The following is a 57671-nucleotide window of genomic DNA, read 5'->3' on the forward strand; positions in this document are numbered from 1 at the left end:
GCACTCTGCCTTCAAAAACGTCTTCAATGGAGTTTCGGCTGCCTTTTAATAAAATAGTGTGGTTATCAGCAGTAGGCAGTACGGTAAAAACACCATTCTTTAATTCTAAATAAAAGCTGCTTTCTCCGCTTTCAACCTTAATAATAAAAGCTTCTCTTCTAAGCAGCGGTTTTATGACATGACTTTGATTCAAATTTTTCACTAACTGATTGAAAATATGCCCCATTGCTTCACACCCTCTATATTTTCATATAGTAGGTAATTCTGTTTTCTCCCATTATTCCCTCTAAAAACACCTAAATACTTTTAGACATGTTTCACCATTTCCCGGGAAATACAAAAAATCTTGTCGAATGGAATACTTGTTAGGAAGACATTTTCTCTAATAAATGTGGCACTGATTCGAAACGGTAGATTTTTTCTGTTAATTGTCCCTCCTGAAAAATTAACAGGCAGGGTACACTTTCTATTTTATACTCCTCTGCTAACTGAGGTGCATAGTTCAAATCCATTTTCCCTATCGATACATTATTGTGCATTGCTTCAACAACAGTAAGCATTTTGCTCGCCACCATGCATGTTCCGCACATCGGTGTGTATAAGTAAAGAAAGAACGGCTCCCTTTCCCGCTCCTTTAAAGCAGACCGCAGTCCGTCTTCTGTGCATTCAATCATGACTATCTCATCCTCATATCTAAAAATTTAGGGTAGATATCTATATTCGCCTGCAGCAATGCAGCCGCAATATGATGTTCAGGCGCACTTGCAACTTCCCGATACATTTTATCAATATATATATGCTCTGCTTCTGGCAATTCCTTTCTGAAGAGCTTTCTGATTTTTTCTCCAGATGCATCTGCATCAACAAGAATATAAACATCCTTGTCAAATAAGTCTTCAATAAGATCATCTAATTTCGAAATCCCGATTGTGCCATTCGTACAAATAATATCTACTGGTTCTCTTACAATATCCTTTACTTTCCGCTTATCTGATGTACCTTCGACAATAATAATTTTTTCCATTATAATCACCTGAAGTATTATTTTTGCAGCTAGTATCCCCGCATCTTGCAAGTTATATTATGTAATACTTTAACATATTGCTAATTGGAGTAAAAGTTATCGGCATTTGAAACGAAAAGAAGCACCAAAACGGTGCTTCTTTAACATCAATCTTCGTTTGTCATTTTATCATATTGTTCTGCTGTCATTAATTGCTCTGCATCGGCAATATTAGACGGCTCAATAATAACCATCCAAGCTTTTTCATATGGAGATTCATTTACGTATTCAGGATTATCACTTAAATCTTCGTTTACTTCTACTACTTTGCCGCTGATTGGCGCATATAGTTCAGAAACTGTCTTAACAGATTCTACGCTGCCGAAAGGCTCGTTCTTTGTTACTTCGTCTCCAACTTCTGGAAGCTCAACAAACACGATATCTCCCAATTCTGATTGAGCAAAATGTGTAATTCCAATACGCACATTTTCTCCTTCAACTTTTACCCATTCATGTTCTTCTGAATAACGCAAATCTTTCGGTGCACTCATGCAATATCCCTCCAAATAGATTAATATCCTTCAAGCGGCACAATTATGTCCAGCTTTCTTTAAAATCCTCTTCCTTAAACCCTAACGTAACCTTTTTTCCATCAGTTGTGAGAGGACGTTTGATCAGCATGCCATCAGAAGCCAGTATATCTAAAAGCTCTGAATTTGACATATCCTTCATTTTATCCTTCAAGCCAAGATCGCGATAACGCTGTCCGCTAGTATTAAAGAATTTCTTTAATTCCAAACCGCTGTTTTTATATAGGTCTTCAAGCGTAGAGCGTGAAGGAGGATTTTCAACTATATGTACGTCTTTGTAACTTACCCCGTTATCATCCAGCCATTTTTTGGCCTTGCGGCAAGTACTGCATTTAGGATACCAATAATATGTAAGTTCCATATGATCACCTTACTTACTTATGTATTTTTTTGAACATATAATTGAATATTATCATAAATTAGGACAAATTCATAACAATGTCTAATAAATATATCTTTATTATAAAGTAAAAAAGAGGAAAAACCTGCCGCAATTCAGGTTTCTCCTCTTTCTCGAACTTATACGACGTACTCATTGGCTTTAATAACACTTTCGGCAGCTTCACGCTTTAACGCAATCAGCGGCTTCGGCAGGAATCTAGTATATTTTTTTAAGATCGATAACGCAAAGCGCAAATCATCACCAGACTCCATATATGAAAGAGTATTAGTTGCTTCATTATGAATGATTTGGAAAGCCTCCTGGCAATATATTTCTGTATATAGAACCTTTTGTTTTTCTTCTGTATTTGATTTGGCTATAGCCTTCTCGGTCCGTAAAATACAGGATTCCATTGCATATAAGTGGGAAATCATTGTCGCAATATGAGCAAGCACCTCTTGCTGCTGGTCTGCTTCCATCATAAATTTTTTCGCCAGTAAGCCTAACAGCATGCTCACTGCTTTTTTACCATTTGTCACAAGCAGTTTTTCCTGGGAAAGAAGGCTGTCATCAGGCTCACTTGGGATAAAGGTGAACATTTCCTTTTCAACTGCTTTTGCTGCAGCTATTAACGGAACTTCCCCTTTCAGTGCTCTTCTTAAATAGTTACCTGTCACTGCCAACAGGTTAATTTCATTTGTTCCTTCAAAAATGCGGTTTATTCTGGAATCACGATACATTCTTGAAATCGCATACTCCTCCATAAACCCGTTACCGCCATGAAGCTGCAGACATTCATCAACGATTTTATCCAAAGCTTCAGACGCAAAGATTTTATTGAGGCTGCATTCCATACTGTATTCATTGACAAGCTTGGCGGGGATTTTCCAATCTTCTGTCCCCTCCAATGGATCAAGAGCTTCAGACAATAAACCAGCAGTCCGGTAAACAGAGCTTTCAGAAGCATAAAGGAGTGCTGCCATTGTAGCAACTTTTGCTTTTGTTAAGGGAAAACGTGAAATGGGGGTTTGAAATTGCTGACGATTATTAATATAAGGTATAGTTACTTTCAATGCTTCCTTACTTGCGCCAATTGCTCCCATACCTAGTTTAAATCTGCCAAGATTCAAAACATTAAGGGCAATTAAATGACCCTTGCCTTTTTCCCCGAGCAGATTCTCCTTTGGTACAAGGACATTATCGAGGATGACAGAACAAGTAGAGGAGCTTCTAATGCCTAGTTTATTTTCTTCCTGTCCAATAGATACACCAGGAAATTCACGTTCCACAATAAAAGCTGAATAGTCTTTGCCATCTACCTTGGCATACACAGTAAAGATGTCTGCAATCCCGGCATTAGTAATCCATTGCTTCTGACCTTTTAATATATAGTGCGTGCCTTCTTCATTCAATACGGCAGTTGTTTTTATTCCGAGGGCATCAGAACCGGCAGTTGGTTCTGTTAAGCAATAGGACGCAACTTTTTCGCCTGTAGCTAAGGAAGGCAAATATTTCTGCTTTTGCTGAACATTTCCGAATAAAATCAGGGGCAAAGATCCGATTCCGACATGAGCTCCATGTGTAATGGAAAAACCGCCGGCTATGGACATTTTCTCGGAAATAATGGCAGAGCTAATCTTATCAAGACCTGAACCGCCAAACATCTCAGGAACATCAGCTCCTAACAAACCTAGTTCGCCAGCTTCCTTCATTAATTCAAGCACCTTTTTAAAATCATGTTTCTCCATACTGTCAAGATGTGGCATAACAGCATTTCGGACAAAATCACTCGTCATTTCTCCAACAAGTTCATGTTCTTCCGAAAAATCCTCTGGTGTGTATACATCTTTCCAGCTCGTATCTTCAAGAAGAAAACTTGCGCCTTTTTTCATCATTTCTCCACTCCTTCTTTCTTAGTCACAATGGCAGCGGTTTGCCTGCAGTCAATAAGTACAGCATTCTGCGAAGTGTCTCCCTCTCCTTCAGTAAGTCAATGAATGCCTGCCTTTCCAAGCCAAGCAAATAATCTTCCTCCACTTCTGTCTGAATAGGCACATCGCCTCCAGTCAGGACATAAGCAAGTTTAGCTGCAATAATTTCCCCATGCTTTGTGATAGCGCCTTTGCTAGCAAAATCCTGCACCTTCTTTTGCAAAAGGTGGAAGCCTTCCTTGCCGGCCACTGGTATTTTCTTAACAACAGGTGGTTCATAACCTTTCTCAAACAGTTTGATTACTGTTTGCTTAGCTTCCTCCATAACATTAAGACTGTTAAAAGTAATACTATCTTGGCTGCTTAAAAAGCCAATTGTTTTCCCTTCCTCTGCTGAAGTGGATACATTGCTAGTCAATATTGCTTCAAAAGCCTTCGCTGCAGCTGTGATTAAATGACTGTGATCGATACCATCTTGTTCATCCAGCAAGTTCAAGTACAGCTCCTTTGTGCCTCCTCCGCCTGGAATCAGCCCTGCGCTTATTTCAACAAGACCGATATATGTTTCAATCGATGCATGAATTTTGGCAGCAGCAAGACAGATTTCCGCACCGCCGCCTAATGTTTTGCGATGGCTCGCTGCAACAACTGGCTTCTTACAGTATTTGATACGCTTTAGAGCTTCCTGAAACTCTTTCACCACAATTTCTAATTCTAAATAATCCTGATTTTGCCCTTCAAGCAGCATCATAGCCAAATTTGCTCCTGCACTGAAGTTCTTTCCGCTGCTTCCAATTACAAGACCTTTTATGCTGTCTGTGCTCTCTGCAATCGTTACAGCCTTATTTAGCATCTTTATCATATCCATACCGATAATATTATTTTGACTGTGCATTTCCAATAGCAGGACACCATCGTCCATATTAACTATGCTTGCTGCTTTATTACCTGCTATCACTTTTCCGCTTTGCCTTTTATGCTCTAGCCGATATTGATCGTTTGTCAGCGGTATTGGTTCATATTTGCCATTATGGTAGTAGGAGCGCTTCCCATCGACACTCTTATAAAAGCTTGTAAACCCATTTTTAATCATGTCTTCTATCCATTCTGGCAGCTTTTGGTTCTCACCCTTAAGTTTTTCGAGGGATTCCGTTAAGCCAATCTCATCCCATGTTTCAAAAGGACCTTGTTTGAAATTGAAGCCTGTTTTAATTGCTAAATCAATTTGAAAAATGTTTTCCGCAATCTCCAGTGCATGCTCACCAGAATAAAGCAGATACGGCATAACAGTTTTCCATAAAAAAACGCCTGTTGGGCTGCTGTCATAAATAAGCTCTTTCAGCTTTTCGCGGCTTTTGCTTCGTCTTGGGATTTGTTCCTCTACATATTGCATTGTATGATAATCAAGCACGAGCATTTTTTCTTTTGTTTTTTTATAAAAGCCTTGCTTTGTTTTCCTACCAAGCATCTTGTGATTAAGCATCTCCAGCAAGAAGACAGGAACCTTATACTGCTCTTTTTCCATCGTGTCTTCTGTCCTGTTGCGCACATTTTTAACAGTATGGAAAAAAGTATCTAATCCGACCATATCGAGTGTTTGGAAAGTGGCGCTTTTTGTCCTGCCAATAAATGGCCCTGTCAGCCTATCTACTTCACTTATGGTCAAATCCATTTGAACCATAGCATCTAATGTTGTAAGAAAGGCATGTGCCCCAATGCGGTTTGCAATAAAATTAGGTGTGTCCTTTGCTTCAACAACTACTCTTCCTAAGACAGTTTCAGCAAATGTTTTCATATAGGAAATTACTTCAGAGGAGGTTTTATTTGTTGGAATAAATTCAAGCAGCAATATATACCGGGGCGGGTTGAAAAAATGGGTTCCTAAAAAATGTGTTTGGAAATCCTCTGATAAGCCTTCTTTCATCTCAGTAATCGAAATTCCTGATGTATTACTGCTAATGATTGCTCCCTGTCTTCTCACTGCATCTACTTTGCAGAAAAGGGATTTCTTAGCATTTATGTCTTCTGTGATTGCCTCAATAATCCAATCAGCCTCTTTCAGGGCTTCGAAATCATCTTCCATATTGCCAATTTCTAAAAGCTGCTCGTTAGATGCCGAAGTAAGCATGCTCGGTTTGCTTAAACGGATCCGTTCAAGCGCTTGTGCAGCTAAACGGTTGCGAACCTTCTTGTCAGCAAGAGACAAATCAGCCGTTTTTTCTTCATCCAACAGGCTATCCGGGACCTTATCAAGGAGCAATGTAGAGATCCCGACATTAGCCAAATGCGCAGCAATAGCCGACCCCATGATTCCGGAGCCAATGACAGCCGCTTTCTTTATACTGTACATTCATTTTTCCTCCTTTTATTTATATTCATATGCAAATTTAGTAAATCCCTTCCTATCTACAATAAAAAACAATGATAAACTTCACAATAACCATATGCGGAAATTAGCTTACAGGAAAAAAGTTTAACCTTTAATTCTGTTCAAATAGGCCATCCTAAGGATATTAGCAAGGAGGTGACAATTATGGCTAAGATGAAAAAAAACCCTTCTAAAGGCGGAGTTAGTGCAGCTAGTGTAAAGGGAGATGCTGGCCCAACAGTAGAAAATGACGGCGGCGGCAAAAGGAACAGTCAAAACAATCAGTATAAAAAATAACAACTAGCTTTCATTCTTTATATAAACTTTTACAAGATATTGGAGGTTTTATCATGCAACAGCAATCAATGAGCAGCATGAGCCAAAATCAAGGGGTTATGATGGAGCCGCCTGAGATGGTGACAGTTAAAGATTCCTTGTACTTGGCAGATATGCTTTCCTGGAATCTCCTTGCGATGAAAAAGGCCCATTTCTTTGCTCAAAATATCCAGGATCAAAACATTAAGTTACAGGCAGAAAAATGCGGGCAAATGCATCAACAGCATTATGAGAAAATCTTAGCTCATTTAAATGAATCTAACCAAAGCAGTCTACAAGGACTGCAACAGCAGTGAACGGAGGTAGAGCATGAATCAGCAAAAAGTCCAAAATCCAGAAACACAAGTAGCCAAAACTCCACAAATGAATGACAGGGATTTCATCAATGATTTGCTGGCAACCGAAAAATACATGACTGCATCCTATTCTACAGCGCTTAATGAGGCAAGCAATGAGAAACTGTACGATGATTTGCTCAGCATTTTCACTGAAACGCAAAACATGCAGAGAGAGCTGTATGATCTCATGTTTCGTGAAGGCTGGTATAAGCTGGAATCAGCCGATCAGCAAAAATTGCAGCAAGCTTATCAGCAGTTTAAAGGATATGAGTCACAATTTCCTTATGGCAGCAGTTTGCAATAATAAAAAAATGCTAGTAGGCACAGGACTAGGAATAGTTGTCCTCCTACTAGCATCATATGATTTAATTTTTATTTTGCTTTTGATTATCATTTAAATTTTTTATTTCACTAATGATATCGACCACCTGCTGTTTCGCCTCAGGAAATTGACCATTCCAATGCTTCACTAAACTCGGCATTGATTTCGCCATCTGGTTGTAAAGCATCCAAATTTCCACTTCTTTCTTTAAGTGGTCATTTCCCTCTCCCAAAAGCAGCTCGGTGTATTTTGACAGTAATGAATCAAATTTCTCGAGAAATTCCTTATCCACTATTATTGCTCCCTCCCCATTTTTTGATTTGACATTATGTTCATTATATTTTATTATAAATTTAAATCAATTGATAATGATTATCAATCTTGATTAAACCGCACTAGCAGCTCACTATTATTTTTCCCCCTCATAAAAAAATAATAGAACCTGAGTCTGTACTAGAAAAAAAGATGTCCTAAGATTAGCAAGCTCCCATGGATCAGGAGCGCTGCTTATCAAAGGACATCTTTTTTTAATGACGTTATTCATCACTTGAAAACATATATTTTTTATAATGGTATCGAATGGAGAAAATTAGCCCGATTGCTAGCATATTTCCAAGCAAAGAACTTCCTCCGTAGCTGATGAACGGCAAAGGAATACCTGTGATTGGCAAAACACCAACAGTCATCCCGATATTTTGGAACACGTGGAATGTCACCATGCTGATAACCCCAACACATATGCATGTATAAAAGGAATTTTTTGTTTCAAGTGCAACCTTCGTAATATGGTAAATGAGCAGGAAAAACAAGCTGATGATAATGCTTGCGCCAATAAAGCCAAATTCTTCTCCGACTACACTAAAGATAAAATCAGTGTGGTTTTCGGGAAGCACTACTTCATTTGTACCTATTCCCTTTCCTGTTGTTTGACCTGATCCGATCGCAAGCAAGGATTGGGTTAAATGATAACCTGTTGAACTTTGGTAGTTATAAGGATCAATCCAAGAGTATATCCGTCCGAACTGATACTCCTTCACTCCTAAGTATTTCTCCAGCCACTCAGGATGCCATATAACCATATATAAAATCGATGTAGCAAGCGTTACTCCGCCAATAAAAATGGGAGCTATTATCTTCCATGTGATGCCTGAAATGAAAATCATCCCAACCATAATAGCAATAAGTACAAGAGACGTACCTAAATCCGGCTGCTGCATGACGAGCAGCAATGGAGCAAACGTAATACCACCTATTTTCAACAGCAATAAGAAATCCGTCTGCAAAGTTTTAACCAGATGCTTTTCCTGATGGTCTACAATAACTTTCGATAAAATCAGGATTAAAAATACTTTAACAAACTCTGATGGCTGCAAGGAAAAGCCCGGAAGCGTGAACCAGCTTTTTGCTCCGTTTATTTCACGGGCAATACTGCTTGGCGCAACAATCAGCAGCAATAATAAGACAATTCCAATGCCATACAAATACCAGGATAGTTTCTTAAGCTGATCAGAATCCAGCTGCATAATCCCAGCTATAATTCCAGTTCCAATAACATAAAAGACAACCTGTTTAATTACAAAACTTGAATCGGCACTGTATATGGCAATAAGACTTGCCAAGCTTAACAACATTAATATAAGTACAAGTGTAAAATCTATTTTTGAAGTATTTCTGTTTGGGGTCATATTTCATTACTCCTCGAATATGTGAAACTTTAAGGTTTTAAAATGTCAAAAAAACAAGATAAGCTCATTAATAGTTTGTACAATTCTTCATTATATTTGTAATTGCAGCAAATAACAACTTTCGACAAGCATTTAATCAAAATTTAATGTTTGTTACCCCCAAAAATCTTTCCAATAAAAAAAGAAGCTTAGAAAAAGCTTCTTACAGAGACTGTTGGCAAACACCTTTAAAGTAGTAGATATCTCGCTTATGAGCAACAGAAATCACTCGCTGCTTGTGTGAGACTCAGTCTCACTAATTGAAGTAGAAGTTACCCCAATTAAACTAACTGCTCCTTTTCACCAACAAATAAAGAGAGTTACTGAGTTACTTACGATATATTTGCGTCACTTCCACTAATTCATCTGCAATTTTTGCAAGTGATTGAGTGGACACTGTAATTTCTTCAATTGCAGCCAGCTGTTCTTGTGATGATGCGGATACATTCATGGAGTTTTGGCTGTTTTCTTTGGCAATGCTAGTAACTTGATCGACAGAACCTGCGACTTCAACAATGCTGGCATTGATGTTTTTCGCTGCATCAAGGATATTTTCCATCTGTGCACTCATATTCTCCATGCTGCTTGAAATCATATTGAATTTTTCCTTCGTGTTGTTGGTAATATTGATTCCGTCTTTAACTTCATCTGTCACTCTTCTCATTGTTTTCACAGATGTGAGAGTATCTTTTTGAATTTCATTAACTAATACAGCAATTTGTTTAGCTGACTGATTTGATTGTTCTGCAAGCTTTCTGACCTCTTCTGCAACAACGGCAAAGCCTTTTCCAGCTTCTCCTGCTCTTGCTGCCTCAATAGCAGCATTAAGAGCAAGCAAATTTGTCTGATCAGCAATTTCTGTGATGACCTTCAAGAATTGGCCAATTTCTTGGGAACGTTCCTGCAGAAGTTCAATGGTTGTGTTCGACTCTTTCACTGAATTTTGTATTAAACTCATTTGCTGAACGGTGCTATCCACAACGGCTTGTCCTTCTTTAGCCCCCTGCACTGTTTCATTAGTAGATGTAACCATCGCTTCTGTGTTTTTTGCGATATCTCTTATTTCATTGTTAACAACAGCGACAGCGTCTGCTACACTCTCCATTCCCCTTGTCTGTTCCTCTGATCCAACTGCAACACTTTGAATCGCTGCAGAAATTTGTTCCGATACATGGCTTGTTTCAACTGCATTAGCAGTCAATATTTCTGCAGAGGAATTAACCATGTCTGCTGTTTCATTTACCTTATCAACCATTGCCTTAATAGAGTCCTTCATTAAGACAAATTCATCTGTGAGCTGTCCGATTTCATCGTTAGATTTTTTTTGCAGAGTATTATCAAGATGTCCTTGGCGTATTTCCTTAGTCGCAGCAAGCAAACTTTTAATAGGCTTAATAATAATTCTTCGCGTAAAGAAAGAAGCAATTAACGTAGTGAATACTAAGTTAATAACTGTATTAATAATCATGCCTAATTCTGGCGCAAAGATTCCTGCCTCTCTAAGCATTTCATTTAGTTGTATGGAAATAGGCGTGCTTATTATTGTAGCCAACACTATTATAAAAGCTATTTTTGTTCGTAAACTATGAAACAAATTTTTCTTTTTCATATACAACCGCCCTAACTATTGTTTTTATAGGATATTATACCTAATTATTTTAGGTAAATATAGCACGAAATTAGTATACCAGTCATCCTTTTTGCTTTTCCTTTGAAATAATTCAAAACTTTTATACTATAACATATAAAAAAAGGACCATTATGTGCATTCCACATAATGGTCAAAAGTGAGAGGAGGTTATGGGGTTACGGTATAAAGAAAAGCGCTGTATTTCTTTCGGAAAAGATGATACAAGCTATTCTTTATACTTATTAGATATGCTTTTTCTGACGAAAAGTGAGGGCTTATCCCCTTTTCAGCTGAAAAAGGGCAAGCATCTTACCTTTTCCTTTATAAGGTTTGTCCTGTCTCCGCTTCTAAACATACAAGTCAAGCCATATATTATACAGATTGTATTTACTTAGGGAGCTGTATGTAAGGAGGTTACTCTTTGGAAAAACTAAAAAGACTCACTAGTGTTCAATATTGCATGCTTTGGACATTTATCAGCACGCTGATCTTCTATGCTGCAACAGATATCTCCGTGTACACGGTCGCTGCACTAATTGCAGGAATTGTACTTTCCTTCATCAACCTGCTGGAAGATGAGGTCATCCATCAAAAAATACGTGGAGATTAATTTTTTTTTAATTTCATGTATAAAAACAAAAAAAAGGGACCACAATGTTATTACAAAGTGTAATTCCCCCTTTTGTTAAAGAGGTATTAGGCCATCATCCCCCCTAAGGATTTTTTAGCCGAATACCTCTTTTTTTTATTGCAGCAACTGCAGAAATTTTTTCGTCCTTGCTTCCTTAGGAGCAGAGAAAAACTCCTCTGGAGTTCCTTTTTCCACAATATAACCGCCGTCCATAAACAGGACTTCGTCTGCTGCTTCTCTGGCAAATTTCATTTCATGTGTGACGACAATCATCGTCATCCCTTCTTTGGCAAGATCCTTCATTACCTTTAAAACCTCACCGACAAGCTCTGGGTCAAGTGCTGATGTTGGCTCGTCAAAGAGCATTACTTCCGGCTCCATTGCCAGCGCTCTTGCGATGCCTACACGCTGCTGCTGTCCTCCAGACAGCTGAAATGGATAAAAATCAAGCTTATCAGCCAAGCCAACTTTTGCAAGAAGCAGTTCCGCTTTCTTCCTTGCTTTTTCTTTGTCTTCTTTTTTGACGATAACAGGTCCTTCCATCACATTTTGCAATGCAGTCTTATGCGGGAATAAGTTATAGCCTTGAAAGACCATGCCTGTTAATTTTCGAAACTCTGTCACTTCTCTTTTGGAAACCTTTTGAGAAAAATCGATGCTTTTATTACTGATGCCAATCGTTCCTCCTGAAGGTGTTTCAAGCAAATTTAAACAGCGAAGCATTGTCGTTTTCCCTGATCCTGATGGTCCGATTACAACAATTACTTTCCCTTTATCAACATCCAAGTTGATATCCTTCAATACTTCCAGCTCTCCAAAGCTTTTGGACAAACCTTTAATGTTAATCATATGGCATCCTCCTTCCTGCGCAAAAGTGCGTGCCTATTTAAGTAAATGCCTGCTGAATCGATCTTCCAGCCTTTGCTGAACGATGGATAATGGGAAACATATCAACCAATAAAGCAGAGCTACTTCTGAATACAATAATAAAAACTCGTAGTTGGTGCTTGCAATCTCCTGTGCTTTCCGGAACATTTCTGTCACTAGAATTAGGGCAGCAAGCGATGTATCCTTCACCAAGCTGATGAAAGTATTAGATAACGGCGGCAGTGATACTCGTGCTGCTTGTGGAAGGATAACTCTTTTTAAATTTTGTGTATATGTCATCCCAATCGAGTACCCTGCTTCCCATTGTCCCTTAGGAATACTGGAAATGGAGGCACGGACAATTTCTGACGCATAAGCCCCGACATTCAAAGAAAAGCCGATAATTGCTGCCGGCACTGGATCGATGGTAAGATCCTCACTTAAATTTGGAAGACCGTAAAAAATGATAAACAGCTGTACTAATAATGGCGTCCCCCTAATGATGGAAACATATATACGAGCAATAATTTGAAAAATCTTTATGCTTGATAACCGTGCTAACGCGGTTACTACTGCGAGTATAAGACCGATGATAAATGACGCAATGGCTAAAGGCAACGAATACAAAAAGGCCCCCTTCAGCAAAGGCAGAAGGGAACTTGTTGCTATATCCGTATATCGTTGGAGCTGCTCCGGATCTGTGAAGATATTATTTAAGAACATCTTCCCCGAACCATTTCTCAGATATTTTTGTGTATGTGCCATCATCGATCATATCTTGAAGTGCTTTATTGACTTCATCCACTAAAGAATCGCTGCCTTTTCTGAACATTAAGCCACTTTGTGCAACATCATCTGCTGTATCAGCAATCACGATATCTACATCAGGCTTTTGTTTTTTGTAATCTAAGAAGGATAGCTTATCATTAACTGTTGCATCAACACGGTTAGAGTTTAGCAATTCAACCGCTTGGTTAAAGCCATCAATACCGACAAGTTCAGCACCGTATGACTCTGCTGTTTTCGCATAGTTGCTTGTTAAGGACTGAGCTGATTTCTTCCCTTTAAGATCCTCAAAACTCTTAATGTCTGAATCAGACTTTGTAACTAAAACAGCAGTTGAAGAAATATATGGATCAGAGAATAGGTATTTTTCTTTTCTCTCATCATTAATCCCAACTTGGTTTGCAATCATATCAAAGCGTTTTGCATCAAGACCTGCAAAGATTGCATCCCATTGTGTTTCTTTAAATTCTACGTCGACACCAAGACGCTTGCCCACTTCTTTAGCAATCTCCACGTCAAATCCAGTTAAGTCGCCTGTTTTTTCATCATGAAAAGTAAACGGAGCATATGTACCTTCTGTACCAACGACAAGCTTTCCATCACTTTTCACTTTTTCAAGAAGATCCTCACTGCTGCTGTCAGCATTTGAATCTTCTTTTTCTGCATTGCTGCCACATGCAGCCAATGCTATAGTTAAACTTAATAATAAGCATAGCAGTAAACTAAATTTCTTCATGCAAAAATCCTCCTAATTCCGATATGTCTTGTCAGACAAAAGCTATCATATTATATCGTGAAGTTATTTGTCAAAACATATTTACTTTCAACTATATTTTCACCAAAAGTCTGCTTGTTAACCGCATTTTTATAAAAGAGAGCAAAAAAATAACCATCATTTGATGGCTAGGAAATATGAATAAGTGCAAAAGAAAAATGAAAATAACTTAAAAGGAAGAGATAGGCTGCAAATGAAAATAATGTTGCAGTTTCCCTTCATATATATGCTCCATTTTATAATCATCAAGCAAGTCATACGGCGTTACTAATGATGGGTGCTTATTCCAATACAAAGCTCCGCTTTCATGAAGAACGGAAGCAACAAACTGTGAGCAAAAATACGCGTTTTTACGCGGAAAAGGAATGTTTAACATAATAAAGAATAAACCGAGCAAATTGTAGCGGTAACAATGCTTTTCTTTTTCAATCTGCTGAATAATCTCCTTCATCTTATCAAGCTGCTCTTTTGTGACGCGAATGCTGTAAATCGCGCAACACGCATTTCTAAAGAAGTCATCCCTTATATCTTCTCTGACAAATCCGCCTATAAACGGATTATTCGGCTTCTTTCGTCCAAAGCTGTAAACCTCAATCAACTGGGAGTCAAAAGAAATAGAGGCATGGTTATGCGGTTTTTTTGTAAAAAGCTTAATGCACCGTGTAAACAAGGTGCCAGTATCACTTAGTATTAAATAAACAATATGCTCATCCATTCTTTACCTCCACCAAAAAACCGTTTTATTGTATAACGACTAACATATGCAAAAAGTTTCCATTTATTGAAAAAATGGTTCATTTATATCAATAGGAATATATCCAATAAATGAAGCATTTTCCTATCTTTATCATATATACTAACAGCTTTTTGGTGAACAATCTTTAGTATTATCTTTGCTCGGACTAAAGTCTTAGAGTGGGATTAACACAAAAAAAGAGCGGACAGTTCTCCGCTCTTTTTCTTGCTGACATTAAGCAGTCGCTTCTGAAAATTGACTGTAATACAAATCTGCATAAAAACCTTTTTGCTGAAGTAATTCTTCATGATTGCCCTGTTCAATCACTTGCCCGTGTTTCATGACAAGGATGATGTCTGCATCCTTAATTGTTGAAAGCCTGTGTGCAATGACGAAGCTGGTTCGATTTTTCATTAGCTCTGCCATTGCCTCTTGAATTTGTGCTTCCGTTCGAGTGTCAACACTGCTCGTTGCCTCATCTAGAATCAGCAGGCTTGGGTTTGCCAGCAGTGCCCTTGCAATTGTAAGCAGCTGCTTTTGTCCCCCGGAAATATTCGAACCATCTTCATTAATGACTGTGTCATAGCCTTCAGGCAATGTGCGGATGAAATGCTCGGCATTTGCAAGCATTGCAGCTCTTGTTATTTCCTCATCTGTCGCACCTTGCTTACCATACGCTATATTGTCGCGAATCGTCCCTTTAAACAGCCATGTGTCTTGCAAAACCATGCCAAACATACTTCGTAAAGCTCCTCGATCCATTGTTGAAATATCAACACCATCAATCTTAATAACCCCGCTGTCAATATCATAAAATCTCATCAGCAAGTTAATCAATGTAGTTTTTCCAGCACCTGTCGGACCAACAATTGCCACTTTCTGACCCGGTTTAATTTGAATCGTTAAATCTTTAATAAGCTCCTCTTCTTCTTTATAGCTGAAGTAAACTGCATCGAAGTCTACTGCGCCCTGCGGCTGCTCTATAACCTTCACTCTGCTGGTATCTTTCGGCTCCTCTTCTTCATCGAGCAGCTCAAACACCCTCTCAGCAGAAGCAATCGTCGATTGAATGATATTTGAAATATTAGAAAGCTGCTGAATCGGCTGTGAAAATTGTCTTGCATATTGAATAAATGCTTGCACGTCCCCGACAGTAATTCTGCCTGCCGAAACAAAAATCGCCCCGATAACAACAACAAATACATAGCCTAAATTATTGATGAATTGCATCAATGGCATAATAAGCCCAGAAATAAACTGAGATCTCCAGCTGGATTCATACAGCCTGTCATTAATGCTGTCGAATTCCTCCATCGCTTTTTCCTCATGGCCGAATGCCTTAACAATCTGATGCCCGGTAAACATCTCCTCGATATGCCCATTTAACGCACCGAGTGTTGCTTGCTGGCTCCGAAATTGCACTTGTGAGCGCTTAGCGATTTTTACTGTCGCTAGTATGCTTAAGGGAATAGTTAAAAAGCATACAATGGCAAGAACAGGACTGATCGTAAGCATCATAATAATAACACCGACAAATGTAATGACAGATGTAATCAATTGAGTGACACTTTGCTGCAGCGTATTATTAATATTATCAATATCATTAATGGCTCGGCTCAATGTTTCACCATGTGGTGTTCTGTCAAAATATTTAAGCGGAAGTCTTTCCAGCTTTTCGTGCACCTCTTGGCGAAGCTGGAAGATTGTCTTTTGCGAAATATTAACCATAATGATCTGCTGTATATACATAAACAACGCACTTATAATATATAAAAGAATAAGCCAGACAAGGACCTGTCCGATTGCAGCAAAATCTATTTCTGCCCCTGGTACACCGTTCATTTTATTCATCAGCCCATTAAAAAGCGTATCAATTGCTTCAGCTAATATTTTCGGGCTGAAAATGGAAAAAACAGTGCTTAGGATCGCAGCGGCAATCACAAATAAAAGCTGGATTTTATAGGTACCAAGATAACGAGCAAGCCGTTTTAGCGTCCCTTTTGCATCCTTAGCTTTTTGAACAGGCATTCTTGGGCCACCATGTCCTCTTGAGGGAATAGGTGAAGGATGCTTGCTTTGATTATTATGTCCACTCATACTGTCTCCTCCACTACACCTTGTGACTTCACGATTTCTTGATACACACTGCAGCTTGCCAGTAATTGCTCATGTGTGCCAATCCCTGCAATCTTTCCTTCGTCTAAGACGATAATAGTATCTGCATCTTTAATGGTGCTGACCCTTTGTGCAACGATTACAACATTTGCATCCGTAATTTCCTTATTCAACGCTTTTCTTAAATTAGCATCTGTTCGATAATCAAGGGCGGAAAAGCTGTCATCAAACAAGTAAATGCGCGGCTTTCTTACAAGTGCTCTCGCAATGGACAGACGCTGCTTTTGTCCGCCTGAAAGATTTGCGCCTCCTTGTGAAAGTTCTGAATAGATGCCCTTCTCCAGCTCATCGACAAACTCCTTCGATTGGGAAATCTCCAAAGCTTTCCGTATTTCTGCCTCTGTAGCATCTTCCTTTCCAAATCGGATATTATCGGCAATTGTCCCTGTAAAAAGGACAGCTTTTTGCGGCACATAACCGATTAGCTGGCGCAGATCGCCTTGAGCATACTCCTTTATATTCATTCCATCTACAAGTATTTCACCTTTATTCACATCGTAAAATCTTGCTATTAAATGAAGGATTGTGGATTTCCCTGAGCCTGTCCCGCCAATAATGGCAGTTGTCGTTCCAGGTCTCATTTGAAACGAAAGATGCTCAAGCACTGGCTTTTCTGCCAAGGGATAAGAGAAACTCACATTCCGAAATTCTACATCTCCTCTGCGTAGCATTTGACTGTTTGTTTCGTTATCCTTCATTACTGGCGAAATTTCAAGTACCTCATTGATACGCTCTGCAGAAGCAGAAGCACGAGGCATCATTACAAATATCATGCTGACCATCATAAGAGAAAACATAATTTGCATTCCATATTGGACAAACGCCATGATGTCACCGACCTGCATATTTCCTTGGTCTACCTGAATAGAACCGAACCAAATAATAGCAACTGTAGATAAATTAAGAACAATCATCATAATCGGCATGGTAATCGCCATAATTTTATTGACCTTTAAAGCAGTAGTGGTCAAATCTTCGTTAGCATGACGAAAACGTTTCTGTTCAAACTCCTCTTTATTAAAGGAGCGAATTACACGAACACCAGTTAAATTTTCTCGAAGCACACCGTTAAGGTTATCAAGCTTTTTTTGCATCACCTTAAATAATGGGATGCCCTTTTTTATAACAAGATAGATAGTAAGTGCGAGTACCGGGATGGCCACTAGGAATATCAAGGACAGCTTCGCATTTTTTGTTATTGCCATTACAATCCCGCCGATACACATCATTGGCGCTAACACAACCATTCTTAATATCATCATCGTTACTTGCTGCACTTGACTTACGTCGTTTGTTGTTCTGTTGATTAGCGAGGAAATTCCTACTTGATTTGCTTCCTCTATTCCGAAGCTCTCTACCTTATAAAACATCTTTCTTCTTAAGTCCTTTGCAAAAGATGATCCAACTTTAGAGGAGTAATAGCTTGAAAAACAAGCACATACCGTGCCAAAGGCAGCGACTGCAATCATCAATCCGCCTAGTTGCAGCATTAGAGGGCGGTTGTCCTTTACAATTCCATTATCGACTATATCAGCCATAATTGTCGGCAAAAACAGTTCTGCCAGTACTCTGAACAGTGTTAATAACAGTACGATCGCAACCCCTATCTTATACGGTTTTAATCCTAGCAGCAGCTTCTTCATCCATTTCCCTCCAATCTTCCTTCATTGTTGCTATAATCTCTCGACAGCTTCACTGTATACCTCATTTAGCAACTCAATAAACTTATTATTAACTGCTATATCTCTTGCTCTTTTCATACATTTACTTTGTACTATCATTTCCTTTATCTTTTAAAGAAAACCTTTCAACCTGTCTGTTCCTATTTATAAACAAAGCGACAATTCTTCCTTTCATTAGGCAGGCTAACTAATTATAGGAAAGGGTATTTTTGATGTCAATTAATATAGAAGAACAGCAATCTTGCACAAAAAAACCCGCTTTGCCGGCGGGTTTTTGTCTTACACTTTAAATTTATTAACAATCACAAGCAGCTCTTCTGCCATTTTTGTCAAAGCTTTAGCAGAGGAATTAATTTCTTCCATGCTGGCAAGCTGCTCTTCTGAAGCGGCTGCCACCTCTTGGGCACCTGCTGCATTGCCAAGTGCAATTGTGGCAATATCATTGGCTGAGGAGGAAACCTCTTGTAGGCCTGCAGACATTTGCTGTGCAGCCCCAGATACGTCTTCCATTTCCGGACCCATTTCTTTTGTGCTTTGTATAATTTGGGCAAACTTGTCAGATGTAGCTTCTGAGATGGATAATCCTGCTTCAGCATTTTTTGATACTTCTCCCATGATGACAACCGATTGATCTGTATCTTTTTGAATGTCAGCAATAAGGGCAGAGATAAGCTTAGCAGACTCCTGCGATTGTTCTGCAAGCTTGCGAACTTCATTGGCAACAACGGAGAAACCTTTGCCGTGCTCTCCGGCTCTTGCTGATTCAATGGCCGCATTTAAAGCCAGTAAATTAGTTTGATCAGCAATGGAGCCAATAACTTGAATGATTTTGCCGATTTCCTTGGAGCGGTTATTTAATTCCTCAATCACTTTATTTGATTGCTTAATAGACTGGTGAATAAACTGCATTTGTTTCAAGTTTTTCTCAACAAATGCTCCCCCTTCTTCAGCCAAATGATGTGCATCCTTGGAAAGAGCTGCGACAGCAGTTGATTTATCTGCAATCTTCATTACATCTTGAAGAACTTCCTCTAACGAAGTAGAGTTTTGCCCAATACTTGTCGTAATGTTCTCTGCATCATGAGCAATTTGCTGCACAGATGTAGTCACCTGATTAGAAGCAGCTGTCGTTTGACCAGCACTTGCCACCAATTGTTCAGAAGAGGCAGTCACCTGCTCCATCGAATGATTCAGACTTGTAACAACATCTCGCAAGTGACTCTGCATGCTTGTAAAGCCTTTGGCAAGCAAACCAATTTCGTCCTTTGCTTTAATCGAAATATCTTCTGTTAAATCACCGGCGGAAATTCGTTCTGCACTTTTAGCCAACAGCTTCAATGGCATAATAATAGAGCGGATAATATAGAAAATAAGTGCGCCGCCAATTATAATTGCCGCAATCAGCACAATCGTTGTTGTTGAAAAAATAGTCGAAGACGCCTTTCCTATCTCCGATTGATCCATAACGCCAGCAATCTTCCAGCCTGTTTTTTCATCAGACTCATAAATTGCTAACCTCTCCTGCTGTTCGTCAGTAAAGGCCACTTCGCCTTCCTTCTCTTTATACATTTCCTGAATCCACTGTGAATTATCCTTTGCACCAGTATTTGAATTAGGATGATAAATATAGTTTCCTTGTGCATCCAGAAGCAGCATATATCCTTGTTCACCGATTTTCGAGCCTCTGATCATATCCTTTAAAGAACTGATCTTTAAATCGATTGCAATGGCACCTTTCTTGTCATACGTGACCTTAGAGAACGTAACAATCGAATTCCCTGTTCGCTCATCCTCCCTCGGCTGGAGCATCACAACATTCCCGTCTGAATTAACAGCTTCCTTATACCAGGTTTGATCGAGAAAATCTATTCCATCTGGCACTTCCTGATTTGCATTTATGTATACTTCGCCATCTTCCCTAACATAGTAAACATTAAGAACATCTTGGTTCTGTCCTAAGTATTGGGTGAATATTCTTCTTATTTCATTTCTGTCTCCGTCGAGCATTGAATCATCAATTGCATTCGCCATAAAGGTTGCATCCTGCTCTTTCTTAGTTGTTATAGATGCAATTTCATTATGAATAAACTTGACACTTTCATGTGAGGAAACAATTAGATTTTGTTCAATTTTATCTTTTGCTATTACATAGGAAACAATGGAAATAATTAAGCTGGGAACTAGGAGAATAGTGAGAAAGGAGAATATAAGCTTTTTTCGTATAGATACGAACTTAGTCTTTGTCTTTCTATTTTTCCCCAGTCTTGCAAACACAGTATTAATTCCTTTTTTCCAGTTTCGTATGCTAGCTGTTACTTTAGTGCCACCTTCTTTCTTTTTGAAAAATTTAGACTTTTTGCTTTTCATGAATACTACTCCTTTTGGGCTATTTATGAAAATATTCATATAAATCAAATTACCTATTCATTATAGCAAAAAACTAAATTTTTCTGAATAAATTATTTATAAAAAATATTCTTTTTAGTCGTTTATTGTCACTTTATGTTGTATTTCTCCTTTTCGTAAGTAGCTTTTAATATTTCCTAGCACCATATCTCCTATTCTCGCTGAACATTCCTCTGTAGCCCCGCCTATATGACTAGAACAGATAACATTATCAAGCTCAACTAATTCAAGCACAGGCGGTTCCTTGCTAAAAACATCTAATGCAGCTCCTTTTATCTTGTTAGCTTTTAAACAGGCGATAAGCGCCTTTTCATCGATTAAATCTCCTCTAGCAATATTGATTAAATAAGCAGAGCTTTTCATTAAGGAAAGTCTCGTTTCATTTATTAAATGATAAGTTGATTTTTTTAGACTAGTGCTGATTACTACATAATCAGATGTGGCTAGCAGTTCTTCCAGACTGACAAATTGCACACCAAGCCTTTTTGCTTCTTTTTCATCTTGGTAATTTGCAAATGCGACTATATCCATATCGAAACCTGTTGCCCGCTTGGCAACTTTTTTGCCAATTTCTCCAAATCCAATGATTCCAAGCCGCTTTCCTTCAATTTCATTGCCCATATGCAGCAGCCAATTGCCGTTTTTAACTATTTCATTTGATTTTGTTAAATTCCTTGAAACAGACAGCATCAAACCTATTGCAAGGTCTGCAACAGAAGATGCATTTTGACCGGGAGTATTTGTAACCATAATGTCTCGTTCTGATGCAGCAGCCAAGTCAATATTATCAACACCAGTCCCAAACTTGGAAATATATTTGAGATTTGGAGCATTTGCTATCGTGTCTCGATCAATCCGCTCTACCCCAGTCACAATAATTTCTGCATCATGCAGGTAATCTGTTATACTTTCCTTTTTTGTTGTAATACTTGTTACCGAAACACCAAGCTTGCCTAATTCCTCCTCGAGCTTTCGCTTCTCTTTCGTAAAACCCTCACTTAAAGACAGTAAAATATTTGTCATGATTCTTCCCCCCATTAAATAACTGCTCACATAATAGTTGTATTATACAAAATCTTCTAACTAATTTCACATTCAATGGAATAATTTCTAACATAAAAAACCAGCTCTTTATTAGAAGAGCTGGTTTTTATGAGGATTAGTAAAAAATTTTTCGGCAATATTGCTGTAGCCTCCAATGTTAGGCAATGCTCCTGGTTCCTTGGCAATTAATGCACCCATTATGTTCCCATTGCAGGCATAATCAGCAGCCTTTTGAATGTTGGCAGGAAAACCATCTGTATAAATACAGTATAACACTGCCCCCATAAAGGCATCTCCTGCCCCTGTCGTATCAACTGCCTGTACTGCTTTGCTCTTAACATGCTGCACTTGCCCTTGAAAAACAGCATATGACCCGGCTTTTCCTGCTGTCACAAATAAAAGGGGAATATTCATTTCTTTTACTCTACTCAATGCCGCATCAAGACTTTTTTCCTCTAGTAAGAAAAGAAGCTCTTCCTCTGAAAACTTAACAATGTCAACAATCGGCAGTAAAGACAGAATAGTGCTTCGGCAATGCTCTTCGCTCTCCCATCTTTTCAAGCGGATATTGGCATCAAAGCTAATGTAAGCACCATGATTTTTTGCTGTCATAATTGCTTTTACTGTTGCCTCCTTTGCCGCTTCATGAAATAAGGTTCCCGAGCCAAAATAGAACAGCAATTTATTCAAGAAGGCTTCCTCTTTAATATCATCAACTGACAGGACATCATCAGGTGTCTTATTTTCATAGGAGTGGAAATGCCTGTCCCCATTTTGATCTAAATGAATGTAGACACTTGGAAGCAGCTTTCCGTTCGACAGCACACTATAATCAAGCTTAATATTTTCCTTAGCCAATTGTTCCTGTACAAACTGGCTATCTTGTTCAATTCCGAGCTTTGTCACATAAAAGCTTGGAATACCGAATCTGCTTAAATGGACTGCCAGGTTCACAGAAGCTCCTCCAAGCCGCTTTTCATAATTGTCGTTGTTCTCATTAATAGACAAATAATCTATAAAAGCATCACCGATAGCAATTGCCCCTTGATGTACTATTCTCATCTTCTTATTCCTCTCTATCTGTTCATATTCTCCTATTTTATTGTAAAAACCAAATAATGTGAAACCCTTTTGGTTTTTTTCCCGTTAATATATTGGTGGACTTAGTTTAGTTCCTATGGCTTATGGAAAAGAGGGTAGATGCCTATAGAAATGGGAGTTTTTCTTTTCAAATAAATTTGTTATGATAGATAGGACATGCGCATAAAATCAATAGATTATTAATTACATATAAAGCATTAGGAGTGGATAGTTTGGACGTTTTATGGGAAATAGTTGTCGCCATCATCTTAGGGATTGTGGAAGGACTAACAGAATTTGCACCTGTTTCCTCAACAGGTCATATGATCATCGTGGATGATTTGCTGCTTAAATCTGGAGAATTGTTTAACCCTCAGGTTGCCAATACTTTCAAGGTGGTTATTCAATTAGGGTCTATTTTAGCTGTTGTCATTCTTTTCTGGGGTCGTTTTATGAATTTACTTGGCCTGAAAAAAGATATTAACGGCAAAAAAATCGAAGGACCTAAATTAAGTCTTGTACAAATTATTATCGGTTTACTGCCTGCTGCAGTTCTTGGCTTCCTTTTTGAAGACTATATCGATTCGAAGCTCTTTGGCATTCGCACAGTCGTTTACGCATTGATTGCTGGAGCTGTTTTAATGATTATTGCTGATTATGTACAAAAAAAGAAAAAAATCACAGCAGAAACTGTCGATCAAATCACTAATAAACAGGCATTCTTCATCGGCTTGTTCCAGTGTATCGCTTTATGGCCTGGTTTTTCCCGCTCTGGATCTACTATATCAGGGGGAGTGCTGATGGGCTTAAGCCACCGCGCTGCAGCAGACTTCACCTTCATCATGGCAGTTCCAATCATGGCAGGAGCAAGCTTTTTATCACTATTGAAGAACTGGGAATACATAACTGGAGATGTTCTGCCGTTTTTCATCGCAGGCTTTATCAGCGCATTTATATTCGCATTGATTTCCATTAGATTCTTCTTAAAATTAATAAACAGAGTTAAATTAGTGCCATTTGCCATTTACCGCATCCTTATAGCGGTTATCATCATTCTTGTATTCTTCTAAAAGAGAAAGCTTTTAAGCTTTCTCTTTTTTCATATAAAAACCAATCAGTATAAAAGAACTAATTTCCTTCATTTTATGGAATACTGGCAGGAAAATACTTTTTATTTCTCCCTTATTTTGTTAACATGCAAAAAGTAAGTTCAAATCCAAGGAGCCTGCCAAAAATGCCAAACATTTCGAAGGAAACGGAAGACATCAAGGAATTGCTGCGAATGATAGACCATTTAAGGGATGAGTTGGTCCAAATTGCTTCAAGCGAAGGCTTTTCAAGTCCAAATACAATCAGGACAAGCCAGCTGCTTGATTCCTATCTAGTTAAGTACCAACGAATGTGCAAAAAAAAGAAAGATTAACTACAAAAAAACAAGTGCAATAAATGCACCTGTCCTTATATTAAATCCTATTTTTATCCTTAACCTCTAAAATATCCAATAAGAAAATAAAAATTGGGATACCTACAATCAGTCCCCATACCCCAAAGAAATGCTCTGAAAAAATCAGGACAATAAAGGTAAAAAATACAGGTAAGTCAGTTTTTGAGGACATAAGCTTCGGATTAAGTATATATGCTTCAATTGCATGCACTACCATTACAATAATAATGACTGTTACTACCTTCGCAATACCGCCTATCGAAAACGCAATGATACATAATGGAATCAACGAAATAATGACGCCCGCAACAGGAATAAGCCCTAATATGAAGATCATCATGGCAATGCCAAACAGCTGCGGGAAACCTAGAAAGTATAAGGAAATCGTCGTCAAGCCACAGTTTACTAAAGCAATAATGAATTGTGCCTCAATTACCTTGCCAAAGGTTCCAGCAAATTTACTCCCAAAATAACTCAATTCACGATAAATCGGAGCAATCTTGCTTTCATTGAACTTATGAGAAAACTGCTTGAGCCGGTCTTTCTCCAATAAGTAAAACAAGCTTAAAATAATAGCCAAAAACAGCTGCAGACCAAGTTTACCGATATTCGTAAAATAACCGAGAACGAAGGAAAAGCCCTGCTCTAAATAATTAAGGACCTGATAACGGCTAATTGTCTCTATCATGTAGTTGATAACCGGATTATCATTCGGTCTCATGTAAAAACGGATTATATTGCGCACCAATTGTTTAATTTCTTCAATAAAGACTGGCAAATAGGCGGAAATTCCGTACACTAGCGCACCTATGACAATGATATATAATGCGATGGCAATAATGCTCCGCTTTATAGGAAGTCTTTTGGAAAATAACTCGACAAATCGATCCATCAAAAAAGCAAAGATGAACGTAAATAATATTAAGTTAATCATACTGCTCACTGCATAGAGGATGACAGCAAACAAAACAAGAATAAAGAATCTCTTTATATCCTTGTTAGCAAAGATATTTTTGTACTCACCCATAAAAAGACTCCTGACACCAATAAAATAAGCGATTCAAGTTAATCACTTCAAACATGAAATTTCTTCCAGCGTTATCCAAAAATTTTTTAACTTTAAAAACTTTCCTATATCTTATTATCAATTTAGTTGCACAAAATAACAAGTGTAATTTATTAAGGATGGGAGGAAATTCGAATCATTCATCAGGACAACCCCCTTTCAACACTTGTCCTTTTCTCCTACTGTTTGGTAAATAGTGGTTGTTTTTTCACAAAGCTGTCAAACTCAGCATTTTCAAGCAATAATGTTTATATTTTTTTGAAAATTTCTTCTTTACAGTTTATTAAAATCCTAGTAAACTGGACAAAAGTTTCAACTTTAGATATTTTTCGATCTATTTCGACATCAGGAGGTTCTTATGAACATTTTTCGTAAAAAAGCTGTTTCCACTAGCTCAGCTACTTCGTTAAATCGTGTACTTGGCGCATTTGACTTAACCATGCTAGGTGTCGGCGCAATTGTTGGAACAGGGATATTTGTTCTGACAGGTGTAGCAGCAGCAAAGTATGCCGGACCTGCACTTATACTTTCATTTATTATCGCTGGGCTTGCATGTACATTCGCAGCTTTGTGCTACTCTGAGTTTGCATCGATGATACCAGAATCAGGCAGTGCATACACATATAGTTATGTAGCTTTTGGAGAGGTTATTGCATGGATACTCGGCTGGGACTTAGTGCTAGAATACGGACTCGCATCGGCTGCGGTTGCAAGCGGATGGTCCGGATATTTCCAAGGCTTGCTTGCAGGATTTGGCATCCATTTGCCGACCTTCATGACAAGTGCTTATAATCCTGCAGCAGGCACGTATATTGATATCCCTGCCATAGTAATCGTATTTATTATTACACTCGTATTAACGAGAGGGATTAAAGAATCATCGAAGCTGAACATCGTGATGGTTGTCATCAAGATTGCTGTTGTTCTATTATTTATCGCAGTTGGGGTTTGGTACGTAAAACCAGATAACTGGGCACCGTTTATGCCATTCGGTTTCCAAGGTGTCGCCACAGGTGCAGCAGTTGTTGTGTTTGCATACTTCGGTTTTGACGCAGTTTCCACAGCAGCTGAAGAAGTAAAGAATCCGCAGCGGAACTTGCCGATCGGAATCATATCTGCATTAGCTATCTGTACAGTTCTATATATTATTGTATCCCTTATTTTGACTGGAATTGTGCCTTTCGCACAGCTTGACGTTAAAGATCCAGTAGCATTCGCATTGGCTTTTATAAATCAAAACTGGGCTGCCGGTCTCATTTCACTAGGTGCCATCATTGGTATTACAACCGTTTTAATGGTAATGATGTTTGGGCAAACTCGTTTGTTCTATGCAATCAGCAAAGACGGTCTATTACCGAAACCTTTGCAAAAAGTCAGCCCAAAGAGCCAAGTGCCAATTGTCAGCACATGGGTCACTTCTGCTTTAGTTGCTATTTTCGCAGGGCTTGTCCCACTTAACCAGCTAGCAGAGCTTACAAATATCGGTACATTATTCGCATTTTCAGCAGTTTCACTAGGAGTCATCGTATTGAGAGTCAAACAGCCTGATTTAAAGAGAGGCTTTAGAACACCGTTTGTTCCGCTTATCCCAGGCTTGGCCATTGTTTTCTGTGTATACCTTATGCTTCAGCTAAGCTCATTTACATGGAAAGGATTTGCTGTATGGCTGACAATCGGACTAGTTATCTATATCGGATACGGCTACAGAAACAGCAAGCTTAACGCAAATAAAGCATCATCCTAATAAAAAAAAACGGGAATCAGATGATTCCCGTTTTTTTTTACTCATTATTTGGCCGTTTAAATGGCCACCAGTTTGCTTCACCGAAATTCTTGACCATAACAGGGATAAATAGCGGCAGGATAATCAATGCATACAGGAACAAGCCAACTAATACAATGCTTGCTATTTGCAGCAGTGACAGCATGCCAGATGGCATCATCGCTGCAAACGTCCCACCTAAAATGACTGCTGCTGAGATAATGACAGTCCCCATTTTCTTCATTGCTTCAAGCATTGCTTCTCCAATCGATAAATCTCTGTATTCATTGAAGCGATCCATTAAGAAGATACTATAGTCCACTCCAAGTGCGACAAGAATAACAAATCCGAAGAACGGAACAGCCCAGCTTATTCCCGTGTATCCTAACAGATTGACGTAAATCGCTTCATTGATTCCCATCGCTGTATAGAATGTCAAAATAAGTGAACCGATAATATATGCCGGCATGATGATGGAACGGAATAAGAAAATGAGGACGATTCCAATTCCTACAAGCATCCACAGCACCGTTTTCGAGTAATCCTGATTAGACATTGTGCGCAAATCCGCATTGGTGCTGGTAATTCCCCCAACTGCCACTTCTGCATTTTCTAATTTCGTTCCCGTAGTTGCTCTTTCCACCGTATCCTTTATATCGTCAATTTGGTTGATTGCTTCATTAGAATAAGGGTTCGCTGAAAAGACTACATCCATTGTCATAATTTTATTATTTTTAGATAAGTAAGCATCTAAAGCCCCTTGGAAGTCATCACTTTCTAGCACCTCCTCAGGCAAATAAAATTGATTTTGGTCATTTTTGGATAAACCAGATAAATAATCTGTTGCTGAGTTCAAGCCGTCTGACACTTGATCAAGCCCGTCAGCACTTTGATTCAAGCCCTCAGTCAAATCGCCAAGCTGTCCGTTAATGTCACCAAATCCATCAAGCAGCTGCTTCTGTCCATCACTAATGCTTGTAAGTCCGCCTGTCAGCTTCGGCATATTATCGACAATTTGTCCTTGGCCGTCAGCTAATTGGTTTAAGCCGGCTTGTTGTTGTTCGATGCCTGCGATGAGCTGTTCTAGTCCTGTGGTTAAACCTGCCTGACCACTGATGGCTTTTTCCAACTCTCCGTTAGCAGAATTTATTCCACCTTGTAGCTTAACCAAGTTCCCGTTTAGCTCTGTAATACCACTGTATAATAAAGGGACTCCTTTTTGAGCTTTCTCAATACCCTTCCTTATTTCTTTATATAAATTATCGTCTCCAAGTCCTTGCTTAACACCATCCTCACCAATTTTTTGATAATTAGCCTCTAGATAATCAAAGTATCCTCCCTTAATATTACTTAGACCATCGGATAGCTCTTTTATTCCATCCTCTATTTCTTTATATTTTGTAAGTAGTATTCCTAGGTTCGTTCCAACATCCTCATATCCCGTCAAAAGCTGCTTTTGTCCAGCCAGCAGCTGCTCCGCTCCAGACTTCGCTGCCTCCAGACCTGCCTTAATATCATCAGACCCAGCAGTACCTTGACGAATGCCATCCTCAATTTTAGCTAGGTTGGTCTGTATGGTACCTAAGTTGGTTTTAATTTCATCAGTACCTTTAATCAAATCATTAATGCCGCTTGTAGCAGTGCTTAGCTGCGGTCCTGATTTTGACAGCTGATCGCCTGCTTCATGCAAGCCATCGCTGATTTGATCAATGCCGTCCTTTCCTTCGCCAAGGCCTTCTTCTAATGTTTCAGCCTGCTTGGAAATATACAAATCTTCGATTGGTTCTCCTGTAGGTCTTGTGACAGAGCGGACATCTTTAACAAGGTCTACTTTCTCTAATTCCTTGCTGATGTTTTCTGCCAAGCCTAGATATTCAATAGAATCCATTTCTTCATCATTTTTAATGGTAATGGTTGTTGTCATCGATTCACCTGGACCAAAGCTGTCAGCAATTGCGTTGAAAGCTTTGATGGACGGTGCATCGTCGCCGATTTCATCCAATGAGTTAAAGGAAAGTGTTCCATCATATGTAACAAGGAATGGAACAGTGATTGCAGCAACAATGGCAAGTGCAATAATAGGGCGCTTGATGGAGAAGCGGCCGGCAATCTCCCAGATTTTACTGTCACCATGCTCTGCACTGCCTTTTGAAGGCCAAAAGATCTTCTTCCCGAGCAGCACCATAATGGCAGGTACGACTGTAAATAACGCTACTAATAATAATGCTACACCAACAGCAACTGCTGACGCTGATTGATACAGCTTAAACTGAGAGAAACCGATAGCAGCAAACCCGATCATAACTGCTATTCCGCTGAACAGCACTGTTCTTCCTGCATTTCGATATGTCTCAACAATAGCTTCTGCAATACTTTCGCTATGCATCATCTCTTCCTTAAATCTGCTTAATAAAAGAATGCAGTAATCTGTACCGATACCAAATAGAACGGCAACAAGGAAGATTTGTGTGTAATTAGAGATAGGGAAATCGAATTTATCAACAAGGATAGATACGATTGACTGGGAAGCCAAATAGCTCAATCCGACTGTTATAAGCGGTATGAACGGCGCTATAACCGAACGGAATACTATTAAAAGTACAGCAAGTATAAATACGACCGTTATACCTTCTGTCTTTTTTAAGCCTTCCTCTGAGCTTGTTGTTAAGTCTTGGTCAATCATCCAATTACTTGTATAATAATGATCTACTTTAAACTCTTCTAATTCGTCATATAATGCCTTACTGACTTCTTCTGCTTCTCGGTCATTCCAGCTGACCTTTAGTGATACAAGAATGGTTTTGCCATCGTCAGAGACGAGCTGGTCTTTAAGACTTTCATCTGTGAAAGAGGAGAGAATTTCTGTGATGCCAAGCTTTTCCTTGTCTGCTTCTAGCTTTTTAACAGCCTTCTCAGTTTCTGCCTTTTCCTCTGCAGTCAATTTCTTGCTGCTATGAAAAACAAGTGCAACTGACGACTGATCACCTTGGTTCTCTTGGCTTTGAATCTCATCCATGATTTCTGTTGCTTTTGCAGAGGAAAAAGTATCTGGCACACTTACCTGCCCTTTCTCTCTGACAAGATCCCCCATATTCGGAGCAATCATAAACAGCCCGACAATAGCTGCTATCCACAGAACAAGAACAATCCATTTTCCTTTGAGAATGCTATTCACTCTTTGACCTCCGTCTTCGTATCTTTATTTTCTTCTATTAATTTGTCCAGCTTTTCAAACGTTGCTAAAAAGCCTGAAATTTCCTGATCATCAAATTTATTGATAAGACTCTCCACTAAGCGATGTATTCTTTCTTCCATTTTCGTAAAAATCGCATTTCCTTTTTCTGTTAATGTCAAATAAATGACTCTTCGATCTTTTTTATCCCTTGTGCGTTCAATCCATTCTTTTTCAAAAAGTCTATTAATAATAGATGTAATCGCACTTTTATTAACACCGAACACTGCAGCCAGCTCAGAAGATGTACAAACCTTCACTTGGTTAATGTGGCGCATTGTGTAGTGCTGTTCACAAGTGAGAACATCTCCGATTTCCATTCTAATGAGATTATCCAATTTCCGGTTTACAGAGAAATTGATGTCCACATACCTATCGACGACATCTTTAATTTTTTTGCTGCTGATTGCTTTCACCCCCAAATAATAGTTCAACTACTTAACTATTAAACATTTTAACTTTCTCCTTGTTTTTATGTCAATCAGTTTCTTTTTATTCTTTTATTTTTTCTCATTGCATAGAGACTATGCTATAATGACCTCAAAATGAAGGGGCTAATGCATATGAAATTCACTAATGAAAACACACTTATGGAAAGACTGGGAATTGAAATAACAGAAGTAAAAGAAGATGGAACATGCATTGCCACAATGCCTGTTGATGAAAGAACAAGACAGCCTTTTGGCTACTTGCACGGCGGCGCTTCTGTTGCCTTAGCAGAAACGGTTGCAAGCTTAGGTGCTGCAAGTCTTGTCGATTTAGAAAGCACAGCTGTCTTTGGCCAGGAAATTAATGCTAATCATATCCGCTCCAAAAAAGACGGAATCGTTACAGCAATCGCATCTGTCATCCATCAAGGAAAAAGCAGCATGGTATATGAAATAAAAATTCAGGATGAAGAAGGCAAACTCATATCGATTTCCCGCTGCACGATTGCAGTCGTGAATAAGCGTAAATAAAAGGGTGCATCCATAAGATGCACCCTTTCTTTATATGAATTAGTTTGTACTTATATCCCTGATTTCAGGCGGACTGTCCAGAACAGTTTCTATATAATTTTTACCCCAATTGTACATGCTGTCGAGGATAGGCATTAAGCTTTCCCCTTCTTTCGTAAGGGAATATTCAACCTTCGGCGGAACGACTGGATAAACGACTCTTTTTACAATAAGATCTTCCTCTAGTTCACGAAGCTGGTTTACAAGCATTCTTTGTGTAATACCTGGCATTAATGCCTTTAACTCACCAAATCTTTTCGTCCCCTCTTTGCCGAGATGCCATAAAATCAGCATTTTCCACTTTCCGCCGATAATACCTAAAGTCAGCTCTTTCTCACAATTGAAGACCTTATCTTCCATGCGGCTCATAGACACTCCTCCATTCCTTTTCCCATACTTAGTATACTTTTAGACACTATATATAAATAAAGTGCGTACTTACGTATTAAAATTATAAGCCGTATAATCGACATTGTACAAGAAATAGGAATCAAGGCGGCTTTGTTAGGCAAATAATAAAAAGCCCCAATCAAAAAAGGAGTGTTTAAAATGAAATTACAATTAGCATTAGATTTAGTAAATATCCCGCAAGCAATTGAAGTAGTATCTCAAGTAGCAGATCATGTTGACGTTGTTGAAATCGGAACACCGGTTGTTATAAACGAAGGTCTTCGCGCTGTTAAAGAACTGAAAGATGCATTCCCAAACGTGACAGTTCTTGCTGATTTAAAAATCATGGACGCTGCTGGTTATGAAGTAAGTCAAGCTGCTGCTGCAGGAGCTGACATCGTAACAATTCTTGCCGTTGCAGAAGATGAATCCATCAAGGGTGCTGTAGCTGAAGCGAAAAAGCAAAACAAACAAATCCTCGTTGATATGATTGCTGTAAAAGATATTAAAGCACGTGCTAAAGAACTAGATGAGCTCGGTGTAGACTATATTTGTGTACACACTGGCTATGATTTGCAAGCAGTCGGCAAAAACTCTTTTGAAGACTTGAAAGCAATTAAAAGTGTCGTAAAAAATGCAAAAACAGCTGTTGCAGGCGGAATTAAGTTAGATACTCTTCCTGAGGTTATTGCAGCACAGCCTGATTTAATTATTGTCGGCGGCGGCATCACAGGCCAAGATAACTTACAAGAGACTGCTGCTAAGTTTAAAGAATTGATCCTTCAAGGGTAACAGACTATGAACACAAGCGGATACTTGGAGGCTGTTTTAGCTGAGCTGAAAGAAGCCTCCACACATGTTTCCACTGAGCAGACTGACTCTCTAGTTGAGGCAATTTTGTCAGCCAAAAAGGTATTTGTTGCAGGAGCAGGCCGCTCTGGTTTTATGCTTAAATCCTTTGCAATGCGAATGATGCATATGGGCATTGATGCATATGTAGTCGGTGAAACTGTAACTGCCAACTTCGAAAAGGAAGACTTGTTGATCATCGGCACTGGATCAGGTGAAACGAAGGGCCTTATTTCGATTGCTGAAAAAGCGAAAAGTATTGGCGGCAATGTCATCGCTGTGACGATTTTTCCAGAATCCACAATCGGCAAAATTGCTGATGCAGCGATTAAACTGCCTGGATCACCAAAGGATAAAACAAACAGTGACTTTAAAACAATTCAGCCAATGGGCTCCTTATTTGAACAGCTTATGCTGCTTACACTGGACAGTGTCATCCTGAAATATATGGAAGTAAGAAATCTTGATTCCAATACAATGTATGGTAAACATGCCAATTTGGAATAAACTTATATAGGCTGCCTTATAAGCCAAAGCCAATTGATTGTATAATGGTTCCATTATATAGTATATTGGCTTTGGCTTTATTTAGTCTGTCTCTTGTAGACTTAACTAACTTGATAAAGGAGTAAATAAATTATGCAATCACTTAAAGGAAAAACGGCATTAATTACAGGTGCTGGCAGAGGCATCGGACGTGCGACTGCTATTGCACTTGCACAGGAAGGCGTAAACCTAGGATTAATTGGGTTAACAGAAGGCAATTTAAAAAAAGTTGCAGAAGAAGTAAAGCAGTATGGTGTATCTGTTGCAATTGCAACAGCAGATGTATCTGACAACCAATCTGTTATTGATGCTGTAAACAGTATCAATCTTGAGTTAAAGCAAATAGATATCTTAATTAACAACGCTGGCACTGCTAAATTCGGCGGCTTCCTCGACCTATCTGCTGAAGAATGGGAGAATATCATTAAGGTAAATCTAATGGGTACTTACTATGTAACAAGAGCGGTGCTTCCAGGAATGATTGACAGAAAAGCTGGAGATATCATTAATATTTCCTCAACAGCTGGACAAAAGGGCGCACCTGTTACAAGTGCATACAGTGCTTCTAAGTTTGCTGTATTGGGATTGACTGAATCGTTAATGATGGAAGTGCGCAAGCATAATATCCGTGTAACGGCGTTAACACCAAGCACAGTGGCTACAGATCTTGCCATCGATACAAACCTGACAGACGGAAATCCAGAAAAAGTAATGCAGCCAGAAGATTTGGCTGAATACATGGTTGCACAATTAAAGCTTAACTCTCGTGTATTTATTAAGACTTCTGGTATGTGGTCTACTAATCCATAAGAAAAAAGCAAACTCGGCGGACGAGTTTGCTTTTTTTCACACCTTTTTCGCATAAATAATATAGCGCTGCGGCGCATTGCCAACAAAGCTGAAAGGATAGCAAGTGGTCAAGACGAGCTCTTCTTTCGTATTATCCAACGTAATAATAGTCTGATCATCTGCTTCAACAATCTTTGTGGACGTGATTTCATAGGAGAAGCTTCCATATGGAAGCACCACTCTCAGCTCATCACCGAGTTCTAATTCACCAGCCCTTCTGAACACCGTATCACGATGTCCTGATAAGACAATTTGACCATTTTCGTTCGGATAATAGCTGCCCTTAAAGTGTCCGACACCTTTTTCCAAATCATCCGGATCTGTTCCTTCTACAATCGGCAAGTTCCCTTCGATTTTTGGTATCTCCAGAATGCCGACCGATTCCCCTGTAGGAGGCACGAAACGATTATCCTGCTCCTCATCCACCCAATCGTCCTTTTTCTCTTTAACCACAGCTTCTGCCTTTGATAATGATTGCTCTGTTTTCACCTTTGTTTCAGCTATATTCCATGCTCCCAATCCGAGAAAAACCGCTCCTCCTACTATAAGCAGGAGGGCAAACCATTTCAATTTTTTCATTATCAGCTTACGCCTTTCTTCTTTTTACGAATAGTACAACACTTCCTACTACTAGCATCATACACCCAATCAGAAGATAATTATAGTCCATTGTTGCTGTATTCGGCAGCACAGGTGTTGGATTTGTCTCTTTATCAGGCGTTTCTGGATTTTCACCTGGTTCTGGATTCTCACCTGGTGTTTCTGGATTCTCACCTGGTGTTTCTGGATTCTCACCTGGTGTTTCTGGACTCTCACCTGGTGTTTCTGGATTTTCACCTGGTGTTTCTGGACTCTCACCTGGTGTTTCTGGATTTTCACCTGGTGTTTCTGGATTCTCACCTGGTGTTTCTGGATTCTCACCTGGTGTTTCTGGACTTTCACCTGGTGTTTCTGGACTTTCACCTGGTGTTTCTGGATTCTCACCTGGTGTTTCTGTGTCTTCATCAGTGATTTCAGAAATTCGTTTTTCTGCACTGTATGAAATCGGCTCTGTAAATGACTTAACAAAATCTACTGTCGCCTGCAGATCATCCGGTCCTTGTACAGGATTTTCACCGAATTCAGTTAAACGGTATTTGTCCGTAGTATGTGGGTACATATAGTTATTAACAACAACTGTATATGTTTTAGACAAGTCTAATTTTGAGCCGTCTGGCAGCATTAAATCAACTACTTCTCCAAATTCACCAAGTGATGCATCCCACGTATACTTAAAGCCTGCAATGCTTACATCTGGACCGTATGAGCTGAATTGAGTATTAAGCACTTCTTTTAATTCAGCACCTGTCAGCTCTAATTTAACTAACGTGTTACCGAATGGTTGAATATTAAACAATTCCTCCCATGTGATTTCACCTTGAAGCAAGTCATCACGAATTCCTCCGCCGTTCATTAAAGCAAAATCACTGTCCATTGCTGCTACCATGCCATCAGCAATTAAGTTACCAAGTGCATTGTCACCGACTTCCCCTTTAGAAGCGTAACCACCTAAAATATCCGTTGCCGCTACTCCAACAACTTCCTTCAGCTTAGGGCCAACTATGTCTTGATATTTATCAAGAATTGCTTGCACTTTTGCATCTGGTGTAACTCCCTCTTGTTTCACATCTACTATTTCAGCAGATTTCTTCACAATGTCCTTCGTAACTGGATCGATTTCTAAATCAATATCAGAAAACGCCTTGCCATATTCCCATGCTTGAACAATCAGCTTATTATCAACTAAACCGTTTATTTTCACATGATTATGTGCTGCAAAGATAACATCAACCGCATCATCCACTTTGTTCGCGATATCAGCGATAGTTCCTGTAATTTCTCCACTGTTTGCATCTTGATTTCCAGGAACATGAGTAACCACTACAATTGCCTCTATTCCTTGCTTTTGAAGCTCAGGAACATATTTATTGATCGCTTCTATTTCATCTGTGAAACGAACATTTTCATTTCCTTTTGCAATAATCTGGCTTGGTGTATCAATATTTGCCACACCGATAAAGCCTACTTTTACGCCATCCACATCTTTAATTGTATATGGATCAAGCACAAGCTTACCTGTATCCTTATATTCCACATTTGCTGCAACAATTGGGAAGTTCATGCCGTCATAACCGGCAGTGCCATTCGGGTGCTCGCCGCCATTAATCATGCGGAGCATCTCGTCCACACCTTCGTCAAACTCATGGTTCCCAACAGTTCCGACATCAAAGCCTAATGCTTCCATTATCTCAACTGTCGGCTCATCTTGAAGCAATGCAGAAACTGGTGAGCTGCCGCCAATCATATCGCCTGCATGAACAAGTAATGTGTTTTCATTTTCTGCTTCATGCTGTTTTAAATAGGTTGCCAAGTAAGAAGCATAACCATAATTAACGCCATCTACTGTTCCAGTAACATCTATTTTACCGTGTAGGTCATTTACACCTAATAGCTGTGCTGAAATATTGCCTGTTGGACCATCAGTAGCATTCACTTCTGAGATTCTTCCCGTATTGTAAGAAATCGGACCATTGAAGCTTTTCACATAATCAACAGTCGCTTGCAGGTCTTCTCCCCCTTGAACAGGGTTTTCACCAAGCTTAGCAAGCAAATACTTATCGCTGCTATGTGGGTACATATAGTTATTCACTGTTATTGTGTATTTGCCATCTGGATCAATTTTTTCTCCATTTGGCAAGAAGATATCAACAACTTTACCAAATGATCCTTGCTTGCTGTCCCATGTATAGGAGAAGCCGCCAATACTGACATCAGGACCATAGCTGCTGAATTGGCTGTTCAAAATTTCCCGTAAGTCATCACCACTTATTTCCAGCTTAACTAAAGTATTGCCAAATGGCTGAATATTGAACAATTCATTCCAAGTAATGTCACCAGCATTTAAGTCATCACGAATGCCGCCGCCGTTCATCAGCGCAAAGTCACTATCCATTGCAGTAAGCATGCCGTCTGCAATCAAGTTTCCGAGCGCATTATCGCCAACTGCACCTTTTGTAGCATAGCCACCTTCCATAATCGTTGCTGCTTCTCCAATTACCTCATTCAGCTTCGGACCAACTTCCTCCGAATACTTGTTTAAGATTGCAGAAACCTCTGGATCAGGTGTGACACCCGCCTGCACTACATCAACAATATCAGCAGATTTTTTAACGATATCACCAGTTGCTGGGTCAATTTCAAGCTCTACATCTGCGAATGCTTTGCCATATTCTCCAGCTTGAACAATCAGCTTATTATCAACAACTGCATCAATCTTCACATGATTATGGGCTGCAAATAGAACATCGACTGCATCGTCTACGTTTTTCGCAATATTAGCAATATCACCTGTCGCACTGTCACCTGATTGATTGCCAGGAACGTGAGCAAGGACGATGATTGCTTCAACACCTTGATTTTGCAGCTCTGGTACGAATTTGTTGATTGCTGCTGTTTCATCTGTGAAGCGAATATTTTCATTTCCTTTACTGATAATCATATTTGGCGTATCAGTCGTTGCAACACCGATAAATCCAACTTTCACGCCTTCAACTTCCTTAATTGTGTATGGATCAAGCACTAGCTTACCTGTATCCTTGTATTCTACATTTGCCGCTACCATTGGGAAATTAATGCCATCATAGTTTTCCGTTCCGTTTGGATGCTCTCCGCCATTAATGAGGCGCAGCATTTCGTCCACACCTTCATCGAACTCATGGTTTCCGACTGTCCCAACATCGAACCCTAATGATTCCATAATTTCTACAGTTGGCTCATCTTGCAGCAATGCAGATACAGGAGGACTACCGCCTACCATATCACCAGCATGTACAAGCAGTGTATTAGGATTTTCAGCTTCTCGTTCACGTAAATATGCTGCTAAATAATCCATTCTGCCAATTGTGTTTGAACCATCTGCATATTCTTCGCTGATCTTCCCATGCAAATCATTAACGCTTAAAAGCTGCAGTTTAATATTTTCCTTGCTTCCTTGATTTTTAGCTTTATAGCCATTTGTTTCTGCTTCTTCTGCACTTGCAAAGAAGATGCGTTTTTCAACAGGCACCTCTGCAAATTTAGAAGGCTCCACATATTCCTTTGTCTCAGAATTTCCGACATATCTCGTTAATCCTTTACCTTGCTCTCTTGCCCGGAATTCAAATGGCAATTCTTCTAGAGGATTCTCTGCATTCCAGATACCTTTGCCATTGTCCTTTGCTTCTTTTACCGCAGATTGAAACTGATTATATTCAGCTTCCTCTCCGATTGGCCAAATGAAGTAAGTCGATGCATACCCTTGTTTAACCATTTCCAAGTTTGTATTCAAGTTATCGCTCTTGCGGATGATTTGAGCAAGCAGTCTTCCATAGTCATCTGTTGCCTCTTCTCCGACCTTAACGATTACTTTATCACCTGGTTTTAATAGGGAATTTAAATATGCCTTTGCTTCTTGTCCATGCTCTAGCTGACTTTCATCAGCAGCATTTTTTGGAGTATGATACGTTTCCGGTGTATCAATATTCACGTAACGCACCTTTGTCGCCCCAAGAACTGGTGATTCAAGATGAATAGTATCTCCGTCTACTACACTGCTAACAGTAGATTCATATTCTCCTGCTGAAGTTGGTGCATCAGGCTGCTCAGCAAGCAATGTTACGTCAGATGCCTTTCTTGGCAACACTTGGTAAGTATTATATTGACTCAATACACCTGTAAACTCATACCATTTTCCTGCTTCAATAGCAGATATAGCCTGTGTTCCTTCCATTACTCGCAATGTTGTTCCATTAAAGTTCTCATCAATTACGGAAACATTATAGCCCCCTCCAGCTGGAGTGGCAGGAATGGATTGTACATACCCTTTAAACTTAACTAACTGGCCTTCTTTTTGCTCAGCAAGACTAGCATCTGCCATGTTTTCTAGTGAAAATTCAATTGGTGCTGGTACTGCGTTTCCTTCTGATATGATTTCAATTCCATCAGCATTTGGTGCTATTTCCAGCAATTTGTTATATTCTGTGACTTTTCCTGTTACTTTTACTTTTTGTCCCTCTTTTAGGGCCGGGAAACTGCCAGCATTATTTGCATATAGATTGATACCTGCTGTATCATCTTGAATATATGTTGATAGCTTGCCGCCGCCGATTCCTTCATTATCAGCAGTTACAACACCTTCAACTGTTACAACTTGTCCATTTTTTGCTCGTGCATCAGAAATAGAGATTTTGTCTGTTGGAGTGGAAGGAGTTTCCTCTTCCTCTTGTCCTGGGTTTTCACTTCCATTGTCTGTATCTCCAAAAGTATGCTTGCCAAGATCAGCAAAATGATCAATATCATAGATATCCCATTCTAATGCTGGATCAAAGCTCTCACTTCCAATGCTTCCTTTCGTTACAGAGCTTTTGCGAATAAGAGTATGGTTTTCAGCAGCACCATCTCCCCATTTTTCTTGCACACCAACAGTGCCAAACACATCGATGACTGCATCATTTTTTTTGAGCTCAATTACATCGTCACCATTAAAGTTGACGACACCATGCTGAATATCAGCCTTTTCCTTTATTGCGGCGCTGGCAGAGCTATGTGTGATAACATACACATCTCCATCTGCAAGCTTCCCTTCAAGCTTTAATGTTGTATTAGGTTCTGTCTTACCATTGGCATAAAGTACCAGACTATAGCTGGCAAGATCTACTTCACTGCCAGTCCCATTAAAAATTTCAATTGCTTTATTGTTTGAGCTGCCTTCTATGTATTCAGAAATAAATAAGTCATCAGCCGTTTGGCTTGCAGCAGAAACACTTGGAGTAAAATTGCCTAAGAAGTTCGGTATAACTAAAGTGAAAATTAGCAATATTGACAAAATTTTAAAACTTTGTTTCCCCTTCATCTATATCCTCCTTGGTCCATAAATTGCCTTACCAATTAAAGATATCTTAATATTGTAAAATTCACACTAGAATTCTGTAAAAATATTAGATAATTTGTATTATTTTGATTAAAATGATTAATTTTTCCTATAATTTGTCATTGTTACCTCTACAAAACTACCAATTTATCGACAATTTATATTTTACATTATTTGTAAACCTCTTCATTCACAGCTTACTCCTTTCAAGACAAAATCACTAAATTTTTTTAGCAATATAATAAATTCCCCTTTTTTATTCCATAAAAAAACTAGCCTAATCATTTTCCGGCTAGCTTAACACTTCTATACAGCTGTTATTCTTCAGATGGAATATTTAAAATCTTAACTGTCTTAAATGCAGGTATAATCTTAAAATTCAGGTTCCAATTGGAAGAAACTACTTCAAACTCCTGGTCTGTGACAGAAAATTGCATTACTACATCATTTTCTTCATCCAGCAGGACATAAGAATTCTGATTTGCGAACATTTTGTAGGATCTGTCCGCTAGAAGCGTCCAGCCATTTAATAATTCATGCGTTTTATTGGCCAATCTTTCTCCTCCTTTTTCTTTCCTATAATCGATTGTCATTATAACATGCAGTCTGCCCAATTTTTCCGTTTTCTTTCAAGAACACATTTTTAATGTCAAAGTTATGCAGAGATTATGAGTCTGCATGGGATGATCCATTTCAATATTGAGATTTCCTCTCCAAAATATATATATATAATGATTAGAGTTTACTTAGTCCATCATTGAGGAGCTTGGAGCATGTACACTACAATTTACCTAGTCAACTTCAGTTTTTATAAGATTATGGAGGACAATGTCAAACTGATCGATACTCATGTAAATCAGCAGGCAACAGAGAATAAAGAAAGCTTGGAGAGCCTTTTACGACTGCTTGGGTTTGAATTCATTGGCAATGATGATCTTTGGGGAGTTAGAACAGATAACATCATTATCATCGCTGAAATAAGCCAGAAAAAAAGCAGGGCCAATAAGCACTACCCATTTCAGCCGCTTTAATAGCAATCATAAAAATAGAAATGTCTTGTGCCATTTAATGAGGAGCACTGAAGTTGTACGTTGAATAAAATAACACATCAAGTTCCTGCACAACTAATGTGCAATCAGCCCCTTTCCCCATTGTTCAGTTTCAAATTCTAAGAATGGAACAATATAAATCAAGCTGGCAGTAAGCAAACGAACGAGCCTAGCCTTTGAATTAAGAAGTGTTACTGTTAACATTCTCTGTATTTTCATACATAGAATACGCAATTTCAAAAAAACCTCTAATCGGCTGCTGCTCACTCATGGGGAGTTGCTCTTTTTCAACACGGGGACTTATAAATTCAGATCAGGTTATACTATCTGTAAAAATTTTTTAAGGAGGCATCACCTATGATTGATAAAGTCTGCACCATTGGACCTGCAAGCAGCAAAGAAGAAATCCTCCAAGGGCTTGTCGAAAAAGGAATGACTATTATTAGGTTAAACATGTCACATGGCAGCCAAACAGATCATCTCGCTGTTATAGAAGCGGTTCGAAGCATAAGCAAGACAACAGGAATTGCCATCAAGATACTAGGAGATTTGCAAGGGCCGAAAATCCGCTTAGGAAAAATAACGGGAGATAAGGTATTGTTGAAGGATGGGGACAGCTTCATGCTGACCGTTGATGAAATAGATGGAGATAACACACAGGCAAGTGTTGATTACAAGGGGTTTATCCAAGATATAAAGGTTGGAAGCAGAGTCCTTATTAATGATGGTGAGGTAGAGCTTCATGTTGTTGAAACAGGGGAAAGCACCGCCAAAACGATTGTTAAAGCAGGGGGAAGCATCGCATCTCGAAAAGGTGTCAACGTTCCAGGAACATCCCTGTCGTTACCTGCTATTACAGAAAAAGACAAAGGGGATATTGAGTTTCTGTTAAAGCATGATATAGATATTATCGCATGCTCCTTTATTCGAAAAGCAAATCATTTACAGGAAATAAGAGAATATATAAAAACATTCACCAACACTCCGCCAAAGCTGATGGCAAAAATTGAGACATTAGAGGCAGTATCCAGCTTTATTGATATTTGTGAAGCAGCAGATGCTATCATGCTGGCAAGGGGTGACTTAGGTGTGGAGCTTCCTTATTATTGGATACCTCTCTTGCAAAAAGCGATACTTGCTGAATGTAATAAAAGCGGAAAATTCGTTGTGACTGCTACACAAATGCTTCAGTCTATGACAGAAAATGCTGTTCCTACAAGAGCAGAAGTAACAGATGTATTCCAAGCTGTTTTAGACGGCACAAATGGTGTAATGCTTTCAGCAGAGAGCGCTGTCGGAAAGCATCCGCTAGAAAGCATTCATGTGCTTACCACAGCAGCTGCTTTCTCTGAACGTTTTAAACAGACTATGCCTGACAGCTACACTGATCTCATCGATTTACTAAAGCAAGAACTATGATATACAGCTGGAGGATCAACCTCCAGCTGTATTGTCATTTCCTTAAAGGAAGCCACTCAAGCACATCCTGAATTTTTTTATCCCAATATCCCCATTCATGTTCTCCTGGAGAGAATTCATACGTATAGTCAAATGCAGTATGTTCACAAGCCTGCTTAAACCGCTTATTATCTTCAAATAGAAAGTCCTCTGTACCGCAGCATTGGTAAAGGGAAGGTTTCACGTTCTGATCCTTTACCTTCTCTACAAGAGAAAATAGATCATGCTCTGTCCCTCTAATGCTGTTTTCTCCAAAGATAAGCTGATAAAGGCCACCTTCTGATCTATCTTGAAGTGTTTCTACATCCATTGCACCTGAAAGGCTGGCTGCTGCGATAAAACTATCGGGCTTATTCAGAGCCCATTTGAATGCTCCATAGCCGCCCATCGACAGGCCTGCCACAAAATTATCTTCCCTTGCTTCTGATAAAGGAAAAAAAGACCTTGCGACCATAGGCAGCTCCTCTGTCAAAAAAGTCCAATATTTGTTGCCGTAAGCCATATTTGTATAAAAACTTCTGTCAACCTGCGGCATAACTACTGCTAAGCCAAGGGGTGCCGCATAGCGCTCAATAGATGTCCTTCTTGTCCATATCGTGTGGTCATCACTCAGCCCGTGAAGTAAATAGAGTGTCTGGTGCTTATTCCCGCTGACAGTATTTTTCATGCCAATTTGTGCGTTTGTTTCCTGCGGCAGAATTACTGTCATCGAAGTGCTCAATTGCAAGCTTTCAGAGAAAAAATCACATTTAATCAATGCCATATTGCCTGTCACCTCTCCTATTATTTAAACGCTTTCACATAAGGGAATTATAGCCGTTTTTTTCCTGTTTGGGAATTCATCTGCTCTTTCCATCGCTTTCCTAAAAGAGAAATACAAGCAGGCTTAATGAAACATATTTTTTTCTGTTTTTGCAAAAGCTAAAACAGAATCCTTATCGTTATGAAGGAGAGAAAAATGTGGACATAAATTGGTATATACTGTGTGCGGCAATTCTGTCAGGGGCAGCAGGATGTACACTCGTGCTTTGGAAAAAGTTCCAGTACTATAAAACAACCCTTCTCATTCATGCGGTGCTTTCCATCCTGCTTTGTTTATTCTTTTATTTTAATGGCTTTTACCGCTATGCACTTCCCGTCAGCTATATTCTGCCAGCTGTCGTAATAAATTTCGGGCTGTTTATTACATTTCTAATTCGATTTGAACCGAAGGGAGATACATTCCGCTTCTATTTTGTCTTAATTACCTGGACCTTCAGCCTTGAAATTGTGCTGGAATACTTCGGCTTTATCCGTTTTAGAAATGGCTGGGATTTTTGGGATTCTTACAGCCTTTATTGGATTTATGCAAGAATATTTAGTCATATCGGCAAACGATTGGTCCCGATGGATGGAAGAACACCTGTCAATATTTCCAACCGAGGATTTCGTACTCTTTATTACATGACCATCTTCTTTTTCTTTATCGGACTGTTAATCTTGCTCCGAACTGCTGCCTAACATGCTAAAAGCACAGCAAAAAAAGCTTGAACAAAACGCTTCAAGCTTTTCATCACTACATAAAGGTACTTGTTTGGACAGGAAAGAGCTGACCGTCAATGGAGAAGGAGATTCTCCCTGTTTCTTCTGAAACAACGATAACCAATGCATCTGTCTGCTCAGTTATGCCGATAGCTGCTCTATGTCTTGTACCGAGTTTATCTTTCCCATTATAAAATTGAGACGTAGGAAAAATATTAGCAGCCGACACAATCATATCTTTATCAATCAATACACCGCCATCATGTAGCGGGTTCCCTGGATAGAAAATGGCTTCAAGTAGGTTGGAAGACAGTTGTGCATTTAAGGTAATCCCGGAATGGACGAAATCCTCTAAATTATCCTTTCTTTTCATAGCAATCAGCGCACCATGCCGCTTCTCCGAAAATTGCTGGGCAGATGCCGTAAGCATCTCCATATAATCTGTGAACGGCTCCAAATAGGATTGCAAATAGTAAGAGGCTGCGAAGCTGTGAATGCTTTTAAACTGCTTGTTCATTTTCTCAAAGTCATTTAAAACACAGCAATCTCGTTCACCAATGGAGTCATACAGGCTATGGAGATTTGCTAATAGAGAATGCAAATCTGCTTTAAGCTGACTCTTAATAAAAAGCGGCATATTCATATCCTCTGCAGACAAGCTAACACTCCTTTTTCCTCATGCTCCTTTTTCTATACTATTTCCACTCTATTGCCTTTCTATTCAGCAGCTGCTTGTTGGTGAAGGAATGAAATTCTCCTAATAAATTTGGTTTTTTAGCATATTTACCTTTCTTATGAAGGATTTTCCACTCTATTAGCGAAATGATAGACAAGACATAACGAAACATCAACATAAGGGGTTGATTTAGATTGCAATGGAAAAAAATGATTATCTGGCTTATCGGGATAGTGATTGGAATTGGGGGATTGACTGCCTCCGTCGTTTTCGCTGTCTTGATATTCTTAGAAAAAGATAAACCTTTAGAATCAAAGAGTGAAAAGCCTGCCGTGAATGCAGCTTCTTCTCAGTCGGCAGGGTCAGAAGATATGAGCACAGAACCAGTCCATGAACCAATGGATGAAAGCATCGTTACATTGGCTGACGGCTCAAGCGGCCATGACTTTATCTCTGATTGGCATGATTTCTATAATGAAACACTAGGCTGGGGTAAACTTGAGACAGCGGATTATACAGAACAAAAAGAAGCGGCAGAAAGCATACTGTCCCAAGCTGAGAATATGGTCATTAATAACAGTCAAATCTCTGCTGATTTAGACCTTATTAAAGAAGCGGCAAACCTTGTAGCAGCAAACGACAATCGAGATGCTATGCGCAGCCTCCATCGATACTTTCACGACTTAGACATATATTTTAATGGCTACGATTATACCCAAACTTTTGGTGTTACTTCCTTTAAAGGAGAATAACGAACAATGCCTAATTTTTTCGCCTGTTGAAGAAATTAGGCTTTTTTATTTCATTGTTATAGCGTTTATGAAAGATGTGCGTCGCAGCAGGAGACAGAGGCGGAATCAGCCAAGCCCAATTTCCAGTTATATCCCGGCCTGCCTCCTCCTCCTTGCCTTCAAATATTTTAAACTGCTGTGCCGCTGTATGATGATCAACAATGGTCACACCTAATTGCCGAAATGATTCCAAAACGGCAATATTCAATTCGACAAGCGCCTTGTCTTTCCATAAAGAGGCAGACTTTTTCGTTTGAAGTCCCATTGCTTCCCCAATAGCTGGAAGCATATTATAACGGTTTTCATCAGCAAGGTTTCTTGCGCCGATTTCTGTTCCCATATACCAGCCGTTAAATGGGGCTGCAGTATAAGAAATGCCGCCAATCTCCAGCCTCATGCTCGAAATGATCGGCACAGCATACCACTGCAGCTCTAAGTCGGCGAACCAGCTATATTCCGGATGGCAGATGGGCACTTGTAATACAAGCTCTGCCGGGATTTCAACCAGCTTCGGTTTATTTTGATTGATTTGCACGACGAGCGGCAATATATCAAAATTCGTTCCCTGCCCTTTCCAGCCAAGTGTCTCACAGTATTCTGTAAAGGAGATGGAATCAGGATCTCCTACTATTCCATATTTTGTATTATAGCCAGCATAACGAAGCAATTGATGATTCAAAATATGGAAAGACTCGCCTGCTTTCTCTTGCGGAAATACAGTGATAGTCGGCCTTATTTTTCCCCCATTAGTTGCATACTCCATATGTTCAAACAATGAATTAATCATTTCCTCTTCCGATCGTACAGATCTCCTATCGATTACATGGAGATTCTTCCAAAATAATCTGCCGATACAGCGATTGCTGTTTCTCCAGGCAAGCATTGCACCATATGCCAGTTCTTCATATGTATGCTCATAGTATCCTTGGGATAAAATTTGCGATTTTATTTCTGCCAATCTACCTTCAATCCGATCATTTTGCTCCCATTCAGAGTAGCATAATTGAATAAAGGCTGAAGCTTCCTCGAATAAATCAATTTCCAACGAAAGTCCTCCTGTTTTAAAAAGTCTTTTTTATATTTTACAATTTTATGGAGAAAAACCATCATTTCAAAAACCGTCGGACAAGCTTGAGCTGCTGATCTGTATATGGAGGAAAGAGGTCTGTCATCTTTAAGCTTTTTCCCCTTTTTAAAACACTTCTCTTATGGGAAAAAGCCTCAAAGCTGTAGATACCATGATAGGAACCAATACCTGAGGTTCCAACGCCTCCGAACGGCAAATTAGGATTTGCCAAATGTGTCAGTGTATCATTTATGCTGACACCGCCAGATGGGACAGTGTTTAGCCAATACTCTTCCTCCATCTTATTTTGTGTGAAAATATACATCGCGAGAGCCTTTGGCATGCTTGTTACCTTTTTTACTGCTGCCCTTTTTTCTGAATAGCCGATAATCGGCAAGATTGGTCCAAAGATTTCATCCTGCATGGAAGGTGAATCCCAGTCAGCACTTATTATTGTTGGCTCAAGGAACCTTTCGTCTTCCTTCCCGCCACCGCCATGCACAATGCTTCCTTCTTCCGCTTTCATAATTTGCTGAAGCCGCGCAAAATGCCTCATATTAACAATTCTTCCGAAATGCTCACTTCTTTCAACTGATTCTCCATAAAAACGAGTTATCGTCTTTTTCATTTCCTCGATAAGTTCATCCTTTATACGTTCATGTGCTAACACATAATCTGGAGCGACACAGGTTTGTCCTGCATTGACTGTCTTTCCCCATATAATCTTGTCAGCAGCCATCTTTATATCTGCCGTTTCATCAACAATTGCCGGACTTTTGCCTCCTAATTCTAACGTTACAGGAACGAGGTTTTCTGCGGCTGCCTTCATAACAAGCTTCCCAACAGCTGGACTTCCCGTAAAAAATATATAATCGAATTTCCCTTGAAGGAGTGCCTTGTTCGTTTCTACTCCTCCTTCGACTATACACACAAAACTTGGATCAAATATGGCTGAAATCATTTCTGTTACAGTCTTTGATACAGCAGGTACTAGTTCGGACGGTTTTAAGACAGCACAGTTTCCTGCTGCGATTGCGCCAATGAGCGGTTCAATCAGAAGCTGAAACGGATAGTTGAAGGGACCAATAATCAGCACTGTGCCATACGGCTCGTGACGGATATAGCTTTTGGCTGGAAAAAGCACTATTGGCGAGCTTACTTTTTTTATTTTTGTCCATTTTGATAAGTTTTTTATCGTATAGGTGATGCTTTGCAATACAAAGCCTATTTCTGTTGCATAGGACTCAAATGGATGCTTGCCTAAATCTGATTGCAAAGCATCTATAAGCTTTCCTTCATTATCAAGAATAGCCTGCCGTAATTTTTTAAGCTGGTTTATTCGGAAGCTAACATCTAATGTTTGTTTTGTTTCAAAAAACTCTTTACTCTTTTTTATGATTTCTTCCACTTCATACAATTCAATGTCTTTTTCGTTCATATCAGGTCCCTTTCTGAAATTAGATTATAAAAAAAGGAGAATCCTTAACAGATTCTCTATGTTGTCATATGCTGTCATGCAAGATAGCCATTGCTTGTTTTAATTTCCCGATCGGTATTTGTCCAGGAGCAGAGGCTTTTTTGGCGGCGCCAAATGTAAGAGCCGAACCAAAAGCTTCGCCGGCAATACGGCTTATAGCTCCTTGTCCTCCCATTGACATAGCTATGATTGGTCTGTCCGCATATTTCTCTTTCATCGTATTTACTGCATCCAACAGTGTAATCACATCTTGCATGCTTTGCGGCATGAGTGCAATCTTAGGCAGGTCCCCGCCCAATTCCTGTGCCTTTTTCAGCCGGGCAATGATTTCTTCTTTCGCCGGTGTCTGACCAAAATCATGATTGGAAAGGATGACCGCAACTTGGTGGTCATGAGCAAACTTAATAAGCTCCACTACATCTTCTTCTTGCCCAAACAGCTCCACATCTATTAAATCAGCAGCTCCTGAACTTGCTGCCGCTTTATTTATCATACTATAAGCTTCCCGCTCAATCTCTCTTTCGCCGCCTTCCTTCTTGCTTCGGAAGGTAAAAACAAGAGGCGTATCACCGATCCAATTTCTAATATATGTGAGCGTACGAAGTACTTCGTTTACATCGTCTCCATTTTCAAAAAAGTCAACGCGCCATTCAATTACATCGACTCCTTCGCTCATCAAAAATTCTGCTTCTTTCTTAAGCTGGCTTGCTGTTTCACCAACTAATGAAACACAGATTTTGGGTATGCCTTCACCGATTGTAACAGCTCTAATTTTTAACGGTCTAACCATTTATGCACCTCTATTGTTATTGTTGATCTTCGTTTTAATTACCTTGGTTCATATAAATCCCAAGCATATTTTAAAGAATCAACAATATAATCTGCAATTTCTTCCATATCCTTGCTGTCTGTATCTACCTTCGAATGGTGGTCAGCATAAATTTGTTTCCTGCTGTTGAACAGCTCCTCCATATCATCAAGCGATTTATCCTTAAGGACAGGTCTGCTGTCAATGATAAGATTAATTCGATCCTTCCAAGAATCCCAAGATAGGTCTAGATGGATAACAATACAGTTGTCTAAGCAAGCCTGCTTAATTTCTTCCTGCAAGAAGGAACCGCCGCCAAGTGAAAGAACAAGGAGCTTTTTTTTGCTCAGCTCTGTCACCACTTGCTTTTCTTTTTCTCTGAATGCTTTTTCTCCAACCTGTTCGAAGATTTTTGAAACAGGCATGCCATACTCTTCTTCAATAACATGATCTACATCCAAAAAGTCGCGATAAAGCTTTTTGGCAACTATCTTCCCTATACTTGTTTTGCCAACGCCCATAAAGCCAATGAAAACTACACTTTTTTCCCTTAATGGTACCCGATTGTTTTCCAAGATGATGCCTCCTACTATTTTCGTGACAGCAAAATATTTTTCACGTCGTATTCTACTACTCATTATAAAATAATTATAGGGCTAATCCTAGTTTATTCTTCTGAATATTCTATTGTCTGCATGCATACATATGATTGATTGGATGATGATGAAAAGAACTGCCTCTTTCTCAATCGTTGTAAAATTTTCTCCTTTATCATTCAATTCCCTGTAATAGCTGTTCTATTTTCTCTGCTGTGTAACCCCTTCCTTTCTTATCATTACAAGAATCTTTCATTTTAGCATTCTATCATTCAAAAAAAGTTATTTATAATAATTATAAAATAGTATTGATTTTTTAATTATAGATGATATTATTATGTACATAAGATAAAGAACCAACAAATTACGAGGTGATTATATGTCAAACAATAAACTAACTACTAGCTGGGGTGCACCAGTAGGAGACAACCAAAACTCTATGACTGCTGGCGACCGCGGACCAACATTAATCCAAGATGTTCATTTGCTTGAGAAATTAGCTCATTTTAACAGAGAACGTGTACCTGAGCGTGTTGTTCACGCAAAAGGAGCTGGCGCACACGGCTACTTCGAAGTGACAAATGACTTAACAAAATATACAAAAGCTAACTTCCTTAATGAAGTAGGTAAAAGAACTCCAATGTTCATTCGCTTCTCTACAGTTGCAGGTGAGCTAGGTTCTGCTGATACAGTTCGTGACCCACGCGGTTTCGCTGTTAAGTTTTATACAGAAGAAGGTAACTATGATATCGTTGGTAACAATACGCCTGTATTCTTTATCCGTGATGCAATCAAGTTCCCTGACTTTATTCATACACAAAAAAGAGATCCAAAAACACATTTGAAAAACCCTACTGCAGTTTGGGATTTCTGGTCTCATTCACCAGAATCACTGCACCAAGTTTCAATCTTGATGTCTGACCGCGGTATCCCTGCAACACTTCGCCATATGCATGGTTTCGGAAGCCATACCTTTAAATGGGTAAACAAAGAAGGCGAAGCTGTTTGGGTGAAATATCACTTCAAGACAGAGCAAGGTGTGAAAAATCTTGATGTTGCAACTGCAGCAAAATTAGCTGGTGAAAACCCAGATTATCATACAGAAGATTTATTCAATGCTATTGAAGCTGGCGACTTCCCTGCTTGGACATTATATGTACAAATCATGCCTGTTGAAGATGCTAACACATACCGCTTCGATCCATTTGATGTAACAAAAGTATGGTCTCAAAAAGACTATCCATTAATTGAAGTTGGTCGCATGGTGCTTAACCGCAACCCAGAAAACTATTTTGCTGAGGTTGAGCAAGCAACATTCTCACCTGGAACATTCGTACCAGGAGTTGAAGCATCACCAGATAAAATGCTTCAAGGCCGTCTGTTTGCATATGCTGATGCACACCGCTACCGTGTTGGTGTTAACCACAATGCACTTCCAATCAACCGTCCGCAAAGCCCTGTGAATAACTATCAACGTGATGGTCAAATGCGCTTTGACGGCAATGGCGGAGGCTCTGTATATTATGAGCCAAACAGCTTCAGCGGTCCTAAAGAATCTGCCGAGGACAAAACATCTTCATTCGCAGTTTCTGGAGTAGCTGACAGTGTTGCATATGATCACAATGACCATTACACACAAGCTGGCGATTTATACCGCTTATTATCAGAAGAAGAGCGTGCTAGATTGGTAGAAAACATTGTTGGTGCAATGAAACCAGTAGAATTAGAAGAAATCAAACTTCGTCAAATCGGACACTTCTACAAAGCAGATCCAGAATACGGAACACGCATTGCAGAAGGACTTGGCTTAGCTGTTCCTGAAGCAGTAAAATAATTAATTTCTCTCATAAAAGCCCTTAACATTTATTTGTTAAGGGCTTTTTGCATTTTTTCTAAGTCAACTTAATACATATTCATTGAAAAAATCTGGTACAAGCTATACTCTTTAAATATGTAAGGGCTTTTAACATGGCCAATTTAAACCTTTAGAGGAGCTGATAAGATTGTCATTAACACTTAGCAGTACAAAAAAACTTAGCAATGGTGTAGAAATCCCTTATTTAGGCTTAGGAGTCTTTCTTGTGAAAGATCCTGCAGAATGTGAAAATGCAGTGAAAGCTGCGATTAAAAACGGCTACCGTTCCATTGATACGGCAACCCGGTATGAAAACGAAAGCTTCGTTGGCAATGCACTACAAGCAGTTGATGTGCCGAGGGAGGAATTATTCATTACAACAAAGGTATGGCTGAGCGACTTTGGCTATGAAGAAACGAAACAAGCACTGCGCCGATCATTGCAAGAAATGCAGCTTGAATATCTTGATCTTTATCTTATTCACTGGGCTGCTCCAAACTATGCCGAAACATGGCGGGCAATGGAGGATTTGTACGAGGAAGGACTTGTGAAGGCCATCGGCGTGTGTAACTTCCAAATTCACCATCTTGAAAAGCTTGCAGAAACGGCAAGAATTACACCGATGCTGAATCAGATTGAAACACATCCTTTATTCCAGCAAAAAGAATTACGCGAATATATGGAAAAGCATGGGATTGCACATGAAGCATGGGCACCGTTAGCTCAAGGCAGAGATGGACTTTTTGAAAATCCGACATTGCAAGGTATCGGAGATAAATACGGAAAATCAACAGCGCAAGTTATGCTAAGATGGCATCTTCAAAGAGATACAATCATCATTCCGAAGTCTGTTCATGAGCATCGCATTATTGAAAATGCCAATCTGTTCGACTTTACTTTAACTGATGAAGATATGAAAGCGATTGAGCAGCTTGATACTGGTTCACGTGTTTTCGGTGATCCTGATGATATTGAAAGATTAACTGCCTTACAGCAGCAATAAAAATAAAGAATGCAATGGCTAAAAAGCCGCTGCATTCTTTTTTTGCTATTCTACTGATTTTTTGTTAGTAGACGCCCACTGGTTATCAGTAGCTGTTTTTTCTTCTCTTTTACTTGTAACTTCTGCATTAGCTGCAGCCCATTGATTATTTGTTTTTGTCTTTTTTTCCTTCGCCATGATTTTGCCTCCCATGCTAATGATATAGTGATGCATAATTAGTATGAGATAAAAAAGAGCAGATTATGAACAATCACAAGCAATTTCGCAACAAACACAAACTACCATGTTCATCGCATATGTCTCCTAGATAAAGTTGCTGTTCTGTAAAGCAACTGGTGTCAGCATTTCAATTTCTTTTACATGCACTTATTTAACTAAAGTTTACTTGACCCTATTATGTGTCAAATTGAAAATTATGATATATTGTTTGTATGAAAAATATTTCTCAAATCAGCAGAATTTCCTTAAGAGATCAAGTATACCAACAGTTAAAGCAGGCCGTAATTCATCTCGAACTCGCCCCTGGCGAAAAGATCAGCGACAAGCTTCTTGCTGAACAATTCGGCGTCAGCAGGACACCAGTAAGAGAAGCGTTGAAAAGATTGGAGGATGAGGGACTAGTCATATCTTCTCCTGGTTCAGAAACAAAGGTTAGCTTGATTGACATTGAACAGGCTAAACATGCCTTTACAGTCGTTGCAGCCTTAAATGCTTTAGCTGCAAAACTCGCACTGCCTTATTTAACGGAAGCACACTGCAAGGAACTAATCACCTTAAATGAAGATTTTGAAAAAGCAATAATGAAAGAAGATAAATATGAAGCAATTAAAAAAGACGATCAATTTCACTCTGTGCTATTGCATGCATCCAATAATCCAGAGATTGAAATGGCGCTTGAGCGCCTTCTTCCGAAAATTAGAAGACTTGAGTTGCTTAAATTTAATAAGGTGGACGGTCTTTCATCCATCCGCCAACATAACGAAATAATTGCCTGCCTCGAAAACGGAAACCACCAGGAGCTTTCAAAGCTTGTGGAAGAAAACTGGCTGAGTCTGGCATCCTACTTAACAAAAGTATAAAAAGACCAGATGATTGAAATACCTCAATCACGCTGGTCTTTTCGTTTACCCCTCATAAGCTAGTATAGTGGAGAATAGCATCTCTTAAAAAAACAGCCGCACCTTGTTCAACCTTATCGTAATAGGCAGTAAACCGCTCATCGTCCACATACATTCTAGCAAGATTAGCATGAGCTTCTTTGCTGTAGGAATTCCAATAAAACGTGAGCCAGCGCTTATGAAGCTCTGCAGTCCTTTGTGCTGCCGCACTTTGTGGATTTCCTGTTTTCATTGCTTCTTTTAATCTTTCCAACACCTCTTCCCCAAGCCTTTCTGCTTCTGTGAATTCGGCTTCTGTCATCTTCAGCAATTTCTTGTTAGACTGATCGATTGTGTCCTCCCCATACTTTTGTCGAAGCTCTTCGCCATACTTCTGTTCGTTTTCTTCGACCATTTTTTGCTTTAAACCTTCAAACCTGTCTTTATCGCTCATTCTAACTCTTCCTTTCGTCTCTTCTAACGTTTTGTCGACATTTTGAATAATCATATCTATACGGTTTCGTTTTGCCAGGAGATTCGCCCTATGTTCCTCTAACGCTCCTTTAATATCAAAGGAAGGGGAAGAAATAATTTGTTTAATATCCTCTAAACTGACTTCAAGCTCTCGATAAATCAAGATTTGTTGAAGCAGCTCTACCTCTTTTTTTCCATATATACGGTAGCCTGATGAATTGACCCTTGCCGGCTTAAGCAGACCAATTTCATCATAATACCTTAATGTTCTGGTGCTGATTCCAGCTATTTGACTTAAGCTTTTAATCGTGTATTCCACTAAGCATCTCCTCCTGACTATTTCATCTTAAAGGTTTACGCAGCGTTAATGTAAATAGGTATTTTGAAAAAAATCTTAAAATTTTTATTTTATTATGGCACAAAAAAAAGGCCGGAAACCTCCAAAGCCTTTTAAATATTTCAGCGCTTAATATTTACTGTTGTTACCTCAAACTTATCATATCGATGCCTTGAAAAGGAATACTCGAACGGAACTCCATTGTTTAAAAAACCCACATGCTCTACTTCCAAGATAGGGTCATCCTTCATACATACAAGATGAGCTTGATCTAACTCATTGGACTTGCATGCCCTTATCTTACGATGTGAGCCGGCAATCGTGAGACCTAAGCTTTTCGTGATATGCTCATAAATGGAACCGTCCAATATCTCATCCGTAATGCCTGTAATAAGGGTTGTCGGCATATACGTTATCTCCATAACGTAAGGCTCCCCGTTTACAAGCCTTAACCGAATCAAATAGTAAACAGGTGTTTTCAGGTCGATAGCAAGATGTTCAGCAACGTCTTCTGATGGAAAACCAACTTCAAACTTAATGACCTTGCTTGTCACCTGCTGCCCCTCCATCAGTCTGGACAAACCTGTGACCTCATTGCTCAATACATTTACGCGGCTGTCTTGAATGGCTGATTTGACAATAAATGTGCCATGTCCTCTTTTCCGGTAAAGAAGCCCTTCAAGGACCAATGTGTCAAGCGCTCTTTTCATCGTCATCCTGCTGCAGGAAAACTCTTTCGAAAGAGTTATTTCATCAGGAATTGGCTGATCGAAAGCATAGTAGGACTCTTTAATTCTTTTCTTCATTTCTGCTGAGATTGCTTCGTACTTGTTCATGATGGAACCACCTTAAAAAATAGATAGTTATATTATAAATTTATTGGTTTGAAATTGTTAGCTATCCCAGTGTTTTTTTGAAAGATGGCTTTATAGTCCAGAATGGCGAAAACACATGTAAGGGATACGCTGCAGGGATTCACTGCTCCCGAGCAGCGTAAATCCTCCTGTAAGAAATTCTAGTAAAGGGCATCTTTCTTATTTCTGTCCAACTATTCTTCCAACCATTCATCAACTACATTATGATAATGAGACTGTTTCTGATTCCTCCAGATTTTCGCCGTTTGCTGCAATAACTTCTTTGTACCAGTTGAAGCTCTTCTTTTTGTAGCGTTTTAAGTCTCTTAAATCTGTCTCTCCTCTGTTGACGAATATAAAACCATAGCGCTTCTCGAATTGTCCGCCTGAGCTTATTAAGTCTGTCGAGCCCCATGTCAGGTAGCCGAACACTTCCACTCCTTCTTCCATCGCTAGCTTCATCTGTTTAATATGTTCTCGCAAATAATCGATGCGGTAATCATCTTCAACTGTGTTTTGCTCATTCAATTCTTCTCTAACGCCAATCCCGTTTTCTGTAATAAAAATCGGCAGCCTGTATCGCGCGTACATATCCTTCAGACTAACTCTAAAACCAATAGGGTCGATCGCCCAGCCCCATTCATTCGCCCTTAAGTTCGGGTTAGGCGTGATACCTGAAATGATTGCATCCTCTTTGACTTTCTCACTGCTGACAGTCTGACTTTGATAATAGCTGATACTAATATAATCAACAGTATTTTCTTTAAGAAGTTCTGCATCGCCTTCTTCAAAATGAGGCATAATGCCTTTTCGCTCAAGATTGCTTGTCACATAGCTTGGGTATTCACCGTTTGCAAACACATCTAGATAGAAATCAACCAGCAGTTCTTTTGCTTTCATGTTGGCAATAACGTCTTCTGGAAGACAGCTGTTCGGGTATGTCGTCATATACGTGACCATTCCTGCCATTTGACCACCTGGCACAAGTTCATGCAGTGCTTTGACTGCTTTTGCATGTGCAATAAAGGAATTATGTGTAACTTGATAGCGCAACGCCTCTTCATTGTCTGCTTCATCAGTAGAAACGCCCCAAAATTGAAGATTTGTTAATACAAGATTCTGCTCATTAAATGTAAGCCAATATTTGACCTTTTCCCCATAACGGGCAAAGACTGTGCGTGCATATTTTTCGAACAGGTCAACAACCTTTCTTGATGCAAACCCGTTGTATTTTTGTGCAAGTTTTAGAGGAAGATCAAAATGATATAAAGTAATAACAGGCTGAATGCCGTTTGCAATCATTTCATCAAATAAATCATCATAGAATTGCAAGCCTTCCTCGTTCGGCTCTCCTTCTCCATCAGGGAAAATCCTTGCCCATGAAATGCTTGTACGATATGCATTAAAGCCCATTTCTTTAAAAAGAGCAATATCCTCCTTATAGCGGTGATAAAAATCAACTGCAGTTTTCCAATCAGACTGCCCCTCTTTCACAGGTCTTGCATCAACAATGGAAGGACCTTTTCCGCCCTCATCCCATGCACCTTCTGTCTGGAAGCTTGTCACCGCTCCACCCCATAAAAAGCCTTCAGGAATAACAGATTTCTTTGTCATATTAACCTCTCCTCTTCCTACTAGTTATTTTTATATGAAACTGCTAACTTACCAGATTGGCACAAAAGTATTGATTTCTTCCAACACTGCTTCTATTTCCTCTAAAACAGAAGCGTTTAACTCTAGGCCGGATGCCTTCACATTTTCTTCTACCTGTCCAGGTCTGCTTGCCCCTATAATGGCTGAGCTGACATTAGGCTGTCTTAACACCCATGCTAATGCAAGCTGTGATAATTCCACGCCTAGACCATTCGCAATGGCTGAAAGTTTCTGAACACGTGTCAGCACTTCGTCATTCAAGTAGCTTGTAATCCATTTATTTGTTTCTTCATTTGCTGCACGGCTTTCAGATGGCACTTGCTCGTTCGGCTTGTATTTTCCTGTTAAAATACCTTGTGCAAGCGGGGAGAATACAACTTGGCCAATTCCCTCCTTCTCACTGACAGGAATCACTTCTTTCTCAATATAGCGGACCATCATATTGTAGATTGGCTGATTAGAGATGAGCGGTCTTAAATTCTTCTCTTTGGCAATATGTGCTGCATCGGTTATTTGCGCTGCCGTCCATTCGCTTACACCTGCATAAAGAATCTTTCCTTGTGCAGTTAGATCATCGAGTGCTCTTAAGCTCTCCTCTACCGGCGTTTCCGAGTCAAAGCGATGGAATTGATACAAATCTATATAGTCTACACCTAATCTCTTCAAGCTTGCATCACATTGCTCCATAATATGCTTTCTCGACAGTCCCCTGTCATTCGGACCATCTCCCATCGGGAAGAAAACCTTTGTTGCCAGCACGTAGCTTGAGCGGGAATAATCTTTCAATGCTTCCCCAAGGACTGTTTCTGCAGCTCCCTTATTATAAGCATTTGCCGTATCGAAAAAGTTGATGCCAAGATCATATGCCCTGTGAATACAAGCTATGGACTGCTCCTTTTCCACTGCGCTTCCATATGTAAGCCAGCTGCCTAGTCCAATTTCACTTACTCTTAAGCCAGAGTTTCCTAGTTTTCTGTACTTCATTTCTAATCACCCAACCTATTCGTTTTTTTTAGCCATGCTTATGTGAGAATCTGCCACAAATGTGACAGCTTCCCACAAAGTTT

At 39.4% G+C, this 57671-nt stretch carries 56 protein-coding genes (1 of these 56 only partly in view); 18 read left to right on the forward strand and 38 right to left on the reverse strand.

The features are described 5' to 3' along the window. The 7 genes from MKX82_RS16055 to MKX82_RS16085 all read right to left on the reverse strand — a co-directional run. A protein-coding gene (locus MKX82_RS16055) for a hypothetical protein (RefSeq protein ID WP_233316506.1) crosses the window boundary here: on the reverse strand, window positions 1-226 show its 5' portion. Its footprint begins 128 nt before the window's first position; only the first 226 of its 354 coding nucleotides appear in the window; its start codon is at window positions 224-226; its stop codon lies off the left edge, out of view. Window positions 227-365: 139 nt separating this feature from the next. Further along, window positions 366-674, reverse strand: a complete 309-nt coding sequence (locus MKX82_RS16060; protein ID WP_233316507.1) for a thioredoxin family protein — start codon at window positions 672-674, stop codon at window positions 366-368. A 2-nt stretch (window positions 675-676) separates the two neighbouring features. Beyond that, the gene (locus tag MKX82_RS16065) at window positions 677-1024 is read right to left on the reverse strand and encodes a toprim domain-containing protein (RefSeq protein ID WP_233316508.1); all 348 of its coding nucleotides are present in this window, start codon (window positions 1022-1024) and stop codon (window positions 677-679) included. Between the two features lie 146 nt (window positions 1025-1170). Continuing rightward, window positions 1171-1554: a glycine cleavage system protein GcvH gene (gene gcvH / locus MKX82_RS16070; RefSeq protein WP_233316509.1), complete on the reverse strand. Its 384-nt coding sequence runs from the start codon at window positions 1552-1554 to the stop codon at window positions 1171-1173. A 43-nt stretch (window positions 1555-1597) separates the two neighbouring features. Continuing rightward, window positions 1598-1954: an arsenate reductase family protein gene (locus tag MKX82_RS16075; protein WP_341078371.1), complete on the reverse strand. Its 357-nt coding sequence runs from the start codon at window positions 1952-1954 to the stop codon at window positions 1598-1600. 158 nt (window positions 1955-2112) lie between these two features. Next, on the reverse strand, window positions 2113-3867 hold the full coding sequence (locus MKX82_RS16080) for an acyl-CoA dehydrogenase family protein (protein WP_445738847.1): 1755 nt from the start codon (window positions 3865-3867) through the stop codon (window positions 2113-2115). A 25-nt stretch (window positions 3868-3892) separates the two neighbouring features. Beyond that, window positions 3893-6256 (reverse strand): 3-hydroxyacyl-CoA dehydrogenase/enoyl-CoA hydratase family protein, encoded by a 2364-nt coding sequence (locus MKX82_RS16085; RefSeq protein ID WP_341078378.1) that lies wholly within the window; start codon window positions 6254-6256, stop codon window positions 3893-3895. Window positions 6257-6439: 183 nt separating this feature from the next. On the opposite strand from MKX82_RS16085, the gene MKX82_RS16090 reads away from it, so the two are divergent. From MKX82_RS16090 to MKX82_RS16100, 3 genes are read left to right on the forward strand one after another with little or no spacing between them, the layout of a single operon-like run. Next, window positions 6440-6571: a YuzL family protein gene (locus tag MKX82_RS16090; RefSeq protein WP_233316513.1), complete on the forward strand. Its 132-nt coding sequence runs from the start codon at window positions 6440-6442 to the stop codon at window positions 6569-6571. Window positions 6572-6624: 53 nt separating this feature from the next. Then, window positions 6625-6906: a hypothetical protein gene (locus MKX82_RS16095; RefSeq protein WP_233316514.1), complete on the forward strand. Its 282-nt coding sequence runs from the start codon at window positions 6625-6627 to the stop codon at window positions 6904-6906. A gap of 13 nt (window positions 6907-6919) precedes the next feature. After that, window positions 6920-7252, forward strand: coding sequence for a spore coat protein (locus tag MKX82_RS16100; RefSeq protein ID WP_237941854.1), 333 nt, complete (start codon window positions 6920-6922; stop codon window positions 7250-7252). Between the two features lie 61 nt (window positions 7253-7313). On the opposite strand, the gene MKX82_RS16105 is transcribed toward MKX82_RS16100, so the two are convergent. The 3 genes from MKX82_RS16105 to MKX82_RS16115 form a co-directional block, all read right to left on the reverse strand. Then, the gene (locus MKX82_RS16105) at window positions 7314-7562 is read right to left on the reverse strand and encodes a DUF2573 family protein (protein ID WP_233316516.1); all 249 of its coding nucleotides are present in this window, start codon (window positions 7560-7562) and stop codon (window positions 7314-7316) included. A gap of 244 nt (window positions 7563-7806) precedes the next feature. Further along, entirely contained in the window at window positions 7807-8955 is a 1149-nt protein-coding gene (locus tag MKX82_RS16110) for an FtsW/RodA/SpoVE family cell cycle protein (RefSeq protein WP_233316517.1), read from the reverse strand. 367 nt (window positions 8956-9322) lie between these two features. Continuing rightward, on the reverse strand, window positions 9323-10603 hold the full coding sequence (locus tag MKX82_RS16115; RefSeq protein WP_341078388.1) for a methyl-accepting chemotaxis protein: 1281 nt from the start codon (window positions 10601-10603) through the stop codon (window positions 9323-9325). 481 nt (window positions 10604-11084) lie between these two features. Here MKX82_RS16115 and MKX82_RS16120 point away from each other — a divergent pair, with 481 nt between their 5' ends. After that, window positions 11085-11234: a hypothetical protein gene (locus MKX82_RS16120; RefSeq protein WP_341078393.1), complete on the forward strand. Its 150-nt coding sequence runs from the start codon at window positions 11085-11087 to the stop codon at window positions 11232-11234. A 135-nt stretch (window positions 11235-11369) separates the two neighbouring features. Here the strand turns inward: MKX82_RS16120 and MKX82_RS16125 are convergent, their stop codons facing one another. The 9 genes from MKX82_RS16125 to MKX82_RS16165 form a co-directional block, all read right to left on the reverse strand. Then, complete coding sequence (locus tag MKX82_RS16125; RefSeq protein WP_233316520.1) at window positions 11370-12104, reverse strand: amino acid ABC transporter ATP-binding protein; 735 nt, start codon at window positions 12102-12104, stop codon at window positions 11370-11372. Window positions 12105-12137: 33 nt separating this feature from the next. Then, window positions 12138-12845: an amino acid ABC transporter permease gene (locus tag MKX82_RS16130; RefSeq protein ID WP_341078397.1), complete on the reverse strand. Its 708-nt coding sequence runs from the start codon at window positions 12843-12845 to the stop codon at window positions 12138-12140. Continuing rightward, window positions 12832-13644, reverse strand: a complete 813-nt coding sequence (locus MKX82_RS16135; RefSeq protein ID WP_233316522.1) for an amino acid ABC transporter substrate-binding protein — start codon at window positions 13642-13644, stop codon at window positions 12832-12834. The genes MKX82_RS16130 and MKX82_RS16135 overlap by 14 nt, the downstream gene beginning before the upstream one ends. Window positions 13645-13852: 208 nt before the next feature. Next, complete coding sequence (locus MKX82_RS16140) at window positions 13853-14398, reverse strand: hypothetical protein (protein ID WP_233316523.1); 546 nt, start codon at window positions 14396-14398, stop codon at window positions 13853-13855. Between the two features lie 255 nt (window positions 14399-14653). Beyond that, window positions 14654-16516, reverse strand: coding sequence for an ABC transporter ATP-binding protein (locus MKX82_RS16145; RefSeq protein ID WP_445738833.1), 1863 nt, complete (start codon window positions 16514-16516; stop codon window positions 14654-14656). Further along, window positions 16513-18237, reverse strand: coding sequence for an ABC transporter ATP-binding protein (locus tag MKX82_RS16150; RefSeq protein WP_341078400.1), 1725 nt, complete (start codon window positions 18235-18237; stop codon window positions 16513-16515). The genes MKX82_RS16145 and MKX82_RS16150 overlap by 4 nt, the downstream gene beginning before the upstream one ends. A gap of 318 nt (window positions 18238-18555) precedes the next feature. Then, window positions 18556-20643, reverse strand: a complete 2088-nt coding sequence (locus MKX82_RS16155; RefSeq protein ID WP_341078401.1) for a methyl-accepting chemotaxis protein — start codon at window positions 20641-20643, stop codon at window positions 18556-18558. A 114-nt stretch (window positions 20644-20757) separates the two neighbouring features. Next, complete coding sequence (locus MKX82_RS16160; protein ID WP_341078404.1) at window positions 20758-21705, reverse strand: phosphoglycerate dehydrogenase; 948 nt, start codon at window positions 21703-21705, stop codon at window positions 20758-20760. A 111-nt stretch (window positions 21706-21816) separates the two neighbouring features. Next, window positions 21817-22788: a carbohydrate kinase family protein gene (locus tag MKX82_RS16165; protein WP_341078407.1), complete on the reverse strand. Its 972-nt coding sequence runs from the start codon at window positions 22786-22788 to the stop codon at window positions 21817-21819. A gap of 251 nt (window positions 22789-23039) precedes the next feature. Here MKX82_RS16165 and MKX82_RS16170 point away from each other — a divergent pair, with 251 nt between their 5' ends. Both MKX82_RS16170 and MKX82_RS16175 read left to right on the forward strand, forming a co-directional pair. Next, window positions 23040-23876 carry an undecaprenyl-diphosphate phosphatase gene (locus MKX82_RS16170; protein ID WP_233316528.1) on the forward strand — a complete coding sequence of 279 codons (837 nt, stop codon included), beginning with the start codon at window positions 23040-23042 and terminating at the stop codon, window positions 23874-23876. A gap of 164 nt (window positions 23877-24040) precedes the next feature. Then, entirely contained in the window at window positions 24041-24229 is a 189-nt protein-coding gene (locus MKX82_RS16175) for an aspartyl-phosphate phosphatase Spo0E family protein (protein WP_233316529.1), read from the forward strand. Between the two features lie 40 nt (window positions 24230-24269). Here MKX82_RS16175 and MKX82_RS16180 read toward each other — a convergent pair whose 3' ends face one another. After that, window positions 24270-25277, reverse strand: a complete 1008-nt coding sequence (locus MKX82_RS16180) for an AI-2E family transporter (RefSeq protein ID WP_233316530.1) — start codon at window positions 25275-25277, stop codon at window positions 24270-24272. 397 nt (window positions 25278-25674) lie between these two features. On the opposite strand from MKX82_RS16180, the gene MKX82_RS16185 reads away from it, so the two are divergent. Next, a complete protein-coding gene (locus tag MKX82_RS16185; protein ID WP_341078411.1) occupies window positions 25675-27060 on the forward strand; it encodes an amino acid permease in 1386 nt (461 codons plus the stop codon). Between the two features lie 37 nt (window positions 27061-27097). Here the strand turns inward: MKX82_RS16185 and MKX82_RS16190 are convergent, their stop codons facing one another. Further along, entirely contained in the window at window positions 27098-30253 is a 3156-nt protein-coding gene (locus MKX82_RS16190; RefSeq protein ID WP_341078413.1) for an MMPL family transporter, read from the reverse strand. Next, window positions 30250-30744: a MarR family winged helix-turn-helix transcriptional regulator gene (locus MKX82_RS16195; protein ID WP_341078417.1), complete on the reverse strand. Its 495-nt coding sequence runs from the start codon at window positions 30742-30744 to the stop codon at window positions 30250-30252. The genes MKX82_RS16190 and MKX82_RS16195 overlap by 4 nt, the downstream gene beginning before the upstream one ends. A 129-nt stretch (window positions 30745-30873) precedes the next feature. Here MKX82_RS16195 and MKX82_RS16200 point away from each other — a divergent pair, with 129 nt between their 5' ends. Then, window positions 30874-31269, forward strand: coding sequence for a hotdog fold thioesterase (locus MKX82_RS16200; protein WP_396953776.1), 396 nt, complete (start codon window positions 30874-30876; stop codon window positions 31267-31269). 39 nt (window positions 31270-31308) lie between these two features. On the opposite strand, the gene MKX82_RS16205 is transcribed toward MKX82_RS16200, so the two are convergent. Next, window positions 31309-31677: a winged helix-turn-helix transcriptional regulator gene (locus tag MKX82_RS16205; protein WP_233316535.1), complete on the reverse strand. Its 369-nt coding sequence runs from the start codon at window positions 31675-31677 to the stop codon at window positions 31309-31311. A gap of 180 nt (window positions 31678-31857) precedes the next feature. Between MKX82_RS16205 and hxlA the strand changes: the two genes are divergently transcribed. The 3 genes from hxlA to MKX82_RS16220 all read left to right on the forward strand — a co-directional run bounded on the left by hxlA (window position 31858) and on the right by MKX82_RS16220 (window position 33903). Next, complete coding sequence (hxlA, locus tag MKX82_RS16210) at window positions 31858-32490, forward strand: 3-hexulose-6-phosphate synthase (RefSeq protein WP_233316536.1); 633 nt, start codon at window positions 31858-31860, stop codon at window positions 32488-32490. Between the two features lie 6 nt (window positions 32491-32496). Next, window positions 32497-33054: a 6-phospho-3-hexuloisomerase gene (gene hxlB, locus MKX82_RS16215; RefSeq protein ID WP_233316537.1), complete on the forward strand. Its 558-nt coding sequence runs from the start codon at window positions 32497-32499 to the stop codon at window positions 33052-33054. 132 nt (window positions 33055-33186) lie between these two features. Continuing rightward, window positions 33187-33903, forward strand: a complete 717-nt coding sequence (locus MKX82_RS16220; protein ID WP_233316538.1) for a 3-ketoacyl-ACP reductase — start codon at window positions 33187-33189, stop codon at window positions 33901-33903. A 36-nt stretch (window positions 33904-33939) separates the two neighbouring features. Here the strand turns inward: MKX82_RS16220 and MKX82_RS16225 are convergent, their stop codons facing one another. The 3 genes from MKX82_RS16225 to MKX82_RS16235 form a co-directional block, all read right to left on the reverse strand. Further along, window positions 33940-34521: a class D sortase gene (locus MKX82_RS16225; protein WP_233316539.1), complete on the reverse strand. Its 582-nt coding sequence runs from the start codon at window positions 34519-34521 to the stop codon at window positions 33940-33942. A gap of 7 nt (window positions 34522-34528) precedes the next feature. Continuing rightward, window positions 34529-39871, reverse strand: coding sequence for a 5'-nucleotidase C-terminal domain-containing protein (locus MKX82_RS16230; RefSeq protein ID WP_341078426.1), 5343 nt, complete (start codon window positions 39869-39871; stop codon window positions 34529-34531). A 335-nt stretch (window positions 39872-40206) separates the two neighbouring features. Continuing rightward, the gene (locus MKX82_RS16235; RefSeq protein ID WP_233316540.1) at window positions 40207-40443 is read right to left on the reverse strand and encodes a hypothetical protein; all 237 of its coding nucleotides are present in this window, start codon (window positions 40441-40443) and stop codon (window positions 40207-40209) included. Between the two features lie 219 nt (window positions 40444-40662). On the opposite strand from MKX82_RS16235, the gene MKX82_RS16240 reads away from it, so the two are divergent. Next, window positions 40663-40920: a hypothetical protein gene (locus tag MKX82_RS16240; RefSeq protein WP_341078428.1), complete on the forward strand. Its 258-nt coding sequence runs from the start codon at window positions 40663-40665 to the stop codon at window positions 40918-40920. Window positions 40921-41013: 93 nt separating this feature from the next. Here the strand turns inward: MKX82_RS16240 and MKX82_RS16245 are convergent, their stop codons facing one another. After that, window positions 41014-41157 (reverse strand): hypothetical protein, encoded by a 144-nt coding sequence (locus MKX82_RS16245; protein WP_341078430.1) that lies wholly within the window; start codon window positions 41155-41157, stop codon window positions 41014-41016. 138 nt (window positions 41158-41295) lie between these two features. On the opposite strand from MKX82_RS16245, the gene pyk reads away from it, so the two are divergent. After that, on the forward strand, window positions 41296-42357 hold the full coding sequence (gene pyk / locus MKX82_RS16250) for a pyruvate kinase (RefSeq protein WP_237941864.1): 1062 nt from the start codon (window positions 41296-41298) through the stop codon (window positions 42355-42357). A gap of 34 nt (window positions 42358-42391) precedes the next feature. Here the strand turns inward: pyk and MKX82_RS16255 are convergent, their stop codons facing one another. After that, window positions 42392-43159, reverse strand: coding sequence for an alpha/beta hydrolase (locus MKX82_RS16255; protein ID WP_233316543.1), 768 nt, complete (start codon window positions 43157-43159; stop codon window positions 42392-42394). Between the two features lie 197 nt (window positions 43160-43356). Here MKX82_RS16255 and MKX82_RS16260 point away from each other — a divergent pair, with 197 nt between their 5' ends. After that, window positions 43357-43896: a hypothetical protein gene (locus tag MKX82_RS16260; RefSeq protein ID WP_233316544.1), complete on the forward strand. Its 540-nt coding sequence runs from the start codon at window positions 43357-43359 to the stop codon at window positions 43894-43896. A gap of 55 nt (window positions 43897-43951) precedes the next feature. On the opposite strand, the gene cdaS is transcribed toward MKX82_RS16260, so the two are convergent. Continuing rightward, window positions 43952-44575: a sporulation-specific diadenylate cyclase CdaS gene (cdaS, locus tag MKX82_RS16265; RefSeq protein WP_233316545.1), complete on the reverse strand. Its 624-nt coding sequence runs from the start codon at window positions 44573-44575 to the stop codon at window positions 43952-43954. Between the two features lie 212 nt (window positions 44576-44787). Between cdaS and MKX82_RS16270 the strand changes: the two genes are divergently transcribed. Further along, window positions 44788-45345, forward strand: coding sequence for a hypothetical protein (locus MKX82_RS16270; RefSeq protein ID WP_341078435.1), 558 nt, complete (start codon window positions 44788-44790; stop codon window positions 45343-45345). Between the two features lie 10 nt (window positions 45346-45355). Here MKX82_RS16270 and MKX82_RS16275 read toward each other — a convergent pair whose 3' ends face one another. From MKX82_RS16275 to MKX82_RS16290, 4 genes are all read right to left on the reverse strand, one after another. After that, window positions 45356-46429, reverse strand: a complete 1074-nt coding sequence (locus MKX82_RS16275) for a nitric oxide synthase oxygenase (protein WP_233316547.1) — start codon at window positions 46427-46429, stop codon at window positions 45356-45358. A gap of 61 nt (window positions 46430-46490) precedes the next feature. After that, complete coding sequence (locus MKX82_RS16280) at window positions 46491-47888, reverse strand: aldehyde dehydrogenase (RefSeq protein ID WP_341078438.1); 1398 nt, start codon at window positions 47886-47888, stop codon at window positions 46491-46493. 64 nt (window positions 47889-47952) lie between these two features. Further along, window positions 47953-48717: a type I 3-dehydroquinate dehydratase gene (gene aroD, locus MKX82_RS16285; RefSeq protein WP_341078441.1), complete on the reverse strand. Its 765-nt coding sequence runs from the start codon at window positions 48715-48717 to the stop codon at window positions 47953-47955. Window positions 48718-48755: 38 nt separating this feature from the next. Then, on the reverse strand, window positions 48756-49310 hold the full coding sequence (locus MKX82_RS16290) for a shikimate kinase (protein ID WP_396953777.1): 555 nt from the start codon (window positions 49308-49310) through the stop codon (window positions 48756-48758). Window positions 49311-49710: 400 nt separating this feature from the next. On the opposite strand from MKX82_RS16290, the gene katA reads away from it, so the two are divergent. Continuing rightward, a complete protein-coding gene (gene katA / locus MKX82_RS16295; RefSeq protein ID WP_233316550.1) occupies window positions 49711-51165 on the forward strand; it encodes a catalase KatA in 1455 nt (484 codons plus the stop codon). A 169-nt stretch (window positions 51166-51334) separates the two neighbouring features. Further along, window positions 51335-52189 (forward strand): aldo/keto reductase, encoded by an 855-nt coding sequence (locus MKX82_RS16300; protein ID WP_233316551.1) that lies wholly within the window; start codon window positions 51335-51337, stop codon window positions 52187-52189. Window positions 52190-52234: 45 nt separating this feature from the next. Here MKX82_RS16300 and MKX82_RS16305 read toward each other — a convergent pair whose 3' ends face one another. Further along, window positions 52235-52366: a hypothetical protein gene (locus tag MKX82_RS16305; RefSeq protein WP_267913432.1), complete on the reverse strand. Its 132-nt coding sequence runs from the start codon at window positions 52364-52366 to the stop codon at window positions 52235-52237. Between the two features lie 254 nt (window positions 52367-52620). Here MKX82_RS16305 and MKX82_RS16310 point away from each other — a divergent pair, with 254 nt between their 5' ends. Next, the gene (locus MKX82_RS16310; RefSeq protein ID WP_233316552.1) at window positions 52621-53268 is read left to right on the forward strand and encodes a GntR family transcriptional regulator; all 648 of its coding nucleotides are present in this window, start codon (window positions 52621-52623) and stop codon (window positions 53266-53268) included. A gap of 52 nt (window positions 53269-53320) precedes the next feature. On the opposite strand, the gene MKX82_RS16315 is transcribed toward MKX82_RS16310, so the two are convergent. The 4 genes from MKX82_RS16315 to MKX82_RS16330 all read right to left on the reverse strand — a co-directional run bounded on the left by MKX82_RS16315 (window position 53321) and on the right by MKX82_RS16330 (window position 57588). Beyond that, window positions 53321-54079, reverse strand: coding sequence for a MerR family transcriptional regulator (locus MKX82_RS16315; protein ID WP_341078447.1), 759 nt, complete (start codon window positions 54077-54079; stop codon window positions 53321-53323). A 140-nt stretch (window positions 54080-54219) separates the two neighbouring features. Beyond that, on the reverse strand, window positions 54220-54933 hold the full coding sequence (locus tag MKX82_RS16320; RefSeq protein ID WP_233316554.1) for a GntR family transcriptional regulator: 714 nt from the start codon (window positions 54931-54933) through the stop codon (window positions 54220-54222). A gap of 240 nt (window positions 54934-55173) precedes the next feature. Next, window positions 55174-56565 (reverse strand): glycoside hydrolase family 1 protein, encoded by a 1392-nt coding sequence (locus MKX82_RS16325; RefSeq protein ID WP_341078451.1) that lies wholly within the window; start codon window positions 56563-56565, stop codon window positions 55174-55176. A 48-nt stretch (window positions 56566-56613) separates the two neighbouring features. Beyond that, entirely contained in the window at window positions 56614-57588 is a 975-nt protein-coding gene (locus tag MKX82_RS16330; protein ID WP_233316556.1) for an aldo/keto reductase family protein, read from the reverse strand. Between the last annotated feature and the right edge of the window lie 83 nt (window positions 57589-57671).

It is taken from the genome of Niallia sp. FSL R7-0271 (assembly GCF_038005785.1).
In the GTDB taxonomy this organism is placed as follows: domain Bacteria; phylum Bacillota; class Bacilli; order Bacillales; family Cytobacillaceae; genus Niallia.

Excerpts from the sequence above, each read along its gene's own strand:
- MKX82_RS16090 (WP_233316513.1), top strand. The coding sequence starts at position 6,440 with ATGGCTAAGATGAAAAAAAACCCTTCTAAAGGCGGAGTTAGTGCAGCT.
- katA (WP_233316550.1), top strand. The coding sequence starts at position 49,711 with ATGTCAAACAATAAACTAACTACTAGCTGGGGTGCACCAGTAGGAGAC.
- MKX82_RS16240 (WP_341078428.1), top strand. The coding sequence starts at position 40,663 with ATGTACACTACAATTTACCTAGTCAACTTCAGTTTTTATAAGATTATG.
- MKX82_RS16220 (WP_233316538.1), top strand. The coding sequence starts at position 33,187 with ATGCAATCACTTAAAGGAAAAACGGCATTAATTACAGGTGCTGGCAGA.
- MKX82_RS16310 (WP_233316552.1), top strand. The coding sequence starts at position 52,621 with ATGAAAAATATTTCTCAAATCAGCAGAATTTCCTTAAGAGATCAAGTA.
- MKX82_RS16245 (WP_341078430.1), bottom strand. The coding sequence starts at position 41,157 with ATGAAAATACAGAGAATGTTAACAGTAACACTTCTTAATTCAAAGGCT.
- MKX82_RS16185 (WP_341078411.1), top strand. The coding sequence starts at position 25,675 with ATGAACATTTTTCGTAAAAAAGCTGTTTCCACTAGCTCAGCTACTTCG.
- hxlA (WP_233316536.1), top strand. The coding sequence starts at position 31,858 with ATGAAATTACAATTAGCATTAGATTTAGTAAATATCCCGCAAGCAATT.
- MKX82_RS16280 (WP_341078438.1), bottom strand. The coding sequence starts at position 47,888 with ATGAACGAAAAAGACATTGAATTGTATGAAGTGGAAGAAATCATAAAA.
- MKX82_RS16130 (WP_341078397.1), bottom strand. The coding sequence starts at position 12,845 with ATGTTCTTAAATAATATCTTCACAGATCCGGAGCAGCTCCAACGATAT.
- MKX82_RS16180 (WP_233316530.1), bottom strand. The coding sequence starts at position 25,277 with ATGGGTGAGTACAAAAATATCTTTGCTAACAAGGATATAAAGAGATTC.
- gcvH (WP_233316509.1), bottom strand. The coding sequence starts at position 1,554 with ATGAGTGCACCGAAAGATTTGCGTTATTCAGAAGAACATGAATGGGTA.
- MKX82_RS16230 (WP_341078426.1), bottom strand. The coding sequence starts at position 39,871 with ATGAAGGGGAAACAAAGTTTTAAAATTTTGTCAATATTGCTAATTTTC.
- MKX82_RS16100 (WP_237941854.1), top strand. The coding sequence starts at position 6,920 with ATGAATCAGCAAAAAGTCCAAAATCCAGAAACACAAGTAGCCAAAACT.
- MKX82_RS16305 (WP_267913432.1), bottom strand. The coding sequence starts at position 52,366 with ATGGCGAAGGAAAAAAAGACAAAAACAAATAATCAATGGGCTGCAGCT.
- aroD (WP_341078441.1), bottom strand. The coding sequence starts at position 48,717 with ATGGTTAGACCGTTAAAAATTAGAGCTGTTACAATCGGTGAAGGCATA.
- MKX82_RS16140 (WP_233316523.1), bottom strand. The coding sequence starts at position 14,398 with ATGGATGAGCATATTGTTTATTTAATACTAAGTGATACTGGCACCTTG.
- MKX82_RS16330 (WP_233316556.1), bottom strand. The coding sequence starts at position 57,588 with ATGAAGTACAGAAAACTAGGAAACTCTGGCTTAAGAGTAAGTGAAATT.
- MKX82_RS16320 (WP_233316554.1), bottom strand. The coding sequence starts at position 54,933 with ATGAACAAGTACGAAGCAATCTCAGCAGAAATGAAGAAAAGAATTAAA.
- MKX82_RS16060 (WP_233316507.1), bottom strand. The coding sequence starts at position 674 with ATGATTGAATGCACAGAAGACGGACTGCGGTCTGCTTTAAAGGAGCGG.
- MKX82_RS16095 (WP_233316514.1), top strand. The coding sequence starts at position 6,625 with ATGCAACAGCAATCAATGAGCAGCATGAGCCAAAATCAAGGGGTTATG.
- MKX82_RS16065 (WP_233316508.1), bottom strand. The coding sequence starts at position 1,024 with ATGGAAAAAATTATTATTGTCGAAGGTACATCAGATAAGCGGAAAGTA.
- MKX82_RS16075 (WP_341078371.1), bottom strand. The coding sequence starts at position 1,954 with ATGGAACTTACATATTATTGGTATCCTAAATGCAGTACTTGCCGCAAG.
- MKX82_RS16110 (WP_233316517.1), bottom strand. The coding sequence starts at position 8,955 with ATGACCCCAAACAGAAATACTTCAAAAATAGATTTTACACTTGTACTT.
- MKX82_RS16160 (WP_341078404.1), bottom strand. The coding sequence starts at position 21,705 with ATGACAAATATTTTACTGTCTTTAAGTGAGGGTTTTACGAAAGAGAAG.
- pyk (WP_237941864.1), top strand. The coding sequence starts at position 41,296 with ATGATTGATAAAGTCTGCACCATTGGACCTGCAAGCAGCAAAGAAGAA.
- MKX82_RS16115 (WP_341078388.1), bottom strand. The coding sequence starts at position 10,603 with ATGAAAAAGAAAAATTTGTTTCATAGTTTACGAACAAAAATAGCTTTT.
- MKX82_RS16150 (WP_341078400.1), bottom strand. The coding sequence starts at position 18,237 with ATGAAGAAGCTGCTGCTAGGATTAAAACCGTATAAGATAGGGGTTGCG.
- MKX82_RS16165 (WP_341078407.1), bottom strand. The coding sequence starts at position 22,788 with ATGAGAATAGTACATCAAGGGGCAATTGCTATCGGTGATGCTTTTATA.
- MKX82_RS16200 (WP_396953776.1), top strand. The coding sequence starts at position 30,874 with ATGAAATTCACTAATGAAAACACACTTATGGAAAGACTGGGAATTGAA.
- MKX82_RS16255 (WP_233316543.1), bottom strand. The coding sequence starts at position 43,159 with ATGGCATTGATTAAATGTGATTTTTTCTCTGAAAGCTTGCAATTGAGC.
- MKX82_RS16145 (WP_445738833.1), bottom strand. The coding sequence starts at position 16,516 with ATGAGTGGACATAATAATCAAAGCAAGCATCCTTCACCTATTCCCTCA.
- MKX82_RS16205 (WP_233316535.1), bottom strand. The coding sequence starts at position 31,677 with ATGAGCCGCATGGAAGATAAGGTCTTCAATTGTGAGAAAGAGCTGACT.
- MKX82_RS16135 (WP_233316522.1), bottom strand. The coding sequence starts at position 13,644 with ATGAAGAAATTTAGTTTACTGCTATGCTTATTATTAAGTTTAACTATA.
- MKX82_RS16080 (WP_445738847.1), bottom strand. The coding sequence starts at position 3,867 with ATGAAAAAAGGCGCAAGTTTTCTTCTTGAAGATACGAGCTGGAAAGAT.
- MKX82_RS16085 (WP_341078378.1), bottom strand. The coding sequence starts at position 6,256 with ATGTACAGTATAAAGAAAGCGGCTGTCATTGGCTCCGGAATCATGGGG.
- MKX82_RS16175 (WP_233316529.1), top strand. The coding sequence starts at position 24,041 with ATGCCAAACATTTCGAAGGAAACGGAAGACATCAAGGAATTGCTGCGA.
- hxlB (WP_233316537.1), top strand. The coding sequence starts at position 32,497 with ATGAACACAAGCGGATACTTGGAGGCTGTTTTAGCTGAGCTGAAAGAA.
- MKX82_RS16325 (WP_341078451.1), bottom strand. The coding sequence starts at position 56,565 with ATGACAAAGAAATCTGTTATTCCTGAAGGCTTTTTATGGGGTGGAGCG.
- MKX82_RS16125 (WP_233316520.1), bottom strand. The coding sequence starts at position 12,104 with ATGATTAACATTAAAGGTTTGTCCAAAAGCTTTGGAGAGCTGGAAGTA.
- MKX82_RS16155 (WP_341078401.1), bottom strand. The coding sequence starts at position 20,643 with ATGAAAAGCAAAAAGTCTAAATTTTTCAAAAAGAAAGAAGGTGGCACT.
- MKX82_RS16225 (WP_233316539.1), bottom strand. The coding sequence starts at position 34,521 with ATGAAAAAATTGAAATGGTTTGCCCTCCTGCTTATAGTAGGAGGAGCG.
- MKX82_RS16120 (WP_341078393.1), top strand. The coding sequence starts at position 11,085 with ATGCTTTGGACATTTATCAGCACGCTGATCTTCTATGCTGCAACAGAT.